Origin of the sequence: Arthrobacter celericrescens (genome assembly GCF_003614925.1) — a bacterium.
Taxonomy (GTDB): Bacteria; Actinomycetota; Actinomycetes; order Actinomycetales; family Micrococcaceae; genus Arthrobacter; species Arthrobacter celericrescens.
Genome location: NZ_QYLP01000049.1, coordinates 57518 through 115103 on the forward strand (window position 1 = coordinate 57518; position 57586 = coordinate 115103).

The following is a 57586-nucleotide window of genomic DNA, read 5'->3' on the forward strand; positions in this document are numbered from 1 at the left end:
TGGTGGCCGTGACGCCGCTGTCCGGCCAAGCCCTGCGCATCCTGCAGGGCGCCCGCTTCGCGCTTCCGCCTGTCCTGGCCAGCAACGACACGGACTCCCACCCCGGGATCCGCAAGGTGGTGGCAGGTTTCTTCACCCCGGCAACCGTGGAGGCGATGGAGCCACGGATCCGCCAACTGGCCAAGGAATCCGCGTATGAGGCCGCCAACGAGCTCGACGCCGCGGGCCGCGTGGAACTGGTGCAGGCCGTGGCTGCCCTTCCGCCGGCAGTGGTGATGCTGGAAATGCTGGGCCTGCCGGTCCGGGACCTCCCGGAGCTGAAGGCGTGGAGCCTGGACTCCCTGGAATTGTTCTGGGGCTGGCCCGGCCCGGAACGCCAACTGGAGCTCGCCCGCAGCGCCGCCGATTTCTACCGCTGGCTGCGGGACCTGGTACTGGAATCCGTGGCGTCCCCGGGCCGGAACCTGTTCAAGTCCCTGCATGAGCACGGGCTCAGCACCCCGGAAATCTGTTCCCTGGGCTACTTCCTGCTGATCGCCGGGCAAGAAACCACCACCCAGCTCATCAGCACCGCCCTTTACCGGCTGGCCGAAGGCTCCATGGGCGTCGCATGGGACGAAGCGTCGGCCAAGGACAAGGCCACGGAACTGGTGCGGAATGTCCTCGCGAGTGAGTCCTCCGTGCCCACGTGGCGCCGTGTGGCCAGCCGGGACACCGAGCTCAACGGCGAGGCCATCCGCGCCGGCGAGGAGATCCTGCTGGAACTGACAGGACACCACGGCCCGGAGGCGCCCGGCACCAGGGGTCCGCTGCCCTACGGACTGGCCTTCGGCTCCGGCATCCACCGCTGCCTCGGCGCGAAACTCGCGGAACTGGAGGCCGCCGTCGTCGTCCAGGAAACGGCGGCCGCACTGCCGGGCGCACGCCTGCACGGACCGGAGCCGGCGTGGATCCGGCTGCTGTCTTTCCAGGCGCCGCGCACGGTCACCGTGGCTAGACTCGGATCATGGGCGAAAGCCGGGACCTGCTGAGCCGTGATCTGCTCACACCTGAGCAGCGCAGCCGGAACATGTCCAGGATCCGCGGCAAGAACACCAAACCCGAGCTCCTGGTCCGCCGGCTCCTGCATGCCAAGGGCTATCGCTACCGCCTGCACGGCATGGCGGCGGGCGGGAAGCTTCCGGGGAGCCCGGACTTGGTATTCGCAAGCCGGCACAAGGTGATTTTCGTGAACGGCTGCTTCTGGCATTTCCACGACTGCCCTGCCGGGCGGCACGCACCCGCGGCCAACGCCGAGTTCTGGGAGACCAAGCGGCGCCGCACCCGCGAGCGCGACGCCGTGCAGCGCGAACGCCTCGCGGCCGCCGGCTGGGAGGTGCTCACCGTGTGGGAGTGCGGTTTGAAGGACCGCAGCGCCCTGGAGGCCCAGCTCACCGGATTCCTCGACGGCGGTCCGCGCCCCTGAGGGGCGCTCCGGGCCGCCTTCCTCAAGGGCCGTGCGGCGCCCGCTCAAGATTTGCTCAAGCTTGCGTCGGCCCCCTGCTGCCCGGTTCCGAGCCGCCTTACTGTTGAGTCCTGATGTCGCCGCGTACGAGGCAGGAGGGAAACCATGACCGGGTGCGAAGGATGCCGTGGCGCGCTGGTGGACCCTGCCGTCCTGCATGGGCTCGACAGCGAACTCGGCGACGCGACCGTCACCAGCGCGTTCGTCCGCAAGTATGTGGCGATGCTGCCGTTGCGGCTCTCGCGGCTCCATCACGCCCTGGACGAGCGGAACCTGGACGACGCCGTGGACGCGGTGTTGAGCCTGAAGACCTCCAGCGACATGGTGGGCGCCGTCTGCCTGCGCCGCCTGGCCGCGGAACTGGAGGCCAGCATGAACCTCCTGCCTGACGGGAGCCATCTGGCGGACCTCGTCCCACAACTCAGCGAGATCGACCACCACGTCTCCGACACCATCCGCTGCCTCGAATCGCCGAGTCGCTGAAGATCCTGTCAGTTATCGCGGACCGCCGGGGCCAGCCGGTAGCCGATGCCCCGCACGGTTTCCAGCCAGCGAGGCGACAACTTGCTGTCGCCCAGCTTCTTGCGCAGGTTGCCCATGTGCACCTCGACGGAACGCTCGTCCGGGTCGCTGACGTAACTGCCGGCGTCGTACGGTTCATTGCGGAGGCGACGGGCGAGGTCCGTCTTGGACCGTACGGTCCGGCCGGTCTCCAGCAGCGCGAGCAGCAGCTCGAATTCGCTGCGGGTCAGCTGCAGCTCCGTGCCATCGAGCACGGCCGAGCGGGCTGCCGCGGACACCACCAGGCCGTTGTGGCGCAGGACCGCCGCGTCGTCGGCCTCCTTTGCGTTCCCAACGTTCGACGCCGAACGGGGCCGCCGCATCATGGCCTCCACCCGCGCGCGCAGCTCGCGGGGCCGGAAGGGCTTGGTCAGGTAATCGTCGGCGCCGGATTTCAGGCCCAGGAGGGTGTCGATCTCGTCGGTGCGGGCCGTCAGCATGACGATGTACGCGTCCGAGGATTCGCGGATGCGGCGGGCCACCTCGAAGCCGTCGATATCCGGCAGGCCGATGTCCAAGGTGATGATGTCGGGATCGAGGTCCCTCGCGGCGTCCAGGCCTGCGATTCCGGTGGCGGCAAGATGGACCCGAAAACCGGCTTGGGTCAGCACCGCCTCGACCAGCCCACGGATATCCTGGTCGTCCTCGATCACCAATCCAACGCGCGCATCACCCACGGCAGCCCCCAGCCACTCGATTACCCAGAAGTATAGCCGCCGATGGATAGGCTTGGGGCCATAAGCCGCCACCCAAAGCCGATCCCCGGAGGTCAGGTGACACGCCCGAACGTCGAAAGCGCCGAAAGGCCGCCGTTCTTCAAGCGCGCCTTCCATGAGCACACCTTGCGGATGCGGGTGGTACTCACCCAGATACCCCTCTCGGTCACGGCAGCTATCACGGCAGTACTGGTGCTGCTGTTCTTCCCGGACACGCTCGACAACCAGCTGTTCCGGACCTTCCTCATCAGCCAGGCCCTGCTCCTGGTGGCCTGCTTCGCGGTTCCCTGGCACCGGCTGCCGTTCCCGAGCTTCCTGGTGATCCCGCTCCTGGACATGGTCTCCATTACCTTTGGCCGCGAAGGCGGGCAGGAGGCACTCACCGGGCTCGGCGTGCTGGTGGTCCTTCCGGTGATCTGGCTGTGCGCCTCCGGCCTCTACCCGCGGATGGCGGTGGTGATGTGCTTCCTGGGTCCCCTCGGCGTGGTCTGGGGGCCGCTGCTCCTCCGGGGAGAGACCACGGCACAGGATCTCAGCCGCCCCTTCCTGTTTCCGATCCTGATGCTCGGCATCGGCGTCTCGGTCAGCGTGGTCACCACGAGCATGATGCGCCAACAGAAGACCCTCGAAGAAAAGGACGTGGCACTCAACGCCGCGTTCGAAGCCAGCCGCCACCACGAACGGCTCCTGGACACCGTCCTGGACGCCCTGCCCCTCGGCGTGGTTGCCGTCGACGGCGACGGGCACGACATCCTCATGAACCCCCGCCAGCGCCGCACCCACCGCCTGGCGACGCCCGCCGGCGTCGCCGACCCCAACGAGTCCCAGCTCCTGGTCTTCGGGGAAGACCGGACGACGCCGGTACCCGGCGACCAGCGACCGGTGCGGCGGGCGGTCCTCGGGGAGAAGTTCAGCGACCAACTGATCTGGATCGGCACCGGACCGGACCAGCGCGCCTTCAGTACCAGCGCCCGGCCGATGCGCGACGAGCAACAGAACTTCGCGGGCTCGGTCATCGTTTTCAGCGACGTCACGGAGCTGGTCAATGCCCTGGCCGCGAAGGACGATTTCGTGGCCAGCGTGTCCCATGAGTTCCGGACACCGCTCACGTCCATCCTGGGGTATCTGGACCTCGTGCTGGACGATGCAGACCTCGGTCCCGCCACCCGGGGGCAGCTCGACGTAGTGCAGCGCAACGCCCAGCGGATGCTGACCCTCGTCTCGGACCTGCTCGCGGTGCGCTCCGGCCACCTGGCCGTCCAGCCCGAGGCGCTGGACCTGGCCGAGCTGGTGCGCGGAAGCATCGATTCCGCCGGCCCCCGCGCGGCGCAGGCCGGAGTCCGCCTCTCCGTGAACGTCCCGGACACCCTCCAGGCCCGCGCGGACTCATCGCGGATTTCCCAGGTGTTGGACAACCTGATCTCCAACGCCATCAAGTACTCCCCCAACGGCGGCGAAGTCGAGGTGGCCGCGTGGCGGGAGGATGGCGAGGTGGTGTGCCGGGTCAGGGACAGCGGCATGGGCATGACGGTCGATGAACAGGACCAGGCCTTCGCCAGGTTCTTCCGGGCACACGGCGTCCGCAACAGCACCATCCCCGGCATCGGCCTCGGCCTGCCCATCACGAAGGCCATTGTCGAGGCCCACGGCGGCACCATCACCTTGGAAAGCGCGCCCGGGCAGGGCACCGCTTTCACCGTGCGGATGCCCGCCTAGCGACGCCTAGCGACGGTGACCCGGAGTCTCCTCAGGCCGAATGGGCTGCGGTACCCTTGCGCCGTCCGAAGAGGAAATACCCCACCGGGCCGAAGAAGTTGATGAAGCATGCGGCCCGCCAGAGGGCCTTGTTTCCACGGATCTGTGCCGCCGGGGTCTTTGAAATGCTGCGCTGTGCCGCAAGCATCAGCGCGAACTCCAGGACACCGGCCACGATGGCGACGCGGCGCTGCCCGGGAGTCATGTCTTTCCAGGACTTTTTCTTCCTCATGCCGCCCATCGTTGCCTCCATCCGCAGCGGTCTGCTCTCAGGCTAGACCTGTTGGCGCCGGCACGGAACAGCCCGCAACCATGCCGCAGCAGCCGCGCGGACGGGCCGCGGCGGCGGGCCTCATCCGCGGGCTTGGCGGACCACTTCTCCCCACGACTGCTGGGCCAGGTCCGCCACGGCGGCGAGGATTTCGGCGGGTGGCTTGGACAGGTCCAGCGGGTACTCCACCACGTCGATATCGGTATTGAGGATGCGCCGCAGCTTCATCTCGCCCCGCCCTGCGTAGACAAGCCAGGCCGTGGGGACCTGCAACGCCGTGCAGTACGCGAGCATCCGGTAGTGGTCGGCGTTCGGGGACGCACCGGTGTCCGGGCCGGCTGCGTAATTGGCACCGTAGACCACCACGGGGCGGCCACCCAGGAAATGCACGGCATCCGGGCGGACGGTGATCCGGTCCGAATCCCGCACCGCTTCGTTGAGCATGGCCCCGTACTGCATCCGGGTTTCGCCCGGGTGGACGCGCATCGCCTCGCGCAGCGCGACGCCCACGAATTCCTTGAACACGGTGGACATGTCCACCACGAAAGCGGCGCTGCGCTGCTTGCCGTCGCCCGCTTCGGCCGAGCAGTTGCGCAGGATCACCTCCGCCAGTCGCAAGGCGGCATGGAAGCGCAGGTTCATCCGGGTGGCCTGCCAGTGCGGCAGGGGCGCGCCGGGCACCAGGGGCGTGGCGCCGTCGAGCTTTCCGCCCAGGCGGCGGAGGCGGCTCAGCACCTCGGGACGGACGCTCGGGACCTGGCCCATCCGGGCCAGCGCGGCCTTCAGGATGCGGTTTTCGGCGATGTCCTCGCTGAACTCGTCGTAGGACACCTCCAGGGGCACCAGCAGGCCGGGCCGGCGGGCGATCTGCTCGGAGATCCGGATGCGTCCCTTGACGGTGCGCAGGGATTCCTCTACGGTCACGTAGCCCTGCATCGGGCCGCGAACGAGGGCGCGTTCGGCCAATTGGGCGAGCGATTCGGCCAGGGCGCTCCAGAGGTCCCGGTGCTCGATCGCGTCCACTGAGTCCTCGCGGAAGCCCTGGTCCCCTGCGTAGCTGAGCAGGAACAGCAGCCGCTGCAGGCCCAGCCGGTCCTTGGGCCGCACCTCGAACTGCACGGTGGGGGTGCGCACCGAGCCCACCTTGCCGGTCGGTTCGATGCGGTACAGTCCCATGCCCATCGGTGCGGCGTTGGCGAGCCCGCTCGAGTTGAGGAAGGCGGCCGTATCGGCGTCCAGCCGCTCGACGACGCCGCGGGACTGTTCGTCCAGCACGATGTGCCGCGCGCCGGGCGTGTGCCGGGGCCGGGGCGGGACCGCCACAGGGCGCCTGCCGGCGGAGTGCGGCTCAGCGGGGCGCTGCTCAGCGGGAGGCAAGGCGTCCCAGCAGCTGCTCCAGCCCGAATCGCTCTTCCACCTGTGCCCGGTTCAGCTGCCCGTGGTAGTGCTCCTCCAGCAGCGGCATAAGTTCGTATTTCCAGATCCGCCGCAGCCCGGCCGGGGTCTGCGCGGCGCCCTTCATGAAGTAGGACGGCCCGATCATGAGGTCCCGGTCCCAGTCGTCGATCGCCTCGTTGAGCGCGTCGAGCAGGTCGGCGTTCAAGGTGTCCAGGCCGCGGGCCTCGAGGAACCGCCGCAGGGTGCCGCGGATCGGCTCCACCTTCGGGTGCAGTTCCACGAACGCGAAACGGCGGCGGATCGCGGCGTCCATCATGGCAATGGACCGGTCAGCGGTGTTCATGGTGCCGATGATGTACAGGTTGTCCGGCAGGCTGAAGGGCTCGTTGGGGCTGTACTGCAGGTAGATCCGGTCGTCCCGGTATTCGAGCAGGAAGTACAGCTCGCCGAACACCTTGGCCAGGTTGGCCCGGTTCATTTCGTCGATGATCAGGAAGTACGGCTTGGCCGCGTTTTCCGGTTTGGCCGCTTCCTCCGCCAGGCGGCGCAGCGGCCCGGCCACGAGCTTGAAGGACACCTGGCCGTCGTCGGTCTTGTCCGGTCGGTAGCCCTCGAAGAAGTCCTCATAGGCGTATGACGGGTGGAACTGCACCAGCTTCACGCGCTCGTCGGTGCTGTCCCCGGCGAGCTCGGCGGCCAGGTGCTTGGCGAGGTAGGTCTTGCCGGTGCCGGGCGGGCCGTACAGGACCAGTTGCCGGTTGTCCTCCAGGAGCCCGGCGATTTCCTGCAGCGGCTCCAGGTCCATGTGCAGGGACGCGGCGAAGTCCTCGCTGAGCGGGCGGAAGCCTTCAAGGACGGGCTCGACGGCGGACTCGGGGGCGGCGGTGTCCTCGCCGTCGGATTCCGCTTCCGCGGGCAGCAGCGCCTGCAGCAGGCTCATCACCCGGGTGACGTCCACGACGATCCCGGGCGTGGAGAGCTGGCGCTGCACGTGCCGGGGCGCCTCGGCGATGGGGTGGCTTTCCTCGAACCAGCGCACTTTGCGGCGCAGCTGCCGCTTCCCGCCGTCGTGCTCGGCCTCGCCCAGCACCACGCCGATCCGCACCGATCCCGCGTGCTGGAACAAGGCCAGGTCGCCGGGCTTCATCACGGTCAGGTAGGCGAAGACGGCGGTCTTGATGTCCTCGCGTTCCACATAGCCCAGGTGCTTGCAGTCTTCGTCCACCACGCGCTGGACCAGCCCGGCGGCGACGCCTGGCTGCAGTTCGCGCAGGTGCTCGACGTCGAGGGTCGCCTTTTCCTCGTCCTGCCAGGCGGCGAGGAGCTCGGCGGAGTCGTGGTGGGTGCGCATCAGCCAGGCCCTGCGGCCCGGATCGCCCACCTTGCGCCACTGGCCCACGAGCTGACGGGAGTACCAGTCGGTGCGCTGCCCGGCCTGTTCGTCCAGGTGCAGGCGGATGCGGTGGATGTCCGCGGTGATGTCCTCTTCGCTGTCCCCCTTGGCCCCGCCCACCAGGGAGGCGAAGGCGTCCCGGATTTCCCGGCGCTCCACATCGGCCACCACGGGTTCGAAATAGCCCGGCCATGCCAAATACTCGATGCTGCGGCGGATGGCGGGCTGGTCGCCGGGGGTTCCGGCTGCAAGCTCATGGAACGCCAGAGGGTCGGCGAGCGCTGTGGCAACCACCGCCGTCGGCTGCTTGTCCACCTGCGCCACGAAGCGGCACAGCCAGCCGAGCTGGTCCCAGATGGTCCAGTTGAATTCCGCGGTGCGGTCCCGGATGACGCCGTGGTCGGTCATGTCGCGGTAGAGCTCGTCCGGCAGCTGCAGGGCCGGTTCCAGCCAGGACGCGGCCTCGGCCACGCGGGCGCGCTTGACCTTCAGGGACTTGACCTCGTGCGCCAGCGGGAGGGACTGCAGGAACAGCAGTTCGACGGCGAGGAGCTTGGCCTCGCGGCTGGCCCCCTCCAGGTTGCGGCGCAGGTTGGTCATCATGGGCGCCTTGCTGTCCTCGACGCCGCGTTCCAGGCGTCCGAGCAATTCCGTGGCGGCCTCGGTGGTCCAGGTGTGGGTGCGCCCGTCGAGCGCGGAATGCTTGCCCTGCAGGGCAGGCCCGAGCACGAACCACGCGGCGTCTTCGATTTCCTTGGAGATTCCGGACGCACGGGAGACGGTGGCGTTGCTGGCGGGAGTCACCTAGCAAACTTACATGGTTTGGCCGGGCATTTCACCGCCCCGCCTGCCGGGCTAGTGCATGCTGAAGCGGTATTTCCGGGGAACCTCCTCCCCCGGACACAGCTGCAGCCAAAGCTCGGAAATCGCGTTGTCGCCCTCGAGCAGGTCCGGGATTTCCACCCCTTCCTTCAAGATCGCGGCGGCGTCGTCCGTCCTGCCGCTGCCGGCCATGGCGCGGGCGGTGAGGAAGCGGTTGCGACCGGCCGCGGTGGCCCCGCTGGGTGCCTGTTCCGCCAGCAGGAGCGCGGCCCGGGGTTCCCCGTGGGCCAAGTGCAGGGTCATGGCCTCGGCCAACAGCTTCCCGGATGCCGGGTCCGCGGCGCAGGCTGCGCGGAGTTCGGCGAGGCCGGCGTCGACGCGGGCCGTGGCGAGCAGGAGCAGGCCCAGGCCGCGGTGGGCCAGCGCGTGCCCGGGATCGATGACCACGGCCTGGACGTACAGTCTTTCGGCCGGCACGAGGTCCTGCCGGGCGTGCTTCAGGGTTGCCTCGTGGAAGCGGGCCTCGGCCCCCGCCGCCCCTTCAAGCAGTCGTTCCCAGGCCGGCCCGGCCACGAAGCTTCCGGACGCGGGGAACACGAAGGGGCTGTCGGCGTCGGGAACTGGCTGCCGGAGCAGCTCCAGCCAGGGCGCCTGGTCTGCGGTGAGGGTGTCCGCGGCGAAGGGCGTGCCGCCGCTGTCCAACGGTTGCGCGCCGGAGGCCCGGCGGAGTTCTTCGTCGAGGGCACCCCAGCCGGTGCCGGCCAACAGCATGTCCTGCGGGGCGGTGTCGGCCAGGGGCGCCGCGTAGGCGAGCGCCGCGTCGAGGGCCTGCTGGTCCGCGAGCCCGGCGAGCCTGGACTGCGCGTGGTCGACGGCCGCGTCCCAGCCGCCGTGGGCGGCCTCGGGGTCGAGTCCGGCGTTTCCGTAGGCTTCCACCCAGCTCCACTCGGCGCCGCCGGGCATGGGCAGGTGCTCGAACTGGGTTTGTGCCAGCCCGGCCTGGATTTCCGCGTAGCCTACCCCCGCACCCGGGCTCAGCCATTCCTGCCAGTTGTGCCCGCCGTCGCCCTGGCCCCAGACGAACAGCTTCTTGCCGCGCAGCCGGGACGTGGACAGCATGGCCAGCCCGTCGCCGTCGGCGTCCACCGCGGCGATCCAGTGCCGGTGTCCTTCGGGGATGTCGAAGAAGTAGTCCGCGGCGTGGGCATTGCGCACCGGCCACGTGGCGTCCGTGCCTTCGTGGTCGGTGGGAGTGACCCGTTGGATGTCGGTTTCGTAGTCGCTGCCGAACGCCGTGTGGGCCGGGGCGATCACGCGGGTGTCCGGGGTTTCCGGCACGGCGGCGTTGCTCCACCAGTACATGGGCACCTCGTCCGGGTCCGGGTTGCGGAGCCTGACGGCTGAAAACAGCACCCGTGAGTCCGCCGGGAGCCAGAGGTCCACCTGGACTACCACGCCGCGGAGCCGCTCGAACTCCCACATCCGCAGGAGCTGTTGACCGTCCGGGGCCGTCAGCAGGGCGGTGTGCCAGGGAATGCAGGAGGTGGGGGTGTGGCCGCGGGTGCCGATGTTCCACTCGAGACCGCCCGCGAACCACGCGTTGCGCAGCGCGAAGTTGGCGAACTGGATGGTGCGGGGGCTGTGCAGGAGTTGCTTGCCGGTGGCTTTGTCCAGCAGTTCCCAGATCCGGCCGCCGAGGCCCGGCAGGACGGTCGCCTTGAGGTGCCGGTTTTCGAGCACGACGGCGGGAAGCTCACGTGCCTGCCGCTCCCGCGAGTAGCCGTCCTGGATGGTGTACGGGTAGATGTTGGGCGGGTAGCCGTAGGCGGACCTGGCCTTCAGCTCGTCCGGCACCCCGATGCCCACGCGGTAGGGGGTGTGGATGCCGGCCGCGACCGGGGGCAGCGGGCTCTCCGGACCAAGATCGGCGACGTCGAGGGTGACGGTGCCGAAAGTGATGTTGCCGGCGGTGAGGGAGGCCGGAGTTGCCGGGTCAGTCATGTGCGTATCCGATCGTGAGCAGGAGTCCGCGGCCGGGGGCGATGCGGATGGCTTGGCCGGGGGTGTACTCGGCGGCCGCCTGGAAGCCCGCGATCGCAGGGGCGTGAAACGGGAACGACACCGTTCCGCCGTCGTGTGTTCCGCCGAACTCCAGGGTCACGTCCACAGTCTCCTCGGCCCAGGAGGCGAGCGCCACCACCATGCCGCCGTCGCCGGACCACGTGGTGGCGAGGACCCGCGGATGGCTGGTGCGGACCGTGGCGTCCGGGTCCCAGAACCCGGTCATGCGGGCGCGTTCCAGGCCCTGGTCCTGCCACAACTGCCAGAGGGGACGGTTGTCGACGGCGGGTGCGCGGCCGGTCATGCCGAACACCATGCCGCGCCAGGGGTTGCCGCCACCTTCGAGCATTTCGCCCATGAGCCCGAACGGGATGCCGGAGAGCTCCACGAGCCAGTACTCCGGGGAGGTGGTGTGGTAGTCGAAGTACTCGCCGAACCAGAGCCGGTCCACGTAGGGCAGCTGTTCCATGTAGAGGTTCGCGGAGGACGCGAAGCCGTCCTTGGCCGTGAACTGGTTGGCCGAATGCAGGTCAATCTCGGGGCCCGGGCTTGGACTCGGGCAATGGCGTTCGAGGACTTGGCGTTCGAGGACCTTGCGCACCCGCAGCATGGTGTGCCGGTCGTAGGCGATGTCGTCCAGGTAGATGCCATCCACGCCGGTGGTCTTCGCCAGTTCGGCCAGGCTCCGGACGTAGAAGTTCTCCCAGCGGGACTCCCCGGTGGTCACCACGGCGATGTCCTCGACGTCGGGGGCGAACCAGGCGGACACGTAGCCGCTCCCGGCGTGTTCCTGGAGCCAGGGGTGGCCCTCCCCCGGCCCGTCGCTGAAGACCTCGTGCCCCAGGGACATCAGCGGCAGCAGCTCCGGGCTGTGGAAGGTCAGCTCCCGCACCGTGTTGTAGACCTTGGCGCGCAGTCCCCGGGCGTGCGCCTCCCGGACGTAGCCGGCCAGGGTGCCGGCGCTGAGCAAGGGATCGTTGATGTACGGGGCCGGGGCGGTGGCGTGGTGGATGTTGACCACGGTGGCCCCTGATTCGGCGATCTCCCGGGGGTCGGCCGGAGCGTGGAAGTACCTGCGGGAGAAGTGCATGCCGGGGTCGATCGGCTTGAACGGAGTGAGGAGCAGCCGGAAGTCGAAGTCCAGGGTGTCGCCCGGAGCGAGGGTGCGGGCGCCGCTGAAGGCGGTCAACTGCACCGTGTTGGACTCGGAAACCGTGTTGGACTCGGAAACCGTGTTGGACTCGGAAACCGTGCCGTCCGACGCTGTCCCCAGCCTGACGCCGCCCCGCACCTGCCCGTCCACCCGGTTGGCCCACGACACCGGTTCCCGCAGTGGCTTCTCCTTGTAGAAGTTGGTGTTGAGGGGCCGTTCGTAGCCGGCATCGCGCCAGGACAGCTGGACGCCGGCATTCACCCCGCCGAGCCACAGCGCGTCCTGGTTTCTGTCGGCCACGTCCCAGCGCCAGTCGAGCAAGTCCGGGCGCCGGCCGCCCGGCACGCCGAGCCCCATGGCGAGCGGCACGGCGGGCTCGACGAACTTGGCGGCCAGCCCGACGTCGTCGAGCACCACCGCCCGGCTGACACCGTTCCGCAGCCGGAGCGCAAAGCTGCACGCGCCGTCCGCTTCAAGCTCCCCGCGGAGCTCCATTGCCAGGCCCGTCCCGATGCTGCGCCAGCGGCTGGTCCAGGACACCTTGCCCGGACCGTGGACGGTGAACCCAGGCGGCGTGAACTCCCAGCCGCGGTGCTGCGCGGCGGACACGTCCAGCCGCATGGCCGTGGCGAGCAGTTCGACGGCAGGTCCGTCCGTTCCGGTCATGGCCGGCGTGAAGGTGGAGCCCAGTTGCTCGGGCAGCCCGGACGGGGCGAGCCGCAGCGTCCGGCCGAGGATGCCGAGGGTGCGGGTGCCGGCGTCGAGGGTGATAGCGGTGAACGGCGCCACGAGGCCGTGGTCCTGGGCGAGGGCCGAATCCAGCCAGGCGAGCCGGCGCAGGTACCGCGGATCGCCGAAGCCGCCCGCCAGGATGTCCGGCTCCGCGGATTCCAATGGCAGCACGTCCAGTGTGACGGCGACGGTCTTCGGCACGGTTCCTTCCGCGGCCACCGTGATGGCTGCCGTGATCGTGCTCCCCGCCGCTTCCTGCGGAACGGGCAGCACCACGTAGAGCGCCTGGACCGAGCCGGCCGCCACGGACAGCCGCTTTGCCAGGGGCCGGCCGAGGCGGTCGGTGCCTTCTGTGTTCAAGCAACGGCCGCCGTCGGGTCCGTCCACCCGGGCTGTCACGCCGTCGAGCCCTTCAACGGCATGCAATCCGAGCTGCACCACGTAATCCTCGCCGGGCTGGGCGGTGGCGCGGAAGGTGTCCGCGGGCCCGTCGATGGCCCAGTGCGCCGGGAGCAGCTCCCGCATGGACACGGGGTTCAGCCGGTCCTCGGGAAAAAGCAGGAACGCTTCCCCGCGGTGCGTGGCGTAGAGGGCGTGGAGCTCGGACTCCGTGGCGGTGAAGTTCATCGGGGCGAAGGAGTCACGCTCGCTCGCGGCCTCGTAGCGCAGGACCGTCGCCTCCGGCAGCCCGGCGGCGACCCCGCCGGACTTCCCGGCAGCCTTCCCGACTGCGGCCGCCCACCCGGGTGCCGCCGTCGGCCGCCGCGGCAGGTACCGTGCCTGCGGATAGTGGGCCGCGCCGAGCATCGCGTAGGGCAGGTAGTAGACGAAGTAGCTGCCGGGCCCGTCCACGGCTTCGAAGACGAGCTCGCCGGATTCCCGGGCGGCATTTCGGACCACCACGTTGCGCACCCGCCGGCCGCTGCCGGCCGAGACCACGATGATGTCCACCGCCGCGGGGTCCGGATCCTGCCGCCGCCACGGCAGGACCACCAGGAACGCAGGCGGCGCGGGGTGGACTGCCGACGGGACCTCCACCACGAAACGGTGGTTGCCGTAAAGCAGCTTGTCCCAATCCCCGACGCCGCAGGGAAGGTCCGGGTGGCCGGTGTGGAGGTCTGCTTTTGCGGGTTGCTGTGCTGTTTGGCGCAGGGGCGTCACTGGGGCTCCTGGGGGGCTTTCCGGTTGGGTTCCACCATCGGTGGTGAATCCTTCAATCATTGACGCCGTACATGGCCCTGTAAAGGAGGATTGCGAACCGTACTCACTGGGATTTCCCCGGCCTGCGCATTGACAGGAGCAACTGTTTACACGCCTGACATCAGCGCCCGGTAGATTGTGCGCCATGATCGACATCGGCCTCGACAGTCCCGCACAGGAGGACGTCCGCCTGCTGCTGGAGGAGCACCTCGCGGACATGTATGCCGCCTCGCCCGCCGAAAGCGTGCACGCCCTCGACCACGCCGGACTTTCCCGGCCGGAGATCACGTTCTGGACCGCGCGCGAGAACGGGTCGCTGCTGGCCTGCGGTGCGTTGAAGGAATTCCCCATCGGGGCGGACGGCGCCAAGGAGGGGGAGCTGAAGTCGATGCGCACCACGCATGCGGCGCGGGGCCGCGGCATCGCCGGCCTTCTGCTGGCCGCCATCGTGTGCGAGGCGCGCGGCCGCGGGCTGTCGCGGCTGTGCCTCGAAACAGGCTCCGAGGACTACTTCGCCGCCGCACGCCGGCTCTACGTCCGCCATGGCTTCACCGAGTGCCCGCCGTTCGCCGACTACGTCCCGGACCCCAACAGCGTGTTCATGAGCCTGGAACTGATACCCGTCGACCTCCCGTAGTAGCGCAGCAGACGCTGCTACCCGGCGTCGACCGCGGCCCTGGCGGCGGCGACGATCTTCCGGTCGGTGACCATGTACGACGCCGGCCCCCCGCCCGCGCTTCCGGTACCCGACGCGGACACAATCCGCTTGGCCGAGAGGTGGACGGCGTCGAGCCCCGCCCGCCGCATCTCCGCGATGTCCGCGATGGCCAGCCCGCCGCCGGCCATCACCTGGAGCCGCCCTTCCGCGGCTTCCACCATCCGCGACAGCACCGGCAGGCCAGCGCCCGCGGTCGCCGCTCCCCCTGAGCTCAGAACGCGGGTGAAGCCGAGTTCCACGAGCTGCCCGACGGCGGCAGCCGGGTCCGGCGTTTCGTCCACCGCGCGGTGGAAGACCAGTTCGGCGTCCTCGTTTGCCTCCCGGGCCACGTCGGCGAGGCGGCGGACGGCGTCCACGTCCAGTCCGTTGCGGGCATCGAGCGCGCCGAGCACCACACCATGGGCGCCCTGGCCCAGCAGCGCGCGGATCTCCTTGGCCATGGTGGCCAGCTCATCCTCGGAGTAGCGGAAGTCGCCGGGGCGGCAGCGGATCAGCGGGTGGATTTCCAAGACCGCGCCAGCCGCAGCCACGCCGGCCGCGGCCGCACGAGCCACGCCGGCCGTGGCGTCGAGGCAGGATTCCATGAGGCCCTGGCTGGGGGTCAGCCCGCCAAGCTCCAGGGCGCTGCACAGCTCGATCCGGTCCGCTCCTTCAACGGCTGCGACAACAGCGCCCTGGACGCCCACCACGGCGATCTCAAGTTTCATGCTGAAACTCTACGGCCATGCGGGCGCCCGGGACGCTGCAGGGTGTCCGGGCTGATTGGGCAGGCCCCGGTCAGGTAACTGCTCAGGCCCGGTAGGGCTCCAGGCGTTCCTTTTGTTCCGGGGTGAGCCGGCGGACCCGGCCCGTTGCTTCATCCACGAAGGCCAAGTGGGTGCTGGCCTTCACGCACTCCTCGCCTGTCACGGGATCCTTGATGACGTAGTGGAGGTCGAAGCTGGCCCCCTTGACGGCGCCCACCCAGATCTCGACCTCCGCCGGGATGTTGCGGTAGTCGAGGGTGCGGGCGTAGCGGACCCTGTGCTCCACCACGAGCGTCATAATGCCGTCCTCGACGTCGTTGAAGATCGCCACAGGCGGCTCAACGCCGGGCAGCCCGGCGCCCCGGGGCGGCCCGAACGCCGCGATGCGGGCTTCTTCGAGCATCCGGACGATCTGGACGTTGTTGATGTGGCCGTAGGCGTCCATGTCGCCCCAGCGCATCGGCACGGTGACCGTGATGCGCCGGGGCGCTGTGGACTCTTCCGCGGATGCTGCTTGCAAGGTGTCCGGCGCGCTCAGCTGTGCACCGCCGTCGTGTCATCCACCGGGACTTCCCCGGCGTCTTCACCGGCGAACTGGGACATGTACAGGCGGTAGTAAGCGCCCTGCATGGCCAGTAGTTCGCTGTGCCGGCCCTGTTCCACGATGCTGCCATTCTCCATCACCAGGATGGTATCGGCGTCGCGGATGGTGGAGAGCCGGTGCGCGATCACGAAGCTGGTGCGGTCCGTGCGCAGGGCTGCCATGGCCTTCTGCAGCAGCAGTTCGGTGCGGGTGTCCACCGAACTGGTGGCTTCGTCAAGGATCAGCAGCGACGGATCGGAGACGAACGCCCGGGCGATGGTGATGAGCTGTTTCTCACCGGCGCTGACGTTGGTGCCTTCCTCGTCGATGACTGTCTGGTAGCCGTCCGGCAGGGCCCGCACGAAGCGGTCCACGTAGGTGGCCTTGGCCGCCTCCATGATCTGCTCTTCGGTGGCGTCCAGCTTGCCGTACTTGATGTTGTCGTAGATGGTCCCGCCGAACAGCCAGGCATCCTGCAGCACCATGCCCACCTTGGACCGCAGCTCGGAGCGGCCCAGCTCCTTGATGTCCACGCCGTCCAAGGTGATCCGGCCGCCGTTGAGCTCGTAGAAGCGCATCACCAGGTTCACCAGGGTGGTCTTGCCGGCACCTGTCGGGCCGACGATCGCCACCGTGTGCCCCGGTTCGGCGCTGAAGGACAGGTCCTCGATGAGCGGCTTGTCCGCCACATAGCTGAAGGACACGTTCTCGAACTCCACGTGCCCGTCCGTGCGCGCCGGCAGGTGCTTGGCGGCATCCTCGGGAACCTGCTCGTCCGCGTCCAGGAATTCGAACACACGCTCGGCCGAGGCCACGCCGGACTGCAGCATGTTGGCCATGCCGGCGATCTGGCCCAGCGGCTGGGTGAACTCACGGGAGTACTGGATGAACGCCGTCGCGTCGCCCAGGCTCATGGAGCCGGAGGCCACCCGCAGGCCACCGACGACGGCGATGCCCACGTACGCGAGATAGGAGATGAAGTTCATGGCCGGGAAGATGATGCCGGAGACGAACTGCGCCCCGAAGGACGCCTTGTACAGGGCCTCGTTGCGTTCGTCGAAGCGCACCAGCATGTCCGCGTCACGGCCGAAGACCTTAACCAGCTCGTGGCCGGAGAATGACTCCTCGATCTGCCCGTTGAGCGCACCGGTGTTCTTCCACTGCGCGGCGAACAGCTTCTGGCTGCGCGAACCGATCACGCCCGCCACGATGCCGGACAGGGGCAGGGCGATCAGGGCGATCAGCGCCAGTTCCCAGGACACGATGAACATCATGACCACGATGCCGAGCACCGTCAGCACCGAGCTGACCAGCTGCGCGAAGGCCTGCTGCAGGCCCTGCTGGACGTTGTCGACGTCGTTGGTCACGCGGGAGAGGATGTCTCCGCGCTGCCGGGTGTCGAAGTAGTTCAGCGGCAGGCGGTTGAGCTTGGCCTGGACGTCGTCGCGGAGGCGGTTGATGACCTTCATGACGATCCGGTTCAGGACGTAGCCCTGGGCCCACAGGAAGATGTTGGCCACGAAGTACATCAGGAGCACGATCGAAATCAGGAACGTCAGCCGCGGGAAGTCGATCCCATCCGTCAGCTGGAGCTTGGACAGCATGTCCGCATAGTTGTCCTGCCCCTGCTGGCGGAGCATTTCGGTGAATTGTTCCTGGCTGACGCCCTCGGGCAGCCGTTTGCCCATGTAGCCGCCGAAGATGACGTCCATGGCGCCGCCGAGGACCTTCGGGGCGATGACATTGAGCACCACGGACACCACCACGAGGCCGATCACGAAGATCACGCCGGCGCCTTCGGGTTTGAGCAGGCCCATGAGGCGCTTCGCGGAGGGCCAGAAGGCCTTGGCCTTCTTGGCGGGCATGTCGCCGAACATGCCGCCGTCGGCCTCCGTGGGCGTGTACTCGGGTTCCTCGAAGTCGTCGTCGTCCACGGCGGCCGCGGACGGGTTCTTTGCTTCGCTCATGCCACTTCCTCCGCGCTCAGCTGGGATTCGACGATTTCCTGGTACGTGGGTGAGGTTTCCAGGAGTTCTTCATGGGTGCCGCGGTCAACGATCCGGCCGTTGTCCAGCACCAGGATCTGGTCCGCGTCGGCGATCGTGGAGACACGCTGGGCGACGATGATCACCGTGGCGTCCCGGGTCTTCTCCTTGAGTGCGCGCCGGAGCCGTGCGTCCGTGGCGACGTCCAGGGCGGAGAAGGAGTCATCGAAGAGGTACACCTTGGGCTGGGTGACCAAGGCGCGGGCGATGCACAGGCGCTGGCGCTGGCCGCCGGAGACGTTGGTGCCGCCTTGGGCGATCCGCCGGTTGAGCCCGGCGCTCTTTTCCTGGACGAAGTCCTTGGCCTGGGCGGTTTCCAGCGCGGCCCAGAGTTCGTCCTCGGTGGCCTCGGTCTTGCCGAAGCGCAGGTTGTGCTCGATGGTGCCGGAGAAGAGGTAGGGCTTCTGCGGCACGGAAGCCACCCGGCTGGTGATTTCGTCGCGGTCCAGTTCGGTGACGGGGACGCCGTCGAGCAATACGTCACCGGAGGCGACGTCGTAGAGCCGCGGCAGCAGGGACACCAGGGTGGTTTTGCCGGACCCCGTGGAGCCGATGATCGCGAGGGTCTGGCCGGGTTCGGCCGAGAAAGAGATGTTGCTCAGCACCGGTTCTTCGGCGCCGGGGTACTTGAAGGTGACGTCGCGGAACTCCACGCGGCCCTTCTTTTCGGCGGGGGTCACCGGGGCGGCGGGGTTGTGGATGGAGGGTTCGACGTCGAGCACCTCGCCGATGCGGTCCGCGCATACCGAGGCACGCGGGATCATCATGGCCATGAAGGTGCCCATCATGACGGCGATCAGGATCTGCAGCAGGTACTGCAGGAAGGCTGTCAGGGCGCCGACTTCCATAGCCCCGGAGTCCACCCGTTCCCCGCCGAACCAGAGCACGGCGGCCGTGGACAGGTGCAGGATCATGCCGATGGCGGGGAACATCAGGACGAACAGGTTGCCGATCTTGACCGAGACCTCGGTGAGGTCCTTGTTCGCTGCCCCGAAGCGCTTGACCTCGTAGGGTTCGCGGACGAAGGCGCGGACCACGCGGATGCCGATGATCTGTTCGCGCAGCACGCCGTTGATGGCGTCGATCTTCTTCTGCATGGACCGGAAGAGCGGCATCAGGCGCACCACGAGGTAGCCCACCACGGCCACTAGCACCGGCACGGACACCCAGACCAGCCAGGACAGGCTGAGGTCTTCCTGTAGCGCCATGATGATGCCGCCCACGCACATGATAGGCGTGGAGACCATGAAGTTCAGGCCCATGAGCATGAGCATCTGGACCTGCTGGACGTCGTTGGTGCCCCGGGTGATCAGGGTCGGCGCGCCGAAGGCGTTGACGTCCTTGGCGGAGAAGCTGCTGACTTTACGGAAGACTTCGCGGCGCAGGTCGCGGCCCATGGACATGGCCACGCGCGAGCCGAAATAGACACCGGCAACGGCCGTGATGACCTGGCCGAAGGCGACGGCGAGCATGAGGGCCCCGGTCTGCCAGATGTAGTCGGTGTCGCCCTTGGAAACTCCCTCATCAATGATTTTGGCGTTGAGGCTGGGGAGGTACAGGGTCGCAATGGTGGACGCCAGCTGGAATAGGATGACGGCCAGGATTTGCGGCAAATACGGCTTGGAGTAGCGCCGTATCAGGGTGAGAAGCATGCCCACGGATCCTTAAATAGAAGAGCGCGAATGAGTAAGGAGATTAGTAGCAGCAGGCGCTGACAGTATTAGCCTTCCAACTGTACGAAATCCGTTGCCTCGGCGCAACAATTCCGGGCAAAGATCATCCCTGCGGCGTACCGGACGCCGCAGGGATGCTCCATATGGTTCAGTTTCGGGCCGGAGTCCGGGCGGAAAGCCGTCAGCCGGCGTGCCGGCCGTGCTCCTTGGTGGGCTTCGCCGGAGCGGCCGCGTCGCCGGCCACCAGCAGCAGGGCCGCGCCCTCGAGTCGGCGGCGTTCGCGCTTGAGTTCCTTGCGCAGCGCCGCGAGCCCGGCAGCCGTCCTGGACTGCTCCGCCGCGGTGGCCCGCTGCTCGGCCAGCCCCAGCTGCAGATTGCGCTGCGCCTCGTTGAGGCCCGCGAGCTGTTCGGCGAGCAACTGCTGGGTGTGCGCCAGTTGCTCGTGGACCTGCTGCAGGCCGGCGACGGCGGCAAGCCGGCCGCCGCCGGGGCGTGCGGGACGTTCTTCGGTCAGGATCCGGGCGAACTCAAGATCGAGGTCCTCACCGGCAACTGCGGCGTCCGGCACCCGAAGCGGGCGTCCGCCGTCGTGCATTTCGGAAGGCCCGGCGTCGGGCGCAGACTGTTCCACACCGGAAACCGGCAGTTCCTTTTCCGGCGTCGCTCTTTCCGGTGCCGCATCAACGGTCCGGCGCAGCGGGACTTCCTTGATAAACAGCACGGCAAGGAATGCGACCACCGAAATTGCCGCGGCAATCAGGAAAATCAGGGCTGTTGCGTCGCCATATGCGGCGCGCATGATTTCCCGGATGGGCTCAGGCAGGTCCACGAGGTCCATGCTGGCGCCTCCCGAACTGCCGGTCACCGGGATGTGGGCGGCCGCCAGTCCCTCGGCGGCGAGGTCCTTGACGTGGTTGCTCATGACGGCGCCGAGCACCGAAACACCGATGGCGCCGCCCACGGACCGGAAGAACGCCACGGAGGCGCTGGCCGAGCCGATGTCCTGGGCGCGGACCGTGTTCTGCACGGCGAGTACCAGGTTCTGCATCAGCAGGCCGAGGCCCAGGCCGAAGATTGCGGTGTAGATGGATGTGATCCACAGTTCGGTGGTGTGGTCGATGGTGCCGGCCAGGGCCAGGCCGCCGATAAGCAGCACCGAACCGCCCAGCAGGAAGCCCTTCCACTTGCCGTGGCGGCTGATCAGCTGCCCGGACACCACCGAGCCCACCAGGTTGCCGGCGATCATCGGCAGGGTCAGCAGGCCGGCCTCGGTGGGCGTGGCGCCGCGGGCCACCTGGAAGTACTGGCCCAGGAACGTGGACGAGCTGAACATGGCCACACCCACGGCCACGGAGGCGATGATGGACAGCGCTGTGGTGCGCTCACGGATGATCTTGAGCGGGATGATCGGCTGCTCCACCTTGGATTCCACCAGCACCAAGAGGGCCAGGAGCAGCACCCCGCCGCCCACCATTGCCGCGGACTGCCAGGAGATCCAGTCGTAGTAGTCGGGGTTGCCGGCGAAGGAGACCCAGATCAGCAGCAGGCTGACGCCCGCGGTGAGCAGGATGGAGCCGAGCCAGTCGATCCTGGCCGGGCGCTTGATGTGCTGGATCTTCAGGGTCGCCTGGAGCAGGATGAGCGCGACGACGGCGAGCGGCACGCAGACGAAGAAGGTCCAGCGCCAGCCCAGCGGGCTGTCCACGATGAATCCGCCCAGCAGCGGACCGCCCGCGGTTCCCACCGCCATGACGGCGCCCATGTAGCCGGAGTACTTGCCGCGGTCCCGCGGCGGGATCATGGTGCCGATGATGGCCTGGGCCAGGGCCGTGAGACCGCCGAGGGCCACGCCCTGGACGACGCGGGCGGCCAGCAGCAGCGGAATGGTTTCGGAGAAGCCGGCCAGCACGGAGCCGGCCACGAAGATGACGATGCTCAGCTGGACCAGGAGCTTCTTGTCGAAGAGGTCGGCGAGCTTGCCCCAGATGGGCGTGGTGGCGGCGTTGGCCAGGAGGGCCGCGGTGATCACCCAGGCGAAGTCGGTCTGGGTGCCGTGCAGTTCGGACATGATGGTCGGCAGTGCGTTCGCCACTATGGTGCTGCTCAGGATGGCCGTGAAGAACGCGGCGAGGAGGCCCGTCAAGGCTTCCATGATCTGGCGGTGGGTCATCGGCGCGGTGTTCGCAGGTGCGGCGTTCACGGGTGCGGGGCCGCTTGCGGCCGGTGCCTGTCCCCCGGCGGTGCGGGCCGCCGTCGGGCTTTCAAGCGTTTGCTTTGCCAAGGCTCGTTGCCTCCTCTGTGGTGTCGATCAGTGTGGGAGAACCGGCCGCCTTTGCCCGGAAGGAATGTTGGTCCCGGATGGACCGGGTGAGTGAGTCCGTCAGCTTTTCGATGACGCGGCCCGCTTCGAGCGCGTCTTCCTCACTCCATTCGGCGAGGTAGTCGCGGAGCCTCGCGCTGCGGTGGTCTTCGAATTCATGGAGCTGGGCGATGCCTTCCTCGGAGAGGGCCACCAGCTGCGCGCGGCCGTCAGCCGGGTCCGGACGCCGGACCACCAGTCCGAGCTCCTCGAGTTCGGCGATATGCCGGCTGAGAACCGGCGGGCTGACGCCGAGCCGCGACGCAAGGTGTGTGGCCCGGGACTCCCCTTCCCCGATGAAGCGCAGCACGCCCTGGAGGGCGAAACCAACCTTGGCCTCGCGGGCCACGCTGGTGCTGACGATGCACCGCAGCACGCGCTGGAGGTCGAAGATCCGGTGGACGAGCTCTGTCGCAGTGCCGGAAGCGACGGACATGGGATCACCTCAATTGTTTGCCTAAAGCAACCATAGACCTAAAAGGTTGCTTTGGGAAACTAACTGCGGCGAAGGTCACTTAAATGCCAAGCGCGAACGTACATTTGGGGCCCCAAATCCGGCGGAAATGGGGCCCCAAGTGTACGTTCGCGCTAAGGGCGGGAGGTGAAGAGGTCAGTCGAGGTGGGTCGGGGCGAACATCTTCAGCAGGGTTTCAACCACGACGACGTTCGGGCCGTCCGCGGCGAAGCCCGCCTTGAGCGCCTCCCCCACGTTTTCCGGGGCCACCCGGCGGGCCGGCACACCGAACGATTCGGCAAGCTTCACGAAGTCGGGCCGCGCCAGTTCGGTGGCCGTGGCCTTGCCGAAGGCGCCCACCATGTATTCGCGCAGGATGCCGTAGCCGCCGTCGTCCACGATCAGCCAGGTGACCGGGATGTTGTGCTGCTTGGCCGTAGCGAGCTCCGAGATGGAGTACATCGAAGAGCCGTCACCGGACACCGCCAGCACCCGGGCCGGCTTGCCCGTGGTTTCCAGGCCCACCGCACCGCCGATCGCTGCCGGGAACCCGTAGCCAAGGCCGCCGGCGCCCTGGGCCGAGTGGAACTGGCCCTGCCGGGCATCCCAGCAGCTCCAGCCCCAGTACGCGGAGATAGTCATGTCCCAGAAGGTCTGCATGCCGTCCGGAACCGCCTCCCGGATGTCTGCCATGAACTTCAGTTCCTTGGCCAGGTCCTGCGATTCGAGGCGCGCCTTGACCTTCGCCAAGGACTCCTTCACAAGTTCCTCCGGGCTGGTGCCGTGCCAGGAACGGACCGCGGCGCCCGCCGCACCGGCCTCAGACAGCGCTTCGTCCAGGGCGGCGAGGGCCTGCCCGGCGTCGGCACGGATGCCCAGGCCGGGACGGTTGGATTCGAGGACCCGGGGCTCGGCATCAATCTGGATGATCCGGCCGCGCGGCTCGAAGGTGAAGTAGTTCGAGGTGACCTCACCGAGGGAGGAGCCGATGACCACCAGCACGTCGGCGTCCTCGAGGAGGTCCGTCATGTACCGGTCCTCGATCCAGGACTGCAGGGACAGCTCGTGGTTCCAAGGGAACGCTCCGTTGCCGCCCGGGGTGCAGATCACCGGCGCACGCAGCTGTTCGGCGATCGAGAGCAGGGACTTCTCGGCCCGGCCGCGCCGGGTGCCGCCGCCGGCGATGATCGCCGGACGCTCCGCCGTCGAGAGCCACTTCACGGCCTCCCGCACCAGCTCAACTCGGGGCGGGTTGTCCGCCGCCTCGGCCAGGGCGTCCTCCACCGGCGGGACCATGATCGGATCCAACAGGACGTTCTGCGGAATCTCGATCCACACCGGACCCTGCGGCGAGGAGATCGCCTCGGTCCAGGCGTCCTGGATGGCCGAGGGAATGCCGGAGGCGTGCTGGATGAGGCGCTGGCTCTTGGTGACGTTGGCCGCGGAGGCCTTCTGGTCGTCGAGCTGGTGCAGCATGCCCTTGCGCCGCGCGCCCAGGCCTTCCAGCGGGATCTGGCTGGCCACGACCACCATCGGCACGCCGGTGGCATAGGCCTCCTGCAGGCCGGCCAGGGATGTCAGCGCGCCGGGGCCGGTGGACAGGAACAGCACGCCCACCTCGCCGGTGGCGCGGGAGTAGCCGTCCGCAGCGAAGGCCGAGTTGTTCTCCACCCGGGAGGACACGAACTGCAGGTTTCCGCGGCCCATGGCATCGAACAGGCCCAGGGCGTGCTGGCCCGGGATGCCGAAGACGGTTTTCGCACCGAGTGCCTCGAGGGTCTCGACGACGAGGTCCCCGCCATTGCGCTGCCCGGTCCCCTTGGTGGGGGCTGCCGTTCCGGGATCGAAGTCGATCATCGGGCGCCTGCCGACTGCGTACCGAGGGCCTGCTGCGCGTAGCCGGTCGCGGCGCCGTGGCGGTTGCCCTCTACGGCGTTGTCGGCCAGGAGCGTGACGAGTTCGTAGGCCACGTGGCTGGCGGCGACACCGGTGATCTCGGCGTGGTCGTAGGCCGGGGCAACTTCCACGACGTCGGCGCCCACGAGGTTCATGCCGCGGAAGCCGCGGATGATCTCGAGCAGTTCGCGGCTGGTGATGCCGCCGGCTTCCGGCGTGCCGGTGCCCGGCGCATGGGCGGGGTCCAGGACGTCGATGTCCACGGAGATGTACAGTGGGCGGTTGCCGATGCGGTCGCGGATCTTCTCCACGGTTTCCAGCACGCCCTGGTAGTAGACATCGGCGGAGGTGACGATGCCGAAGCCGAAGCGGTGGTCGTCGTCGAGGTCCTTCTTGCCATACAGCGGGCCGCGGGTGCCGACGTGGCTGATGGCCTCGGTATCGAGGATGCCTTCCTCGACGGCGCGGCGGAACGGGGTGCCGTGGGTGTACTCGGCGCCGAAGTAGGTGTCCCAGGTGTCCAGGTGGGCGTCGAAGTGCAGCATGGCGACGGGTTCGCCGGCGCGTTCGGCGGCGGCGCGCAGGAGGGGCAGGGCGATGGTGTGGTCGCCGCCGAGGGTCACAAGCTTGCTGCCGTTGGCGGTCAGGTCCAGCGCGTTCTGCTGGATGGTCTCAATCGCCTCGTTGATGTTGAAGGGGTTCACGGCCATGTCGCCGGCGTCGGCCACCTGGACGTTCTCGAAGGGGCTGACGTCCCAGGCCGGGTTGTAGGGACGCAGGAGGCGGCTGGCCTCGCGGATGTGGTTCGCGCCGAAGCGGGCACCCGGGCGGTAGGAAACGCCGGAGTCGAACGGCACGCCCACCACGGTAACGCCGGCCTTGGCCACCTGGTCCAGGCGCGGGAGGCGTGCGTAGGTGGCGGCACCGGCGTAGCGCGGGATGCGGGATGAATCAATGGGGCCAAGGTTTCCGTTGGCTTCGATGCGGAGCTCTTCCACAGCGGCCTCTCTCCTTCGAGATCGAGTCAGGGTGTGACAGCCATCATACACACAAAGTTGCCTAATATGCATCACCTGTTTACAGAAATTCCGCCGCCCCGGAAGCCGCCCACGAAGACGTCCCCGGAAGCAGGCAAACAGCCCGACGACGGCCGGCCAGCTGGGGCGGCTGGCCGCCGTCGGGCGTTATGGATCAGCAACTCAGGACGCGGTAAGGCTCAACAGCACCGCCTTGAACTGTCGGCCTTCCGCAGATGACCACCAGGCCTTGGCCCCGGCAACACTGCCGCACTTTTCGACCTCCGAAGCCAGTTCAAAGCCGATGAAGTACGGCATGGACTGGTCCTCGGGCATCGGCGACGGCACCGGCGTCGGGCCTTCCACGGGCAGGCCCCGCAACTGGCCCGGGCCGTCGCTCGGGACCTCCTGGAGCACCGAGGCAGTGCACACAGCCCCCGGCCCTCCCGTACTCTGCGGCTCCTCAACGTAGAAGGCGTACTTCATCGGAGGGTTCCAGTCCCCCGACGCGAGCCCGGGAAGTGCGCCCGACTCGATCACGGTCCGCTGTACGGGCCAGGCGTAGTCGTACGTGCTGGAGTTGATGCTCACCGCCAGCACCGGTTCCCCTGCCGCATCGGTGAACGCGGCGGTTTCCGCGGTGACCGTACCGAAGGGGAAGGTGTTCGTCTTCACAGTCCACTCCTTCGGATAACGCAGCGAAAGTTCTTGGGTGGTGAAGGAGAATGCTTTGGTCTCCGGGGTGGGTGCCGCCGTCACGCTCGGCGTCGGTGCGGGGGTTTCGCTGACCGTTCCGATGACCGGACTGCCCGACGGCGCCGTGCCGGGTGCCGCTTGCGGCATCCCGCAGGCGGCGAGGACTGTGGCGAGCATGAGTCCTGCTCCCGCGGCGGCCAGGCGAAGTGGTGCGTTCATGGCGTTTCCTTTCTTGCGGGTCCGCCGGCGGGGCCGTCAAGCGACGGCCCCGCCCGCGGAACCGGTCTTACTTGTAGCTGACGCTCATCAACATGGACTTGAACTGCGCGTATTCGGCAGTGGCCATCCAAGCCCGGGCTTCGGCGTCGTTGGCGAGCTTTCCGGAGTCGATATAGACCCGGAAGACCCCCACGCCGTTGGGCAGGAGCACCTGCGGCATTCCGCCGCTGATGCTGCCGGAGACGGCTTCCGAGGCCTTGCCGATGGTCATGAAGTAGTGGTCGTTGACATCCCCGTAGCTGTCCTTGAAGAAGGCGAAGGTGGGATCGTCCTCTGAGACTGCGAGGCCCGGCACCAGCGCCGAGTCAAGGACCGTGCGGTCCACGGGTCCTGCCGCGCCGTCGCCGTAGAAGCCGCTGACCATGACGGCGATCGGCTTGCCCTTGCTCATGATGTTGGCTTCGACGCACTCCGCCGGGCCTCCAGGAATCGTGGGGCATTCCGCCGTACGTACGGACCAGCCGGCCGGGTGCTGGAAGGAAATGTGGCCGTCCGGGAATGTGAAGGTCTTGACGGGCTTGGGCTTGGCGGCGTCCGCAGGATTCGCCGACGCCGCCAAGGCGACGGCTTCCACGGTGGTGCGGTCCGCCGTCGGGCCCGCCTGCGTGGAACCCGCCGCTGCGGGCACGGTCGACGGCGCCGGGGCACACGCGGCAACCGAGGCGCCGAGCGCGAAGGCGAGGGCGGCCGCCGCGGCGGTCTTGCCGAGGACAGTCTTGCCGCCGGTGGTCTTTCCAAAAGCTGCTGAATGCATTGTCTTTCCCCATTCGTGAACGAAGTTGCTGGTAGTGCAAGGCGCCCCGACGAGGTCCGTTCCGTCCGGTTCGAAGTGCCCTGTCACCCCGTAAGTTTCCCGCCGCCGCCGTTTACTTACATCGATTGGAAAAAATCTTGGAGGAAACCCAAAGAGACGCCGCTCACACAGGGCGTAAGGATTCCGTTAAGACCGGGTTTCCGGGCCGGGGTGCCGCCGTACGCTCCTTCTGGAGCAGCTTCCAGGCTGCGCGAAAGGACATCGTGACCACCCTGACGAGGCCGCCGGCCGACCCTTCCAACCGGCGCAAATCCAGCAGAAGCTTCAAGCACTGGCTGCTCGAAGGCATGCCCGAGGGCGGGGGCCGCCCCCGGCAGCACGGCAGGCCGGAGCGCGGGCACACCCCGCAGTCCTGGTGGAAGGTCATGTGCCTCACTGGCGTCGACTACTTTTCGACCCTCGGTTACCAGCCGGCCATCGCGGCACTCGCCGCCGGCATCGTGTCCCCGCTGGCCACGATCGTGCTGGTCGCCGTCACGCTGCTCGGCGCTCTGCCCGTCTACCGCCGCGTCGCTTCCGAAAGCCCGCGCGGCGAAGGGTCCATCGCCATGCTGGAGAAGCTCCTCCCCCGCTGGGGCGGCAAGCTGTTCGTCCTGGCGCTGCTCGGCTTCGCCGCAACCGATTTCATGATCACCATGACCCTGTCCGCCGCAGACGCGAGCGCCCACGCCGTCGAGAATCCCTTCGCACCCGAGTGGATGCACGGCCAGGAAGTCGCCATCACGCTCGCCCTGATTGCCGGCCTCGGGATCGTCTTCCTGCGCGGCTTCAAGGAAGCCATCAACGTGGCGGTGCTGCTGGTGGGCGTCTACCTGCTGCTCAACGCCGTGGTGGTGCTGGTGGGACTGTTCCACGTGGCCGCCGAAGCCCACGTCGTCACCGACTGGTGGGCCGCGCTCAACCAGCAGCACGGCAACCCGCTGGTGATGATCGGCATCGCACTGCTCGTGTTCCCGAAGCTCGCCCTCGGCCTCTCCGGCTTCGAGACCGGCGTCGCCGTCATGCCCCAGATCAAGGGGGAACCGGACGACACCGACCAGCGGCCCGCCGGCCGCATCCGCGGCGCCCACAAGCTGCTCACGACGGCGGCCCTCATCATGAGTGCCTTCCTGGTGGCTTCCAGCTTCATCACCACGTTCCTGATCCCGGCGGCCGAATTCGAGGCAGGCGGCAAGGCCAACGGCCGCGCCCTGGCCTTCCTGGCGCACCAGTACCTGGGCGACGCGTTCGGCACCGTCTACGACATCAGCACCATCGCGATCCTTTGGTTCGCCGGCGCATCCGCCATGGCCGGCCTGCTGAACCTCGTGCCGCGCTACCTCCCCCGCTTCGGCATGGCCCCCTCATGGACCAAGGCCGTCCGCCCGCTGGTCCTGGTGTTCACCGCCATCGCCTTCCTGATCACCGTGATCTTCGAGGCGAGCGTGGAGGCACAGGGCGGAGCCTACGCCACCGGCGTGCTGGTGCTGATGACCTCCGCGTCCATCGCCGTGACCCTCTCGGCCAAGCGGCGGAAGCAGCGGGTAAAGACCCTGGCCTTCGGCGCCGTGGCGGTGGTGTTTACCTACACCACGGTGGCCAACGTGGTGGAACGCCCGGACGGCATCAGGATCGCCGCCATGTTCATCCTGGGCATTGTGCTGGTGAGCTTTGCCTCCCGGGTCCGGCGCTCCTTCGAACTGCGCGCCACCCACATCAAGATGGACGAACGGGCCCTGGAGTTCACCGCAGCCAACGACGAGGGACCCATCCGGCTCATCGCCCACGAACCGAAGCGTGCCGGCGCCGACCGTTACCGGGAGAAGCTGGAGCACGCGCAGCAGGCCATCCACCTGCCCGAGGACAGCGATGCCCTGTTCATCGAGGTCATCGTGGACGACAGCTCCGACTTCGAACAGGAACTGCTCGTGGAGGGCAAGCACCGCCACGGCTTCAAGGTCCTGGAAGTCCACAGCAACAACGTGCCCAACACCCTGGCCGCCGTACTGTTGCACATCCGCGACGTCACGGGGCTGATGCCGCACATCTACTTCCGGTGGACCGAAGGCAACCCGATTGCCAACCTCAGCAAGTTCCTGTTCTTCGGCGAAGGCGAAATCGCCCCGGTAACCCGCGAAGTGCTGCGCGAGGCCGAGGCCGACGTGACGCGCCGGCCCTGGGTACACGTGGGCTGATCCGGGCTCCCGGCTGCCGCCCCTTCAGCGGCTCGCGGCCGGGACCAGGATCCAGAGCACCTCGACGGTCTCGTCCGTGGGGTTGACCCAGGTGTGCGGTTCGCGGCCGGGGAAGGACAGGGTGTCGCCTTCCCCGAGGTCGTACTTTTCATTGCTCAGGATCAGCTGGATGCGTCCCTTGGTGACATGCAGGACGTCCACGTCGCAGTCCACCGCGTAAAGCTCGGATTCGCCGCGGCCATGGGGCTCGATCACGGCCCGGATGATCTGCAGGCGGCGCTCCGACCGGGCCGTGAGAAGGCGTTCCACGATTCCTTCGCCGCCGAGGGAGATCTTCGGCCCGTCGTCGCGGCGCGTCAGGTGCGTCTCCGGTGCGGCGAAAAGATCCCCAATGGACACCGACAGCACCTGGCACAGCGTCACCAGGGACGCCACGGACGGCGACGTCAGGTCCCGCTCCACCCGGCTGAGGAATCCCTTGGTCAACCCCGTCGCTTCGGCCACCTGCTCGATGGTGAGCCGCTGGGACTGGCGGGCAGCACGGATTCTGGAACCGATCGCAAGCGGAACGTTGCTGGGTTCAACGGGGAGAGCCTTCATTCACGAACCTTTCAGGCCGAAGAGTGCGGCCCAGTCATTTGGCCAATAGTATCCGGCGGGATCCCGGAGCTGGCCTGCCCCGCGCACCCGTCCTTGACTGTTACGCCGATCACTACATATCCTTTCATGCAACAAGTGTTGCCTTCTAGGCAAAATGGCAAACTTTCTCCCCAACACACCGCACCGCGGATTGTCCGCATGGCACCGGCGCTGTCATGGACACGGAAACCGGCCGGTGCGAATATCCCCAGGAGCCGACAATGGACTCATCGTTCCTCAACATCGCCATTGTGGTGGTGTATCTGCTGGCCATGCTGGCCTTTGGCTGGTGGGGCAAGTCCCGCACCAAGAACAACAGTGACTTCCTGGTGGCCGGCCGCCGCCTGGGCCCGTTCCTCTACACGGGCACCATGGCCGCGGTGGTCCTCGGCGGCGCCTCAACGGTGGGCGGCGTTGGCCTTGGCTACAGGTTCGGCATCTCCGGCATGTGGCTCGTGGTGGCCATCGGCTCCGGCGTGCTCCTGCTCAGCCTGCTCTTCGCCGGCACCATCCAGCGGCTGAAGATCTACACCGTCTCCCAGATGCTCAGCCTGCGTTACGGCCAGCAGGCCACCCAGACCTCCGGCATCGTCATGCTCGCCTACACCCTGATGCTCTGCGCCACCTCCACCGGCGCGTACGCCACCATCTTCGTGGTCCTCTTCGACTGGGAGCGCTGGCTCGCCATCGCCGTCGGCGGCGCAATCGTCCTGGTCTACTCCACCATCGGCGGCATGTGGTCCATCACCCTCGCCGACCAGGTCCAGTTCATCATCAAGACCGTGGGCATCTTCTTCCTTATGCTGCCCTTCGCACTGAACGCCGCCGGCGGCTTCGACGGCATCCGCGCACGCGTCGACGCCAGCTTCTTCCAGATCGACGGCATCGGCCTGCAGACGATCATCACCTACTTCGTCGTCTACACCCTCGGCCTGCTGATCGGCCAGGACATCTGGCAGCGCGTCTTCACCGCCAAGACCCCCAAGGTGGCCCGCTGGGGCGGCGCGACTGCCGGCGTCTACTGCGTCCTCTACGGCCTGGCCGGCGCCGTCATCGGCCTGGCCGCCCGCGTGGCCCTGCCGGACATCGACGTCGCCAACCTGGGCAAGGACGTTGTCTACGCCGAGGTCGCCACGCACCTGCTCCCCATCGGCATCGGCGGCCTGGTCATGGCCGCGGCCGTCGCAGCCATGATGTCCACCGCTTCCGGCGCACTGATCGCCGCCGCGACCGTAGCCCGCGCCGACGTTGTACCGTTCGTGGCCAGCTGGTTCGGCAAGACCGTCCACACCGACGACACCGAAAACCCCGAGCACGACGTCAAGGCCAACCGTTACTGGGTCCTTGGCCTGGGCATCCTGGCCGTGCTGATCTCCATGGCAGCCCAGGACGTGGTGGTCGCCCTGACCATTGCCTACGACATCCTGGTGGGTGGCCTCCTCGTCGCAATCCTCGGCGGCCTCGTCTGGAAGCGCGGCACCGGCGTCGCCGCTGCCTGGTCCATGGCGGTCGGCTCGGTCCTGACCCTCGGCCTGCTGATCATGTACGCGCTCGGTGCCATCCCCAGCGCGGACGGCGTCTACGCCAACGAGCCCATCTACTGGGGCCTGGGCGCATCGCTCGTCTGCTACGTGGTGGTGTCCCTGCTGACGCCGCCCACGGATCCGGAAGTCCGGGAAGCCTGGGAGCGGCGGGTTGCCGGGGCCGTCTCCGAGGAACTGCCTCTGGACGCCCACCCCGTGGCCAGCCACACCGGCCACTAGCAACAGAACGCCCGACGGCGGTGCCACCTTTCGCAGGTGGCGCCGCCGTCGTCGTGTTCCCTGTTTGCGGGACGCTGCTACAGTATTTCCAGCTTCAAGAGATGTGGCGCCAAGCTCCGACTTGCCACGCACCAACCCCATGTTCACGGGTGGTTCGGATGAGGAAGCGGCCTGTACCGGACCAGAGACAACCGGCCAGGCAAGAGCAACTCCCCCAGGAGAAGGCCAATGCCTTTCGATGCCGCCCCCGCAACTGCGCTGCGGGTGATTCCCTGCATCGATGCCGCGAACGGATCGGTCCTGCTGTTCGCGGCCGGCAGCCAGGAACTCCGGCAGTGCGCGGAACCGGCGCTGCTCGCCCGGGCGCTGTCCCGCTCGGTGCGTCCCGTGCTCTGGTTCCCGGCCGAGCGGAAGCTGCTCCTCGCCGTCGCCGCGCGGGGTTACCGCGCAGGCAAGGAACTGTCATTCATCCTGGATTGACGGAAATTACGGAACGCCGGGAACCGGCCTATTCTTCCGGCTCCTCCTCGCGATGATCGTCGACGTCGAGCGGAACCACTCGTTCCTCTTCGTCAATGGCGTCGTCTTCTTCGTCCCATTCCTCATCCACCGCGATGTCCTCGCTGTAGTCATAGGCGGGATCCGACTCCACGGTGGGACGATCTGGATGCCTGGGGTGCGTTTCGGTGCTGTCCACGGTGCAACCTCCGCTCACATGCCGCGGGCTGCGGGTCGGTCCGGCCATTCACGGCCGCGCCCCAACCCGTGGCCCCTTGTCCTTCCATCTGAGCACTGCCCCTGCCGGGGGTCAAGGTGCCGCGGAAGGGGCACATTCTTTAAGGCACACCGAAACCCCGCGGTGAGGATTACCGGCCAAAAAACCGCGGAAATCCGGGCTAATGTGGAGCTGCAATGGGGCGACGAAAACCCGCCCCAACAACACAGGAGCCACAGTGCAAACGCACCGGGAAACCCCCTCCCCCGCAGACATCAAGCGTTGGCGGCAGTATCTTGCCGACGAACGTGCCGAAGCCGCCGTGTACCGAGAGCTGGCCCAGCGCCGCGACGGCGAAGAGCGCGAAATCCTCCTTGCCCTCGCCGACGCCGAGGGCCGCCACGAAGCCCACTGGCTCCGGCTGCTGGGCGAACACTCGGGCATGCCCAAGGCGGCCTCGACCCGCAGCCAGCTGCTCGGTTTCCTGGCCCGGCACTTCGGCTCGGTGTTCGTCCTGGCCCTCGCCCAGCGCGCCGAGAGCCGCTCCCCCTACGCCACCGATCTAGCGGCGACCCGTGCGATGGCCGCCGACGAGCAGATCCACGAGGAAGTCGTCCGGGGCCTGGCCACCCGGGGCCGCAACCGGCTCTCCGGTTCCTTCCGCGCCGCGGTCTTCGGCGCCAACGACGGCCTGGTCAGCAACCTGTCCCTCGTGATGGGCATGGCGGCCACGGGCGTGCCCACCACCGTGGTGCTCTTCAGCGGCATCGCAGGCCTGCTGGCCGGTGCGTTGTCCATGGGCGCCGGCGAGTACGTCTCGGTGCGTTCCCAGCTGGAGCTGCTCAAGGCCACCCGGCCCACCCAGGTCACGCTGTCCGCGGCGCCGTCCCTTGACATCGAGCACAACGAGCTGGTGCTGGTCTACCTGGCCCGCGGCATGAGCCACGAAGCGGCCGAGCACCGCGCCGCCGAACGCATGGGCGTCTACTCCTGCGACTGCGATCCGTCCCTGTCGCTGCACCCCGAGGAAGAGGAGGCACCGGACGAACACGAGGCCGTCGGTTCCGCCTGGGGCGCGGCGCTGTCCAGCTTCTGCTTCTTCGCCTCGGGCGCCATCGTGCCGATCCTGCCGTTCATCTTCGGCCTCGGCGGTTTCACTGCGCTCCTGGTGGCCGGTACTCTGGTGGGCGTCGCGCTCCTCGGAACGGGCGCCGTCGTCGGCCTGTTGTCGGGCACCTCGCCCCTCACGCGCGGACTCCGGCAGCTGGCGATCGGCCTTGGTGCCGCCGGCGCAACCTACGGACTCGGCCTGCTCTTCGGCGCCGTCGTAGGCTAGGCGGCATCGCGGCCGCTTAGTTCACAACGCAGGGAGCAGGATGTACCCGGATTTCGAGCCCGACGGCGGGCGGCCGCCGCGGCGGCGCAGTACCGGGATGTACCTGTTCCGCAACCTCCTCGTAGTGGCCGCTGCGACGGTCGTCGCGCTGCTGGTCAGCGGCTTCCTGCGGGGCGATCCGCGCATCACCTCGCTGTTCCCGGCGCTGCCGGGTGCCACCCGGGAAACCCCGGGGAACGCCCAGCCCGGCCCGGCGGGGACCGCCGCGGCGCCGGGCTCCACCAGGCAGCAGGATGACGCCCCTCCGCCCGGCCTCGAAGAGGCCGCAAACCCGCTGCTCACGCCCGTGAAACCGGCGGTCGAAAGCACGTCCTACAAATTCCTGGCCACCAACCCGGACGGCACCCCGGTGGGCTACTCCCCCTGCCGTCCGGTGCATTACGTGGTCAACGCGGACCTCGCCCCGGCCGGTTCCGAGGGCCTGCTGGAGGACGCCGTGGCCAGGGTTTCGGCCGCCACGGGCCTGAAGTTCATCAACGACGGAGCCACCAAGGAAAAGCCCACCGCCAAGCGCGAGGCCTATCAGCCGAAGCTCTACGGAGACCGCTGGGCGCCGCTGCTGTTTTCCTGGACCACGCCCGAGACGTCCCCCGCCCTGGCCGGGAAGGTGATCGGCACCGGCGGCAGCACGGCCTACAGTTTCGGCACCGGACCGCGCAGCTATGTGTCCGGCCGCCTGGACCTGGACACCGCGCAGATCACCGAACTTTTGGGCCTGCCCGGAGGAGCGGATTACGTCTCGGCGGTCATGCAGCACGAGCTGGCCCATGTGGTGGGCCTGGACCACGTGGACGATCCCATCCAGCTCATGTACCCGGAAATCGGCGCACCGGACGGCCTGGCGGCCGGAGACCTGACGGGCCTCTACAAACTGCACGCGGCACACTGCCGCGACGACCTCTAGCAGTCCCCTTAACGCAAGATGCCCGACGGCGGTGCGAACCGCCGTCGGGCATTTCCTGCTTCCCGTGAACAGGCTTTGTTGCGGGGATCCGGGTCCTACTTGAGGACTACGGTCCGGTTCCCCTGCAAGATCACGCGGCCCTCGCAGTGCCAGCGCACCGCGTTGCTGAGGGCCTTGCATTCAGAGTCACGGCCGACGGCGACGAGGTCTTCCGGGCCGTACGTGTGGTCCACGTCCAGGACCTGCTGGGCGATGATCGGACCCTCGTCCAGTTCCCCGTTGACGTAGTGCGCCGTGGCACCCACCGTCTTCACGCCGCGGGCGTACGCCTGGTGGTACGGCTTGGCACCCTTGAAGCTCGGCAGGAAGGAGTGGTGGATGTTGATCGCGCGTCCGTCCAGCTTGCGGGCCAGGTCGTCGCTGAGCACCTGCATGTAGCGGGCCAAGACCACCAGTTCCGCGTCCAGTTCGTCGATGATCTCCAGCAGCCGGGCCTCGGCCTGCGGCTTGATCTCCGCGGTGACCGGGACGTGGAAGAACGGGATGCCGTGCCATTCCACCAGGCCCTGGTGGTCCGTGTGGTTGGACACGACGCCCACGATCTCGATGGGCAGTTCGCCCACCCGGGCACGGAACAGCAGGTCGTTCAGGCAGTGCCCGAACTTGGAGACCATGATCAGCACCTTGCGCTTGGAGCCGTGGCGTTCCAGCTGCCAGCGCATGCCGAACTTCTCCGCGATCGGCCCGAAGGCCTCGCGCAGCGTCTCCAGCGTGGAGTCGTCACCCGTGGAGGAGAAGTGCACCCGCATGAAGAAGTGGTTGTCGTCGCGGGAGCCGAACTGCTTGTTGTCCACGATGTCGCATCCCTGCTCCAGCAGGAAGCCGGAGACCGCGTGGACGATGCCCGGAGTTTCCGCGCAGTCCAGGGTCAGGACGTGCTCAACCGTGGTTTCGGCGGTGCTGCCGGTGTCGCGCTCGGTGGCGGGGGCGGTCATCACGGCACCTCCGGCGATGCGAATTCACGCATGCCGTCCACCAGCCAGCGGCCCAGGAAATCGGCGAAGGACGCGCGGGGCAGCACCTGGAAGGTGTCCTCGCCGCTCTTCCAGAGGATCGCCGGGATATGGCCGATTTCGGTGGACACCGCGGTGCCGGCCTTGAAGGCGCGCGGGTGCAGGTCCAGGGAGCAGCCCTTTTCCAGGACCTCGCGGGCCTTGGTGCCGGAGAGCTCGAAGATGGTCCGGTTGGCTGAGAGGTCCACCACCTGGCCCTGGCCGTCGCCGAGGGCTTCGGTCAGTGCCTGGAGCAGGTCCCCGCCGAGGGACGCGTGGGCGTTTTCCGGAGCGATCACCAGGAACTCGGCCGGGCCGAGCCACAGGGTGGACAAGCCGCCGTTTTGGACCACCTCGCCGCAGGCGGCCGGCAGGCCGCCTGACACCGCGGCGACGCGCGCACCGGCGTCGCCGTCCCGCTGGACACGGATGCCGGCCATGGTCTGGAACGGGATTTCCTTGATCTCGGCGACGCCGGCAAGCGACGCGGCCTCAAAGGTTCCGGCGAGGTGGGCCGCCGGGCTGCGGCGGGCTGCCCGGACTACACTGCCGTTCTGGTTGCTGGGAGTTGCTGCTGCTGTCTCAACCATCTTTGCGCTTCCCTTCAGGGTCGAAAAGTACTGTTTCGCCGACCGTCACGTCCACGAGTTGATCGCCGACGGCGGCCACGAGGGTCTCGCCGATGCGGTTGCGGCCGTTGCGGATCAGGGCCAGGCCGAAGGAGCGCCCGAGCGCGGCGCTGTGGTAGCTCGAGGTCACGAAGCCTTCCATCGGGACCGGGCCGTAGGCGGGGTTGACCGCGATGCCCTTCTCCACGAGCTGGGTGCCTTCGGGGAGCCTGAGCGAGCCGTCCACCGGGAGCACGCTGACCAGGTGCTTGCGGTCCTCGCGCTGGGCGTCCACCCGGCTGTAGGAGCGCTTGCCGATGAAGTCCTTGGCCTTGGAAACGATCCACTCCATGCCGGCGTCCTGCGGGGTGACCGTGCCGTCGGTGTCCTGGCCGACGATCGGGTAGCCCTTTTCGGCGCGCAGCACGTGCATGGTTTCGGTGCCGTACGGGGTGATGTTGAACTCGGCACCGGCCGCGGCCACGGCTTCCCAGGTGTTCAGCCCGTACCAGGTCGGCACGTTGATTTCGTAGGCCAGTTCACCGGAGAAGGAGATGCGGCAGACGCGGGCGCGGACACCGGAGGCCAGGGTGGTTTCGCGGAAGGTCATGAACGGGAAGTTCTCCGCGTCCAGACCGCCGTCCACTGCCAGTTCCGGGGCCACCTTCGCGATTACCGCACGGGACTTCGGACCGACGACGGCGATCGTGCTCCACTGCTCGGTGACCGAGGTGCTCGCGACGTCCAGTTCCGGCCATTCGGTCTGGTGCCATTCCTCCAGCCAGTCCAGCACCTTGGCGGCGCCGCCGGTGGTGGTGGTCATGAAGAAACGGTCCTCGTCCAGGCGCAGGGTCACGCCGTCGTCGAAGATCATGCCGTCCGGGCCGCACATGACGCCGTAGCGGGCGGAGCCCGGGGCGAGCTTCTTGAAGGCGTTGGTGTAGACGCGGTTCAGGAACTCGCCGGCATCCTTGCCACGGATCTCGATCTTGCCGAGGGTGGTGGCGTCCATGAAGCCCACGGACTCACGCACGGCGGCGCATTCGCGCAGTACGGCTGCGTCCATGTCCTCGCCCGGCTGCGGGTAGTACCAGGGGCGCTTCCACTGTCCGACGTCCTCGAACAATGCGCCCTTCTCCACGTGCCACGGGTGGATGGACGTGACGCGGGCGGGGTCGAACAGCTCGCCGCGCTGGCGTCCGGCCAGGGCCGCGAAGGCCACCGGGGTGAACGGCGCACGGTAGGTGGTGGTGCCGATCTCGCCGATGCCCGCAGCGGCGGCGCCCTCGGACTTCAGCGCGGCGGCGATGACGCCGATCGCGTTGACGCCGGAGGTCTTGCCCTGGTCGTTGGCGGTGCTGATGGAGGTGTAGCGCTTGACGTGTTCCACCGAGCGCATGCCGGCACCGGTGGAGCGGAGGACATCGGCCACGGACTGGTCGCGCTGGAAGTCGACGAAGTGGTTGTGCCACTCCCCTGCTGTGCCTTCCTGGCCCGGGACCAGCCAGAGCTGGCGGGTGGGTGCGGAGGCGACCGGGGCCTTCACATCGGCGGGAACGGTGTCGCTGGCGAAGCCGGCTGCGATCGCGGCGGCCGCACCGGCGCTGATGCCTTCGGCCAGGCAGTCTGCCAGTTCGTAGCTGCCGCGGCCCGAGCCGACCACCTGCTGGTCCTTGACCACGGAGCTCGGCACGAAGCCGGCCAACTCCTCGTCCCAGCGCAGCTTGCCCTGGCGCTGGCTGTGCAGGTGCACCACGGGGCTCCAGCCGCCGGCGACGGCGAGCAGGTCGCAGTCGAACTGCTCGACGCCGGAGGTGAGTTCGCCGTCGTCGTTGATGCTGCGGACGGTGACGCCGTCCAGGCGGCCGCCTTCACCGTGACCGGTGGTGTCCGCGACGGCGCTGCCGATCAGCACCCGGGTGCCCTGGGCGAGCGTGGCAGCGGCGGTGGCGCTCAGCTGGCTGCGGGCGTCCACGACGGCGGCGACCTTGATGCCTGCTGCCAGCAGGTCCGCGGCGAGAGCGTAGGCGGAGTCGTTGGTGGTGCTGATGACCACGCGGGAACCCGCAGCAACCGCGTAGCGGTTGAGGTAGCTGCGCACGGCCGAGGCGAGCATGATGCCCGGGCGGTCGTTGTTCTCGAACACCAGGGGGCGCTCATGGGCGCCGGGGGCCAGGACCACCTGGGCGGCACGGATGTGCCAGATCCGCTGGCGGGAGACGCCGTCGGCCGCGGGGACGTTGAGGTGGTCCGTGCGGTTCTGGGCGGCGATCACGTAGTTGGAGTCGTAGGCGCCGAAGGCGGTGGTGCGGTTCAGCACGGTGCATTCGGCGGCGGAAACCAGTTCGGCTTCGACGTCGGCAACCCATTCCAGGGCCGGCTTGCCTTCGATCTCCTCGACCAGGCCGGGAGCGGTGGACCCGGAGAGCAGGGCGCCGCCGAGTTCGGGCTGGTCGTCGATGAGGATCACGCGGGCGCCGGTGCGGACGGCTTCGCGGGCGGCGGAAAGTCCGGCGACACCGCCACCGATCACCAGGACGTCCGTGTGGACGTACTTCTTGTCGTACTCGGCCTTGTCCTCGTTGGGGTCAAGCTTGCCCAGTCCGTTGAGCAGTTCGGCCTTCAGCCCGTCCACGAGGGACACTGTGGTTGCCGGGAGCATGGACTCAGCCACGTGGCCGGGGAAGCGCGGGGCGATCTTCACCAAGGCATTGGATTCCTCCACGCCAGCGGACATGATGCCGCGGGGGCGGTCCTCGTAGAGCGAGTTGCCCACGGTGACGCGGCCGTTGGCCAGGAGCGCGGAGGCGAGGGTGTCGCCCGGGTGGCCGGTGTATTCCTGGCCGTCCACGGTGAAGCGCCAGGAGATGCTGCGGTCGATGCGGCCGCCGTTGGCGAGGCGGGCGTTCTGGGACGTCACTTGCTTGCTCCTTCCGGGGCCTGTGCGGTGGTAGTGGGGGCTGCTGCGCCCATGGGGTAGACCGCCTGGATTTCGTAGCTCACGGTGTCACGGAGCATGTTGAACCACTGGCGGCATCCGGTGCTGTGGACCCAGCGCTCGGCGTAGGCGCCCTTGGTGTTGTCCCGGTAGAACAGGTACTCGGCCCATTCACGGTCGTTCAGTGCGTAGGGGTCTTCGGGGTAGGCAACGTGGGCCTGGCCGCCGTAGTGGAATTCGGTTTCGTCCCGTGGCCCGCAGTTGGGGCAGGAGATCAGGAGCATGTCCGGCTTCTTTCTGTATGTTCTGCGGGTGTCAGTGGGCGACGGCGGCAGCGCCGTGTTCGTCGATCAGGGCACCGGTCTCGAAGCGCTCCAGCGAGAAGGGCTCGTTGAGCTTGTGCGGTGCTCCGGTGGCGATGGTGTGGGCGAAGGTCAGGCCGGCCGCGGGGGTTCCCTTGAAGCCGCCGGTGCCCCAGCCGCAGTTGACGAACATGTTCTCCACCGGGGTGGTGCCGACGATCGGCGAGGCGTCCATGGTGGTGTCCACAATGCCGCCCCAGGTGCGCAGCACGTGTGCCCGGGCGAAGATCGGGAAGAGTTCGACGGCGGCCGCCATCTGCTCTTCGATCACGTGGAAGGAACCGCGCTGGCCGTAGCCGTTGTAGGAGTCGACGCCGGCGCCCATCACCAGTTCGCCCTTGTGGGCCTGGGAGACGTAGACGTGCACGTGGTTGGACATGACCACCGTGGGGTGGACCGGCTCGTGCAATTCGGAGACCAGGGCCTGCAGCGGGTGGGACTGGATGGGGAGGCGGAAGCCCGCCATCTCGGCCAGGACACTGCTGTGGCCGGCGGCGCACAGGCCCACCTTTTCGGTGTTGATGGTGCCGCGGTTGGTCTTGACGCCCACCACGCGGTCGCCGTCCTTGAGGAAGCCGGTGACTTCGCAGTTCTGGATGATGTCCACGCCCAGCTCGTCGCACTTGCGGGCGAAGGCCCAGGCCACGTGGTCGTGCTTGGCGATGCCGGCGCGGGGCTGGTAGGTGGCGCCCATGACGGGGTAGCGGATGTTGTCGCTGACGTTCAGGATGGGGCAGAGTTCCTTGACCTGATCCGGCTCCAGCCATTCGGCGTCCACGCCGTTGAGCTTGTTGGCGCCCACGCGGCGCATGCTTTCGCGCACGTCGCCCAGGGTGTGGGCCAGGTTCATCACGCCGCGCTGGCTGAACAGGAAGTCGTATTCGAGTTCTTCCGGCAGCACCTCCCAGAGCTTAAGGGCGTGCTCGTAGATGGCGGCGCTCTCATCCCAGAGGTAGTTGGAGCGGATGATGGTGGTGTTGCGGGCCATGTTGCCGCCGGCCAGCCAGCCCTTTTCCAGGACGGCGATGTTGGTCATCCCGTGGTTCTTGGCCAGGAAGTACGCGGTGGCCAGGCCGTGCCCGCCGCCGCCGACAATCACGGCGTCGTAGGAGGACTTGGGCTCCGGGTTGCGCCAGAGGAAGTCCGGGTGCTCCGGGAGGTGGTCTGCGCTCACTGGGCTGCTCCAATCATTTCTGCTGCGAGTTCGGTGGCCGAACCAGCCGTGCCGAGGTGCGGGTAGAGGGGGAACTGTTCCGCGAGTGCGGTGACACGGTTGCGGAGTTCGACGGCGGTGTCCTCGCCGAGGGTGCCGTCGCCGGCGGCGGCGATGAGCGCCGTCGCGATGATGTCCGCCACTTCGGTGAATTCGGTGGCGCCGAAGCCACGGGCGGCGAGTGCCGGAGTGCCGATCCGCAGGCCGGAGGAGACCATCGGCGGGCGCGGGTCGAACGGGACGGCGTTGCGGTTGACAGTGATGCCGATCCGGTGCAGGGCGTCTTCGCCCTGCTGCCCGTTGAGTTCGGAGTTGCGCAGATCCACCAGGACCAGGTGCACATCGGTGCCGCCGCTGACTACGGAGATGCCGGCCCCGGCCACGTCGTCCTGCAGGAAGCGCTGGGCCAGGATCTTGGCGCCTTCCAGTACACGGACCTGGCGCTCCTTGAATTCAGGCTCGGAAGCGAACTTGAAGGCGACCGCTTTGGCAGCGATCACGTGCTCCAGCGGGCCGCCCTGCTGGCCGGGGAAGACTGCGGAGTTGACCTTCTTCGCGATGTCGGCGTCGTTGGTCAGGATCACGCCACCACGGGGGCCGCCCAGCGTCTTGTGCGTGGTGCTGGTGACGATGTGGGCGTGCGGCACGGGGCTCGGGTGCAGCCCTGCCGCTACCAGGCCGGCGAAGTGTGCCATGTCCACCATCAGGTAAGCACCCACCAGGTCGGCGATGCGGCGGAACTCGGCGAAGTCCAGCTGGCGGGAGTAAGCCGACCAACCGGCAACGATGAGCTGCGGCTTGTTCTCAAGTGCGAGGCGTTCAACCTCGGCCATGTCGATGGTGTGGGTGTCTTCGCGGACGCTGTACGGGACCACGTTGTAGAGCTTGCCGGAGAAGTTGATCCGCATGCCATGGGTGAGGTGGCCGCCATGGGCAAGGTTCAGGCCCATGATGGTGTCGCCCGGTGTGATCAGCGCGTGCATTGCCGCGGCGTTCGCCTGTGCGCCGGAGTGCGGCTGGACGTTCGCGTATTCGGCCCCGAAGAGGGACTTCAGGCGGTCGATCGCGAGTTGCTCGATGACGTCCACGTGCTCGCAGCCGCCGTAGTAGCGCTTGCCCGGGTAGCCCTCGGCGTACTTGTTGGTCAGCACCGAGCCCTGGGCCTGCATCACGGCAGTGGGGGCGAAGTTTTCGGAGGCGATCATCTCCAGGGTGGACTGCTGCCGGATGAGCTCCTGCGCAATCGCCTGATCGACTTCCGGGTCAGCCTCGGCCAGCGGGCGGATCAGCGGTTCAACCATGCTCAAGCTCCTTCGGATTCCTTGTCGTCACCAACTGTTAGGCAACTGATATATCAGAACTGCATTCATGGTATGTTGTAAATCACAGGAACGTCAACAGTCCATCGCAAGTCTTCTGCGCAAGGATTGAATGACTGCAAGCGGAGAGAGCAATGAGCACTGTTTTGGAAGCACTGGACTCCGGTCCCCAGGGCGCATCCTTGGCCGAACACGCCTACCTGCTCCTGCGGGACCGCCTCATCATGCTGGACATCAAGCCGGGCGATCCGATCAATGACGGCCACATCGCGGGCGAACTCGGCATCGGCCGCACGCCCGTCCGCGAGGCCATCAAGCGACTCGAGAGCGACCACCTTGTGGTGTCCTACCCGCGGCGCGGCACCTTCGCCACCGGTGTGGACATCACCCAACTGGCCGACGTCTCGGAAATCCGCGAACTCCTCGAACCCTTGGCCGCCCGCAGGGCTGCCCGGATGGCCGGTCCCAACTTGCGGGAGGAACTGCGGGATATTGCTGCCACCATCGGCGAGCTCGAGGAAGGCAAGGCCGGGCAGCAGGAACTCATGCGCTACGACATCCAGGTCCACCGGCTCATCTACAAGGCCGCGGCGAACCCGCACCTGGAAGACGTGCTGATCCGCTACGACAACCTGGCCACCCGGATCTGGTGCTACATGCTTGAGAAAATGCCCTCGGTCACCGGACACATCGCCGAGCACGTCGACCTGCTCAATGCCATCGCCGACGGCGACGAAGAGAAAGCCGCCGCGTTGGCACTGCACCACGTGACGAGCTTCGAGGAAACGGTCCGCAAGGTCCTCTAGGGCTTGCTATTTCCTGTTTGAGCGGCGCGGCCACTTCACGTTCATCAACAGCAAACCCAGCAGGAGTGCGTCAATCGTCATTATCGCGCCCATGAGGTAGGCCCATCCGGCCATCATGCCCCTGGCACCTCCCCTCGATCCCGCGGACTCCGGCGAGCATCGGATCGGAAGAGGCACGTAGGAATTCCGCACATGTCAATCTCCTGACCCGCCCCCAGCCACTCGATTGTCTTCCAAGTGTGGCACGGCCGGGGCCGATCCGGAACGGATTTTGCCGGGCAAACCCCGGCCGCCGGCAAGCCGGGACTCCTGGACGGCCGGGCCTGCCCGGCACGGCTTTACCGGCCTCCTCCCCCGATCACCCCTTTCTCCACGGCCTTCGTGACGGCGTCCGCCTCGGCCTGCGTGAGCGTCCCGTCGTCCACCGCCTTGTCCAGCCTCGTCTTCAGGGCCGCCGCCCGCTCCGCCTGGGCCGCGCTGCGGATCTCCGTCAGTGCCGCGGTGACCTTGGCTTCGTCGATGCCGAGCTTCCCGGCCAGGGACTTGGCCAGGGCTGCATCCATGGCCGCACGGTCCGGCCTGGTTTCCGTGGAGCCTTCCGCCGGCGGCGCCGACGGCTTGTTGGCCTCGCGGAACGCCTGGAGCGCCTCGGTCACCTTGGCTTCCTCGACCCCGAGTTTGGAGGCCAGTTCCGCCGCGAGCCGGCCGCGGTCGCCCTGGTGTCCGCCGTGGCGGCCGAAGCCGCCACCCGGAGCGGTGCCGTCAGCAGGCGCGGTGCTTTCCGCCGTCGTGCCCGAACCGGTGGTGCCGGGGCTGGGAGTGCTTGCCGCGGTGGCCACGCTGGTGACGCCCAGTCCGGCGCCGAGCGCGAGGGCACCGGCCGCCACGCCGAGTGTGATTTTCTTTGTACTTGCCATGGATCGTCTCCTCATTCCGCCGCATGGAACGGCTCTCTGGCGGGGGCGGGATGCCACCGTCCTTCCAGCATCCGCGCCGGACTTCGGCGGCTGCTTTCCGGAAGCTGTCAGTGGGCTGTGAAAACGGCCTCCACCCTGTGAACCCCGGGGATGGCTAGGATCGATAGCAGGAGACGAGAGGACAGAGCGCATGGCCATCGAAGTCCGCGCTGCACGGCAGTTCGAGGACGTCCGCACGCTGGTCGGGCCCAAGCAACGGCCGGATGCGAACGTGTGCTGGTGCCTGAGCTACCGCGTCACGCCGAAACAGAACCTGGCCCTGCAGGGCCTGCAGCGCGGCGAGTTCGTCAGGCAACTCACCGCCGAGCGGATCCCGCCGGGGGTCCTGGCGTACGACGGCGACGAGCCGGTCGGGTGGGCGGCCGTCCATCCGCGGTCGGACACCAGTTTTGCCCGGAGCAGGAAGATCCCGCAGGTGGACGAACTGCCGGTGTGGTCGGTCTGGTGCATCCGGGTGCGGCCCGGGTACCGCGGCAAGGGCATTTCGCACCGGCTGCTGGAGGGGGCCGTAGAGTTCGCGCGCAGCAACGGTGCCCCGGCGATCGAGGGCTACCCGGTGGACAACGGAGGCGGAAAGGTGGACCTGACCATGGCCTACGTGGGCACCCGGAAGCTCTTCGAGGACGCCGGCTTCAGCAAGGCCGCCGACACGGACTCCGTCATCAACGGCTTCCCCCGCATCCTGATGCGGCTTGACCTGCGAGCCCATTGACACAATGTATCGAGCGTCACACTCCCGTGGCGCATCCATTAGCCGGAAACGACCTGAGAGTATGGAGCATGGTTTCGAACGTTGACCCCGAAGCGGATACCGAGTCCGACGGCGGCCAGTCCAGCGGTGTGCAATCCGTGGACCGGGCACTCGCAGTGCTGGAGATCCTGGCCAGGGACGGCCACGCCGGCGTGAGCGAGATCGCCGAGGAAATGGGCATCCACAAGTCCACCGTGTCCCGCTTGCTAGGGTCCCTGGTCAACCGGGAAATGGTCCACCAGAACAGCGAACGCGGCAAGTACCAGCTGGGCTTCGGTATCCTGCGGCTGGCCAGCTCCATTCCCGGGCGGCTCAGCCTGGTGCGGGAGGCACGCCCGGTCTTGGAAGCACTCGCCGAGGAATTCAAGGAGACGGTCAATCTAGCCGTGCTCCGGTCCAACTTCGCCGTCAATGTGGACCAGGCCATGGGGCCTTCCACCCTCGCCACCTACGACTGGGTGGGTAGCCTGACCCCGTTGCACGCCACGTCGAGCGGCAAGGTCCTGCTGGCCGCGCTGCCTGCGGACGAGCGCGCACGGATCCTGAAGGAAACAGGACTGCCGGCACGCACGCCGCGCACCATTACGGACAGGAAGATACTCGAAACCCAGTTGCTTGATGTCGCACGCCAGGGTTATGGCGTAGTCAGGGAGGAATTCGAGATCGGCCTGAACTCGATGTCGGTGCCGGTCTACAACCACGTGGGCGTCGTTATCGGGGCCGTCAGTATCTCCGGACCCATATTCCGCTTCGACCCGGAAAAGGAGCCGGGACTCCTGGACGGGCTCAAGGAAGCCGGGCTGAGGATCAGCGCGCGGATGGGCTACACCCACCGCTGATTCGCCGGCCTTCATACTGAGGATGAATGCCGGCGCCAAGCGTCAGGACACCGTGCCGGTAATGCCTAGAGATCCTCTTCGAGCCGGGCCGTGAGGATCCGGTTGGCGTTGGCCTGCAGGATGCCGAGCGACTCCTGGATCAGGGGCGAGGCGATGCTGCCCCTGCGCACCGCAGCGACAATGCGGCGCGCGGGTTTCGCCTTGCCTGTAATGCGCAGCCGAACCACGTTCTCGGCGCCACGCAAGGGCGCCAGCCGCGGCAGCAGTCCGACGCCCAGCCCCGCACCAACGAACGCGATTTGGGTTTCCCATTCAACGGCCTCATGCGCAATCCGCGGCGTCGCCCCGACTGCCGTGAACGCCGCAGTGAAGAGGGAATGGTAGGTGGACCCAGCGGCTTCCGTGATCCAGGGTTCCGATGACAACTCTTCAAGCGTCACTGTTTCCCGCGATGCCAGCGGATGGTTGGCGGGAATGATCACATCCAGCGGATCGTCGAGCAGGACTGTCTGCTCGAAGCGCGGATCATCCTCACCATAAGTCTCGGACTGCATGGCGACAATGACCGCAAGGTCGATTCGCTCCGCAACCAACAACTCGAAGCAACGCGCCGGATCGGCCTCAAGAACCTGCACCTCCAGCTCGGGGCGTGTGGAGCGCAAGGCGGCGGCAAGCGGCGCGAGCAGCTGGGCGGCTGCAGTGGAGAATCCGCCGAGGCCAAAGCGGGGCTGCACTTGGTCGCCGGCCTCCATCGCTGCGGCGCGCAGGCTCTCCCATTGGGCAATGAGGGGATCCGAGCCCGCCACCAGGAAGCGGCCCGTGGCGGTCAGCCGCACACCCCGGCCGTCCTTCGTCAACAGCTGCATTCCAAGCACGCGCTGGAGCTCCCGCAACTGCGCGGATACGGCGGAAGGTGAATAGCCCGTGAGTTCCGCGGTTGCGCCTATGGTGCCGCACTGGGCAAAAACTCGAAGTGTGATGAGCCTCGCATCGATCATGCATCTATTTTGCATGGTTATCTTCAAATTCTTGCGCTTTTGTTGCAGCACAAGTGACCCTAATCTCATTCAGTACAAGGTCTTCGACCACGCCGCTTGCACCCTGCGCCCGTGATCGACACGCAACACCCATTTACCCATGCCTCCCGGGAGGAAACCCATGACTGCTTCAGTGAACGTGCCCCTCAATTCACGCGGAAAGCTCGCTTCAACATTGCCCGCCGAGCAGCTGGCAGAGATCACCGCGTTGTTTGAGTTCCGGCGCACCGGCTACTCCCTCGATGCCCCCTTCTACACCGACCCCACGATCTTCAGCCTCGACATGGAGGCCATTTTCGGCCAGCACTGGATCTTCGCAGCCAGCACCGCTGAACTGCCCGAGCCGGGGGACTACGTCACCGTCGACTACGGCCCCTACTCCCTGATCGTGCTGCGCAATGACGACGGCGGCGTGAACGTCCTGCACAACGTGTGCCGCCACCGCGGTGCCCGCGTCCTGACCGAGGCCACCGGCTCCACCGGAAACCTGGTCTGCGGCTACCACTCCTGGACCTACTCCCCCGAGGGCAACCTGATCCACGCCTCCGCACCAGGTGAGGCGAAGTTCGACAAGAACTGCTTCGCGCTCAAGCGCGCCCACGGCCGCGAAGTCGCCGGCCTCATCTTCGTCTGCATCGCGAACGAACCGCCCACCGACTTCGACGAAACCTCCAAAATCTTCGAGCCCTACCTCGCGCCCCACGAACTGGCTAAGACGAAGATCGCCTACCAGCAGAACATCATCGAAGAGGGCAACTGGAAGCTCGTCATGGAGAACAACCGTGAGTGCTACCACTGCGACGGGCACCCGGAACTCGCCTGCTCCCTCTTCCCCACCTGGGGCCTGACCGAGGGCCTCATCCCCACCCACCTCGAGGAAGTGTGGGACCGCAACAAGCAGGCTCAAGCCGATCTCGAGGAGCGCTGCCGCCGCTACGGCCTTCCCTACGAGGTGGTCGAGGAGCTAGATACCCGTGTCGCGGGCATCCGCATTTCCCGTGAAGCGCTCGACGGAGATGGCGAATCATTCTCCGCCGATGGGCGCCGGCTCTCCAAGAAGCTGCTCGGCGACCTGCGCGACTTCCGCCTCGGCCGCTGCTCGATGCACCTCCAGCCCAACAGCTGGTTCCACTTCATGGGCGACCACGTCATCACCTTCGGCGTCTTCCCCATCAACGAGCACCAGACCCTCGTCCGGACCACCTGGTTGGTAGCCGACGACGCCGTGGAAGGCGTTGACTACGACCTGGACAAGCTCACCTACGTGTGGAAGCAGACGAACATCCAGGACAAGGCGTTCGTGGAACTGTGCCAGCAGGGTGCCGCCAGCCCCGCTTATGAACCCGGCCCCTACATGAAGAGCGAATACCAGGTAGAAGCATTCATCAACTGGTACGTGCAGCGCGTGCAGGAGCACTTGGCATGATTGAGCTCCTCCCCGAAACGGCAATCCTGGAACCACAGCGCATCCGCGGTCTTGAGATGCCATGGAACAGGGTGATGGGCGGCACCGAGGTGCCAGCCCGCGCCGCCCACGCCTTGGGCCCCTGGCACCCCCAGGAGTTCATGGCCGAATGCGTCGAGACCGTTCACGAGGCCGGCGGCATCATGACCTTCGTGTTCCGCCGCTCCGACGGTGCGCCCCTGGCGTTCCGCGCGGGCCAGTACGTGAACGTCGCCTTCCCGGTGAATGGCGAGGACCAGGAACCCGTGGACCGCAGCTACTCGCTGTCCAGTTCGCCGACGCAGCCGTGGACCTTCAGCATCAGCGTCAAGCGCGACGCCACGGGACAGGTCTCGCCCTGGGTCCACGACAACGTCAAGCCCGGCACCGTACTTGAGATGCTCGGACCGGTGGGGGCATTCCACCTGCCCGACGCCGACCGCCGGGCACGGTACCTCCTGCTCGCCGCCGGCGCGGGCATCACCCCCATCATGTCGATGGTGCGGACCATCCACTCCCTGCCGGGACTGGCAGATGTCGTGGTGCTCTACCACGGCTCGGACGCCGGAGGCTTCGCCTTCGACCGGGAGTTGGCCTACATCGCTTCCGTGGATTCGCGCTTCAGGGTCTTCTACTCCCTGGGCGACCGCGGCCGGCCCGTGGACTGGGAAGGGCTCAGTGGAAGGCTGTCGGCGGCCATGCTCAACGAGGTGGCCCCGGATGCCAACGGCCGCCAGGTCTACGCCTGCGGCCCCGAGGGGTACCTGAACGGCGCCACCGAGCTCCTCAAGGAGGTGGGCGTTGACGACACCTCCATCTACATGGAGTTCTTTTCGGGCGACCGCCAGACGCTCCTTGAGTACCAGGCGGAGCTCGCCCTGGCCGAAAACCTCGCAGAGGAAATCGCCGAGGAAATCGCAGAATCCGCCGAGGACTACTTCGAGAGCCAGCCGGCAGCGTTCGGGCTCTACGAGCCCGGCTACGACGCGGACGGCCCCCTGCAGGCCTCGGGGCTGCCGCTGGAACCCGTCGTTCCGGATGCACCCGCTTCCGAAGCCTCCGACGGCGGGGCGGAGCCTGAGACCGTCATTCCTGATGCCTCCAGCTTCAACACGGTCGGAACGGGCAGCCTCACCATGTCCTTCCTTCGCACCGGCGTCAATGTGCGGATCGACCCCACCGAGCACATCCTCGAAGTGGCACAGCGTGCGGGCGTCAGGATCGGCGCGAACTGCAAGGAAGGCATGTGCGGATCCTGCAAGGTCGTCAAGCTTTCCGGAGAGATCGAGATGAACCACCAGGGCGGGATCCGGGCAAGGGAAATCTCTGCGGGCAAGTTCCTGCCCTGCTGCTCCACCGCGCAGACGGACCTGGTGATCGACGCCTGACCGGCGCCGCACCCTTCAATTGACTCAACCTACTTCACAGAAGGAGCCATTCAATGTCAGGCAACAAAGCCGTTGCATACAAGGCGCCGGGAATCGTAGAAATCATCGATACCCCGTATCCCACCTTTGAACTCAGGGAAGGCCCGGGCGTTAATCCCATCAACGTCGGCCGGAAGGTCCCGCACGGGGTCATTCTGCGCACCGTGAGCACCAACATCTGTGGCTCGGACCAGCACATGGTCCGCGGCCGCACCACCGCCCCGGCCGGTCTCGTCCTGGGGCACGAGATCACCGGCGAAGTCATCGAGACCGGGCCCGACGTCGAGTTCATCAAGGTCGGGGACATCGTCTCGGTCCCCTTCAACATCTCCTGCGGACGCTGCCGGAACTGCAAGGAAGGTAAGACGGGGATCTGCCTGAACGTGAACCCGGACCGTCCGGGGTCTGCCTACGGCTATGTCGACATGGGCGGATGGGTAGGAGGGCAGGCGGAGTACGTGCTGGTCCCCTACGCAGACTGGAACCTGCTGCGGTTCCCCGACCGGGACCAGGCCTTGGAGAAGATCATGGACCTGACCATGCTCTCCGACATCCTCCCAACCGGATTCCACGGCGCCGTCACCGCAGGTGTCGGCGTCGGGTCCACCGTCTATGTTGCCGGTGCCGGCCCCGTGGGGCTTGCCGCAGCGGCCAGCGCCCAACTGCTGGGTGCCGCAGTGGTCATTGTCGGAGACCTCAATGAGGACCGCCTGGCCCAGGCCCGGTCCTTTGGCTGCGAAACCGTCAATGTAGCCAACGGCGACCCTGCTGACCAGATCGAGCAGCTCCTCGGCGTCCGGGAGGTCGACGCTGGAATCGACGCTGTCGGTTTCGAGGCCCGCGGACACGGCCACGGTGCCCAGGAGGCGCCGGCCACCGTGCTCAATTCGCTGATGGACATCACCGCTGCGGGCGGTTCCGTGGGCATTCCTGGCCTTTACGTCACCGGGGACCCGGGTGCTGCGGACGACGCGGCCAAGAAGGGCAGCCTGTCCCTGTCCTTGGGCACCGGCTGGGCAAAGTCCCTTTCCTTCGCAACCGGCCAATGCCCGGTGATGAAGTACAACCGGCAACTGATGATGGCGATCCTGCACGACAGGATCCACATCGCCAAGGCCGTCAATGCCAAGTCGATTTCGCTCGACGAGGCCCCGCAGGGGTACGCGGAATTCGATGCCGGAGCCGCCACGAAGTATGTCCTCGACCCGAACGGCTACCTCAGCAACTAATCCGAGGCAAGGAAGGGCTTTCTAGACAGCCACGACAGAGCGGTCGGTGCACCACCCCGTGCCATGCCGGGTGGTACACCGGCCGCGTCGTCTTTAACCGGCGCGAAGACGCTTAATGCGCAACAGGAAGCGCTATTTGGAAAGCGTGATCCCATACCCGGCACGTGCCATCGGGCTGCAAATGCGAAGGAAACAGAGCGAAAAGCTCTTGACAAGCCCTGTGAGCTGCGCCACGCTGTTGCATATTACGAAGTCTGTTGATCACTACGGAACATCCCCCGCACCCAAACCTCCCCCAACCTCCCGCCCGGCCCGACAGTGAAGGGCCACTTTCAAACCCTCTTTCTGAGCACAGGCAAAGGACTCCCCAATGACTTTGAATAGCGAGATAGACCAAGACGGCGAGATGATAGAGCGACAAGCTGAACTGAACGAAGCAGCCATGACAATGCAGAACGAACATGAGCTGGAGCCTGAGCAGGACAGCGACAGCGAACTCAGCCGTCAGATCCTGCAGGAACTCCGCCAGACGAAAACCGAGCAGGCAGTCACCGAACGCCGCAACCGCAAGCTTGTCCTGGACAAGGTCACATTCGGAATCACCGGGGTGATCGCGATCGCGTTCGTCCTCTGGGGATTCCTCGGCAGGGACAGCCTGGCTGCCACCTCCACAAGCGTCCTCGGCTGGGTCATGGAGTACACCGGCTGGCTCTTTATGGTCCTGGCATCCCTCTTTGTGGTGTTCATCCTCTGGCTTGCACTTGGCAAGTTCGGCAACATCCCGCTGGGCAAGGACGGCGAAAAGCCCGAGTACCGCACCGTCTCCTGGGTGGCCATGATGTTCGCCGCCGGCATGGGCATCGGACTCATGTTCTACGGCGTGGCCGAGCCGCTCTACCACTTCATCTCGCCGCCCCCGGGAACAGTGGACGGCCAGACTCCGGAGGCGATCCAGACGGCCATGGCCACCTCGATCTTCCACTGGACCCTGCACCCGTGGGCGATGTACGCCGTCGTGGGCATCGCCATGGCCTACGGAACGTACCGCCTGGGCCGCCGCCAGCTCATTTCCGTCGCGTTCACCTCGATTTTCGGCGTGCGCGCCGTTGAGGGGCCTGTGGGCAAGTTCATCAACATCCTGGCCATCTTCGCGACGCTCTTCGGGACCGCCGCGTCGCTGGGCCTGGGCACCCTGCAGATCGGCAGCGGCATCACCTCCAACGGCTGGGCCGGCGAAATCGGCACCCCGATCCTTGTGGTGATCGTGGCCATCCTGACCTTCTGCTTCGTGGCCTCCGCCGTGTCCGGCATCAGCCGCGGCATCCAGTGGCTGTCCAACATCAACATGGTCCTGGCCGTCATCCTGGCACTCATCGTCTTCGTCGCCGGCCCCACCCTGTTCATCCTCAACCTGATCCCCTCGGCCGTGGGCGACTACATCCGCGACCTCGCAACCATGTCCTCCCGCACCGAGGCCGTGGGCGACGAAGCCCTGCGCGCCTGGATGTCCGGCTGGACCATCTTCTACTGGGCATGGTGGATCTCCTGGACGCCCTTCGTGGGCCTGTTCATCGCCCGCATCAGCCGCGGCCGTACCATCCGCCAGTTCGTCACCGGCGTACTCCTCGTGCCGAGCGTTGTGTCCATCATCTGGTTCGGCATCTTCGGCGGCACCGCCTTCCACATCCAGCAGGAAGCTGACAAGACCGCCAGCCCGGCGGACGGCATCGCCAAAATGGTCGACGGCGTAGCCACCATCAACTTCGACGGCGCCCTTTTCGACCTGGTCAAGAACCTGCAGATGCCGGGCTGGGCCATCTCGGCAGTGATCGTGCTGGCCATGGTCCTGGTGGCGATCTTCTTCATCACGGGCGCCGACGCGGCCTCGATCGTGATGGGCTCGCTCAGCTCCAACGGTGCCGAGGAGCCGCGCCGGGGAGTTGTGATCTTCTGGGGAACCCTCACCGGTGCGGTAGCGGCGGTCATGCTCCTTGCCGGCGGTGACCAGCCGTCCGAAGCACTCTCCGGGCTGCAAAGGATCACCATTGTGGCGGCCCTGCCGTTCGTCCTGGTGATGCTCCTCCTCTGCATCGCCCTCACCCGGGACCTGCGCCGGGACCCGCTTTCCCTCCGACGGCGGCTGGCGGACTCGGTAGTGGAACGTGCCATCCGCAGCGGCGTGGACCAGCACGGCGGCGTCCAGTTCGATCTCGTTACCAAGCACCAATGCGATCAGAACTGTTCGGACGACGACCGCTGTGCGGCTTCCCCCGCTGACAACGAATCCCTTACAAAGAACCAGGAGTAGACCATGACCACAGTCCTCGAAGGCCGCCCCACCGGCGGCGCAACAGCAGAAGCCGGCGCCGTGGCCAACGTTCGCGGTACGAGCACCGCACAGTACGTCCTTACCCTTGCGTGCCCGGAGCGCCCCGGAATCGTCCGGGCCATCACCGGCTTCCTCGCCGACCGGGGCTTCGACATTGTTGAACACCAGCAGTTCGATGACCACATGAGCGGCAAGCTCTACCTGCGCACGGCCTTCACTCCGGGGGACAACGACGTCTCCGCGGAAAGCCTCAGCGCCGAGTTCGCAGCCGTCGCCGATGAGTTCGACATGGAGTTCGCCATCCACGACGGCCGCCCCCAGCGCCTGCTGGTGATGGTCTCGAAGTTCGGCCACTGCCTCAACGACCTCATCTTCCGGTGGCGCGCCGGCAGCCTGGGCGCGGAGATCGCCGTCGTGGTTTCCAACCACGAGGACCTTCGCCCGATGGCGGAAGCCGCAGGCCTGCCGTTCATCCACGTCCCGATCACCGCGGACACCAAGCCCCAGGCCGAGGCACGCCTGCTGGAACTGGTCGAGGAATACCAGGCAGACCTGGTGGTCCTGGCACGCTACATGCAGGTGCTCTCGGACGATCTCACCACCAAGCTCCGCGGCCGCGCCATCAATATCCACCATTCCTTCCTGCCCGGATTCAAGGGCGCCAAGCCCTACCACCAGGCCTACGACCGCGGCGTGAAGCTCATCGGAGCCACCGCCCACTACGTCACCGCAGACCTGGACGAGGGCCCGATCATCGAGCAGGAAGTGTTCCGCGTGGACCACAGTCTGGACCCGAACGCCCTGGTCACGGTCGGCAGGGACGCCGAATCCCAGGCACTGTCCCGGGCAGTGAAGTGGCACTGCCAGCACCGGGTCCTGCTCAACAACACCCGCACCGTCGTCTTCCGCTAAACGCGAACGCCAAGCCAACAGGAGAAATAACACCCATGAGCGCATCACCACGCGTCGTCATCATCGGCGCCGGCATTGTCGGCACCAACCTCGCGGATGAACTGTCCAGCCGCGGCTGGACCAACGTCACCGTCGTTGAGCAGGGCCCGCTGGAACTTGCCGGCGGCTCCACCTCGCACGCGCCGGGCCTGGTGTTCCAGAACAACGGATCCAGGACCATGACCGAATTCGCCACGTACACGGTGAACAAGCTGCTCTCCCTGAGCAAGGACGGCCAGTCCTGCTTCAACCAGGTGGGCGGCCTGGAACTGGCAACCACCCCGGAGCGCCTCGCCGAACTGAAGCGCAAGATGGGCATCATGACCTCCTGGGGCGTCGAAAGCCGCATCATCGACGCCGATGAGTGCGAAAAGATCTACCCCCTCCTGAACACCGGCAAGCTCACCGGCGACCGCGAGGTCCTGGGCGGCCTGCTCATCCCCACCGACGGCCTGGCCCTGGCAGCCCGCGCGGTGCAGCTGCTGATCGAGCGCTCCGGAGAGCGCGGCGTGACCTTCATCGGCAACACCACCGTCACCGGCATCGCCCAGGAGGGCGGCAAGGTAACTGGCGTCGAAACCAACACCGGAGTGATCCCGGCCGACATCGTGGTCTCCTGTGCCGGTTTCTGGGGCCGTGAGCTCGGCAAGCTGGTGGGCCTGGAAGTCCCGCTGCTCCCGCTGGCCCACCAGTACGTCGTCACCACCCCCCTGGCCGAGCTCGAGGGCGTCAACGAACTCCCCAAGGGCGCCACCAAGCCGATCCTGCGCTACCAGGACAAGGACCTGTACTACCGCGAGTGGGGCAACAAGATCGGCATCGGCAGCTACGCCCACCGCCCCATGCCGGTGGACATGTCCGTCCTGCCGAAGGTGTCCTCCGAGGAAATGTCGGACCACAAGATGCCCTCCCGCCTGGAGTTCACCCTGGAAGACTTCCTGCCCGCGTGGGAAGACAGCCAGGACCTGCTGCCGGCCCTGCGCAGCACGGCGATCGAGGACGGCTTCAACGGCATCTTCTCCTTCACCCCGGACGGCGGCCCGCTGATCGGCGAGCACCCGGACCTCACCGGCTTCTGGGTAGCCGAGGCCGTCTGGGTCACGCACTCCTCCGGTGTGGCCAAGGCCGTGGCCGAGCTCCTCGTCGAGGGCCGCTCCCGCACGGACCTGCACGGCACCGAGCTCACCCGCTTCGAGAAGGTGCAGACCTCGGACGCCTACGTCAGCGAAACCTCTCAGCAGAACTTCGTGGAGATCTACGACATCCTGCACCCGCTGCAGCCCAGGGTGTCCCCGCGTGACGTCCGCGTGAGCCCCTTCAACGTCCGCCAGAAGGAACTGGGCGCCTTCTTCCTGGAGTCCGCCGGCTGGGAGCGTCCGCACTGGTTCGAGGCCAACCGCGGCCTGCTCGAGGAACTGCCCGCCGAATGGCAGGCGCCGGAGCGCGACTCCTGGTCCACCATGTTCCACTCCCCCATCTCCGCAGCGGAAGCATGGCGGACGCGTACCGCCGTCGGGCTCTATGACATGACGCCGCTCAAGCGGCTCCAGGTTGTGGGCCCCGGCGCCGAGGCCCTGCTGCACCGCCTCAGCACCGGAAACATCACCAAGAAGCCCGGCGCTGTCACCTACTGCCTGCTGCTGGAGCACGACGGCGGCATCCGCAGTGACGTGACGGTTGCGCGCCTCGAGGAGGAGAAGTTCCAGCTGGGCGTCAACAGCAACGTGGACTTCGACTACCTGCGTGTGGAAGCCCGCAAGCAGTCGGCCGCAGATCCGTCCCAGTGGGCGCACGTCAGCGACATCACCGGCAGCACCTGCTGCATCGGCCTGTGGGGTCCGCTGGCCCGCGAGGTCATCGGCAAGCTCAGCAGCGACGACCTCAGCAACGACGGCCTGAAGTACTTCCGTACCAAGGAAATCTCCGTGGGCGGCATTCCTGTCAGCGCCTGGCGGCTGTCCTACGTGGGTGAACTCGGCTGGGAGCTCTACACCACCGCCGAGTACGGCCTGAAGCTCTGGGACCTGCTCTTCGAAGCGGGCCAGGAGTTCGGCATCGTTGCCGCCGGCCGCGGCGCGTTCAACAGCATGCGCCTGGAGAAGGGCTACCGCCTCTGGGGCACGGACATGCACACCGAGCACGATCCCTACCAGTCCGGCCTGGGCTTCTCCGTGGCCAAGGGCAAGGAAGGTTTCGTGGGTGCCGAGGCACTGGCCGTCCGCAAGGAAGAACCGGCCGCCAAGACGCTGCGCTGCCTGACCATCGACGACGGCACCTCGATCGTGCTGGGCAAGGAACCGGTGTACGTCGGCGGCGAAGCTGCCGGATACGTCACCAGCGCCGCATACGGCTTCACCATCCACAAGCCGATCGCCTACGCCTGGCTGCCCACCGCCGTCGGCGTCGGCGATTCCGTGGAGATCGAGTACTTCGGTGAGCGCATCCCGGCAACCGTGACCGCCGAACCGCTGTACGATCCCGCCATGGAGCGCATCCGCGGCTAATCCCCACCGCCTCCCTGAACTCGCTCCGCTCGTTCAGGGAACCCTGGCGGTGTGGGCCCACGCCTATTCCCGATCTGAGGGGTACAGACAGGGCCTCCCTCGGCCCGTCTGTACCCCTTAGTGTTTTAAACATGATTACTGCCAAGGCTTACGCTGCTACATCCGCTACGGAACCCCTTGTCCCCACCACCATTGAGCGCCGCGAACTCGGTCCGAACGACATCCTGATCGACATCAAGTTCGCCGGCATCTGCCACTCCGACATCCACACCGTCCGCGGCGACTGGGGCGCTGTCCCCTACCCGCTCACGCCTGGCCACGAAATTGCCGGCGTCGTCTCCGCTGTGGGCAGCGGTGTGTCCCGCCACAAGGTCGGCGACCGGGTCGGCGTCGGCTGCCTGGTCAACTCATGCCGCGAATGCGAGCAGTGCCTGGCCGGGCAGGAACAGGACTGCCTGAACGGCAATGTGGGCACCTACGCCGCCACCGACCGCGACGGCACCATCACCCAGGGCGGCTACTCCAGCCAGGTGGTGGTGGACGCGGACTTCGCCGTGCGGATCCCCGAAGGCCTGGACCTCGACGTCGCCGCTCCGCTGCTGTGCGCCGGCATCACCACCTACTCGCCGCTGCGCCGCTGGGGCGCCGGCCCGGGCAAGAAGGTCGCCGTGATCGGCCTCGGCGGGCTCGGCCACATGGCCGTCAAGCTGGCCCACGCCATGGGCGCCGAGGTCACCGTGCTGTCCCAGTCGCTCAAGAAGCAGGAAGACGGCCTCCGCCTGGGCGCCGACCACTACTACGCCACGAGCGATTCCTCCACGTTCGAGGACCTGGCCGGCACGTTCGACCTGATCATCAACACCGTCAGCGCCGTCATCTCCCTGGACGACTACATGCGCCTGGTCAAGCCGCACGGCGCCCTGGTGTGCGTGGGTGCGCCGGGCGAGCCGCTGGACCTGCGCATCTTCAGCCTGATCGTGGGCGGCAAGACCCTGGCCGGCTCCAACATCGGCGGCATCGCCGAGACCCAGGAGATGCTCGACTTCTGCGCCGAACACGGCATCGGGGCCGAAATCGAGGTCATCCCGGCAGAGAAGATCAACGAAGCCTACGAACGCGTCCTCGCCTCGGACGTGCGCTACCGCTTCGTGATCGACACGGCCACGCTGTAGGGGCTTGCTGAGGGCGCTTCACCCAGCGCCGGATTTCCGCCAGCGCCAAGGCGGTCCGCGCGCCTTTTCTGCCAGCCCAAACGTTGTTTGCCCGCCGAAATTTCAGCGTGTGATGTCTCAGGACATCGTGGACATTTCTGTCTCAGGACATTGTGGACACTTGGGTGGGTTGTTTCCGGGCTTTGACCTGGC

At 67.2% G+C, this 57586-nt stretch carries 46 protein-coding genes and 1 riboswitch (1 of these 47 only partly in view); of the genes, 20 read left to right on the forward strand and 26 right to left on the reverse strand.

The window, feature by feature from the left end:
* The 3 genes from D3654_RS10875 to D3654_RS10885 all read left to right on the forward strand — a co-directional run.
* Positions 1 to 1031, forward strand: the 3' portion of a protein-coding gene (locus D3654_RS10875) for a cytochrome P450 family protein (protein WP_120521508.1). Its footprint begins 97 nt before the window's first position; the window shows 1031 of its 1128 coding nt (coding positions 98–1128); its start codon lies off the left edge, out of view; the stop codon is at positions 1029 to 1031.
* Positions 1007 to 1465: a very short patch repair endonuclease gene (locus D3654_RS10880; protein ID WP_120521509.1), complete on the forward strand. Its 459-nt coding sequence runs from the start codon at positions 1007 to 1009 to the stop codon at positions 1463 to 1465. Before D3654_RS10875 ends, D3654_RS10880 begins: the two co-directional genes overlap by 25 nt.
* A 144-nt stretch (positions 1466 to 1609) precedes the next feature.
* On the forward strand, positions 1610 to 1987 hold the full coding sequence (locus D3654_RS10885; RefSeq protein ID WP_120521510.1) for an Hpt domain-containing protein: 378 nt from the start codon (positions 1610 to 1612) through the stop codon (positions 1985 to 1987).
* A gap of 8 nt (positions 1988 to 1995) precedes the next feature.
* Here D3654_RS10885 and D3654_RS10890 read toward each other — a convergent pair whose 3' ends face one another.
* Positions 1996 to 2742, reverse strand: a complete 747-nt coding sequence (locus D3654_RS10890) for a response regulator transcription factor (protein ID WP_205571785.1) — start codon at positions 2740 to 2742, stop codon at positions 1996 to 1998.
* Positions 2743 to 2913: 171 nt separating this feature from the next.
* On the opposite strand from D3654_RS10890, the gene D3654_RS10895 reads away from it, so the two are divergent.
* Complete coding sequence (locus D3654_RS10895) at positions 2914 to 4497, forward strand: PAS domain-containing sensor histidine kinase (protein ID WP_245413185.1); 1584 nt, start codon at positions 2914 to 2916, stop codon at positions 4495 to 4497.
* Between the two features lie 31 nt (positions 4498 to 4528).
* Here the strand turns inward: D3654_RS10895 and D3654_RS10900 are convergent, their stop codons facing one another.
* The 5 genes from D3654_RS10900 to D3654_RS10920 all read right to left on the reverse strand — a co-directional run bounded on the left by D3654_RS10900 (position 4529) and on the right by D3654_RS10920 (position 13527).
* Positions 4529 to 4768: a PLDc N-terminal domain-containing protein gene (locus D3654_RS10900; protein ID WP_120521550.1), complete on the reverse strand. Its 240-nt coding sequence runs from the start codon at positions 4766 to 4768 to the stop codon at positions 4529 to 4531.
* Positions 4769 to 4888: 120 nt separating this feature from the next.
* Positions 4889 to 6130: an McrC family protein gene (locus tag D3654_RS10905; RefSeq protein ID WP_245413181.1), complete on the reverse strand. Its 1242-nt coding sequence runs from the start codon at positions 6128 to 6130 to the stop codon at positions 4889 to 4891.
* Positions 6131 to 6170: 40 nt separating this feature from the next.
* The gene (locus D3654_RS10910; RefSeq protein ID WP_120521512.1) at positions 6171 to 8402 is read right to left on the reverse strand and encodes an McrB family protein; all 2232 of its coding nucleotides are present in this window, start codon (positions 8400 to 8402) and stop codon (positions 6171 to 6173) included.
* Positions 8403 to 8453: 51 nt separating this feature from the next.
* Positions 8454 to 10421, reverse strand: coding sequence for a DUF5107 domain-containing protein (locus tag D3654_RS10915; protein ID WP_120521513.1), 1968 nt, complete (start codon positions 10419 to 10421; stop codon positions 8454 to 8456).
* Entirely contained in the window at positions 10414 to 13527 is a 3114-nt protein-coding gene (locus D3654_RS10920; protein WP_120521514.1) for a glycoside hydrolase domain-containing protein, read from the reverse strand. Before D3654_RS10920 ends, D3654_RS10915 begins: the two co-directional genes overlap by 8 nt.
* Positions 13528 to 13711: 184 nt before the next feature.
* On the opposite strand from D3654_RS10920, the gene D3654_RS10925 reads away from it, so the two are divergent.
* Positions 13712 to 14203 (forward strand): GNAT family N-acetyltransferase, encoded by a 492-nt coding sequence (locus tag D3654_RS10925; protein ID WP_120521515.1) that lies wholly within the window; start codon positions 13712 to 13714, stop codon positions 14201 to 14203.
* A 17-nt stretch (positions 14204 to 14220) separates the two neighbouring features.
* Here D3654_RS10925 and D3654_RS10930 read toward each other — a convergent pair whose 3' ends face one another.
* From D3654_RS10930 to D3654_RS10975, 10 genes are all read right to left on the reverse strand, one after another.
* Positions 14221 to 14991 carry a copper homeostasis protein CutC gene (locus D3654_RS10930; RefSeq protein ID WP_120521516.1) on the reverse strand — a complete coding sequence of 257 codons (771 nt, stop codon included), beginning with the start codon at positions 14989 to 14991 and terminating at the stop codon, positions 14221 to 14223.
* An 82-nt stretch (positions 14992 to 15073) separates the two neighbouring features.
* A complete protein-coding gene (locus D3654_RS10935; RefSeq protein WP_120521552.1) occupies positions 15074 to 15490 on the reverse strand; it encodes an acyl-CoA thioesterase in 417 nt (138 codons plus the stop codon).
* 74 nt (positions 15491 to 15564) lie between these two features.
* Complete coding sequence (locus D3654_RS10940; protein WP_120521517.1) at positions 15565 to 17580, reverse strand: ABC transporter ATP-binding protein; 2016 nt, start codon at positions 17578 to 17580, stop codon at positions 15565 to 15567.
* Positions 17577 to 19310, reverse strand: a complete 1734-nt coding sequence (locus tag D3654_RS10945) for an ABC transporter ATP-binding protein (protein WP_120521518.1) — start codon at positions 19308 to 19310, stop codon at positions 17577 to 17579. The genes D3654_RS10940 and D3654_RS10945 overlap by 4 nt, the downstream gene beginning before the upstream one ends.
* A 202-nt stretch (positions 19311 to 19512) precedes the next feature.
* Positions 19513 to 21501, reverse strand: a complete 1989-nt coding sequence (locus D3654_RS10950; RefSeq protein WP_120521553.1) for an MDR family MFS transporter — start codon at positions 21499 to 21501, stop codon at positions 19513 to 19515.
* A gap of 91 nt (positions 21502 to 21592) precedes the next feature.
* Entirely contained in the window at positions 21593 to 22126 is a 534-nt protein-coding gene (locus D3654_RS10955; RefSeq protein ID WP_120521519.1) for a MarR family winged helix-turn-helix transcriptional regulator, read from the reverse strand.
* Positions 22127 to 22300: 174 nt separating this feature from the next.
* Positions 22301 to 24001 carry a thiamine pyrophosphate-binding protein gene (locus D3654_RS10960; RefSeq protein WP_120521520.1) on the reverse strand — a complete coding sequence of 567 codons (1701 nt, stop codon included), beginning with the start codon at positions 23999 to 24001 and terminating at the stop codon, positions 22301 to 22303.
* Positions 23998 to 25038, reverse strand: coding sequence for an agmatinase (speB, locus tag D3654_RS10965; protein WP_120521521.1), 1041 nt, complete (start codon positions 25036 to 25038; stop codon positions 23998 to 24000). Before speB ends, D3654_RS10960 begins: the two co-directional genes overlap by 4 nt.
* 201 nt (positions 25039 to 25239) lie before the next feature.
* Positions 25240 to 25971, reverse strand: coding sequence for a hypothetical protein (locus tag D3654_RS10970; RefSeq protein ID WP_120521522.1), 732 nt, complete (start codon positions 25969 to 25971; stop codon positions 25240 to 25242).
* A gap of 67 nt (positions 25972 to 26038) precedes the next feature.
* Entirely contained in the window at positions 26039 to 26785 is a 747-nt protein-coding gene (locus D3654_RS10975; RefSeq protein WP_120521523.1) for a hypothetical protein, read from the reverse strand.
* A gap of 263 nt (positions 26786 to 27048) precedes the next feature.
* Between D3654_RS10975 and D3654_RS10980 the strand changes: the two genes are divergently transcribed.
* Positions 27049 to 29019: an APC family permease gene (locus D3654_RS10980; protein ID WP_162943711.1), complete on the forward strand. Its 1971-nt coding sequence runs from the start codon at positions 27049 to 27051 to the stop codon at positions 29017 to 29019.
* 24 nt (positions 29020 to 29043) lie between these two features.
* Here the strand turns inward: D3654_RS10980 and D3654_RS10985 are convergent, their stop codons facing one another.
* On the reverse strand, positions 29044 to 29619 hold the full coding sequence (locus D3654_RS10985) for a helix-turn-helix domain-containing protein (protein ID WP_120521524.1): 576 nt from the start codon (positions 29617 to 29619) through the stop codon (positions 29044 to 29046).
* 260 nt (positions 29620 to 29879) lie between these two features.
* On the opposite strand from D3654_RS10985, the gene D3654_RS10990 reads away from it, so the two are divergent.
* The gene (locus D3654_RS10990; RefSeq protein WP_120521555.1) at positions 29880 to 31421 is read left to right on the forward strand and encodes a sodium:solute symporter family protein; all 1542 of its coding nucleotides are present in this window, start codon (positions 29880 to 29882) and stop codon (positions 31419 to 31421) included.
* Between the two features lie 92 nt (positions 31422 to 31513).
* Positions 31514 to 31633: riboswitch (SAM riboswitch) on the forward strand.
* Positions 31634 to 31649: 16 nt separating this feature from the next.
* Positions 31650 to 31901 carry a hypothetical protein gene (locus tag D3654_RS10995; RefSeq protein ID WP_120521525.1) on the forward strand — a complete coding sequence of 84 codons (252 nt, stop codon included), beginning with the start codon at positions 31650 to 31652 and terminating at the stop codon, positions 31899 to 31901.
* A gap of 28 nt (positions 31902 to 31929) precedes the next feature.
* Here D3654_RS10995 and D3654_RS11000 read toward each other — a convergent pair whose 3' ends face one another.
* The gene (locus tag D3654_RS11000) at positions 31930 to 32073 is read right to left on the reverse strand and encodes a hypothetical protein (RefSeq protein ID WP_342635091.1); all 144 of its coding nucleotides are present in this window, start codon (positions 32071 to 32073) and stop codon (positions 31930 to 31932) included.
* Positions 32074 to 32374: 301 nt separating this feature from the next.
* Between D3654_RS11000 and D3654_RS11005 the strand changes: the two genes are divergently transcribed.
* Positions 32375 to 33472, forward strand: coding sequence for a VIT1/CCC1 transporter family protein (locus D3654_RS11005; RefSeq protein WP_245413182.1), 1098 nt, complete (start codon positions 32375 to 32377; stop codon positions 33470 to 33472).
* A gap of 40 nt (positions 33473 to 33512) precedes the next feature.
* Entirely contained in the window at positions 33513 to 34436 is a 924-nt protein-coding gene (locus D3654_RS11010) for a matrixin family metalloprotease (RefSeq protein WP_425359408.1), read from the forward strand.
* Positions 34437 to 34531: 95 nt separating this feature from the next.
* On the opposite strand, the gene purU (D3654_RS11015) is transcribed toward D3654_RS11010, so the two are convergent.
* From purU (D3654_RS11015) to glyA, 6 genes are read right to left on the reverse strand one after another with little or no spacing between them, the layout of a single operon-like run.
* Entirely contained in the window at positions 34532 to 35431 is a 900-nt protein-coding gene (gene purU, locus D3654_RS11015) for a formyltetrahydrofolate deformylase (protein WP_120521527.1), read from the reverse strand.
* Positions 35431 to 36078: a sarcosine oxidase subunit gamma gene (locus D3654_RS11020; RefSeq protein WP_120521528.1), complete on the reverse strand. Its 648-nt coding sequence runs from the start codon at positions 36076 to 36078 to the stop codon at positions 35431 to 35433. The genes purU (D3654_RS11015) and D3654_RS11020 overlap by 1 nt, the downstream gene beginning before the upstream one ends.
* Entirely contained in the window at positions 36071 to 39016 is a 2946-nt protein-coding gene (locus tag D3654_RS11025; protein ID WP_120521529.1) for a 2Fe-2S iron-sulfur cluster-binding protein, read from the reverse strand. The genes D3654_RS11020 and D3654_RS11025 overlap by 8 nt, the downstream gene beginning before the upstream one ends.
* The gene (locus D3654_RS11030) at positions 39013 to 39318 is read right to left on the reverse strand and encodes a sarcosine oxidase subunit delta (RefSeq protein ID WP_120521530.1); all 306 of its coding nucleotides are present in this window, start codon (positions 39316 to 39318) and stop codon (positions 39013 to 39015) included. The genes D3654_RS11025 and D3654_RS11030 overlap by 4 nt, the downstream gene beginning before the upstream one ends.
* Positions 39319 to 39349: 31 nt before the next feature.
* On the reverse strand, positions 39350 to 40570 hold the full coding sequence (locus tag D3654_RS11035; protein ID WP_120521531.1) for a sarcosine oxidase subunit beta family protein: 1221 nt from the start codon (positions 40568 to 40570) through the stop codon (positions 39350 to 39352).
* Positions 40567 to 41910 (reverse strand): serine hydroxymethyltransferase, encoded by a 1344-nt coding sequence (glyA, locus tag D3654_RS11040; RefSeq protein WP_120521532.1) that lies wholly within the window; start codon positions 41908 to 41910, stop codon positions 40567 to 40569. The genes D3654_RS11035 and glyA overlap by 4 nt, the downstream gene beginning before the upstream one ends.
* A gap of 152 nt (positions 41911 to 42062) precedes the next feature.
* Here glyA and D3654_RS11045 point away from each other — a divergent pair, with 152 nt between their 5' ends.
* The gene (locus D3654_RS11045; RefSeq protein WP_120521533.1) at positions 42063 to 42734 is read left to right on the forward strand and encodes a GntR family transcriptional regulator; all 672 of its coding nucleotides are present in this window, start codon (positions 42063 to 42065) and stop codon (positions 42732 to 42734) included.
* Between the two features lie 338 nt (positions 42735 to 43072).
* Here the strand turns inward: D3654_RS11045 and D3654_RS11050 are convergent, their stop codons facing one another.
* Positions 43073 to 43651: a hypothetical protein gene (locus tag D3654_RS11050; protein ID WP_120521534.1), complete on the reverse strand. Its 579-nt coding sequence runs from the start codon at positions 43649 to 43651 to the stop codon at positions 43073 to 43075.
* Positions 43652 to 43841: 190 nt separating this feature from the next.
* On the opposite strand from D3654_RS11050, the gene D3654_RS11055 reads away from it, so the two are divergent.
* Positions 43842 to 44423, forward strand: a complete 582-nt coding sequence (locus D3654_RS11055; protein ID WP_120521535.1) for a GNAT family N-acetyltransferase — start codon at positions 43842 to 43844, stop codon at positions 44421 to 44423.
* A 68-nt stretch (positions 44424 to 44491) separates the two neighbouring features.
* The gene (locus tag D3654_RS11060; protein ID WP_120521536.1) at positions 44492 to 45301 is read left to right on the forward strand and encodes an IclR family transcriptional regulator; all 810 of its coding nucleotides are present in this window, start codon (positions 44492 to 44494) and stop codon (positions 45299 to 45301) included.
* 65 nt (positions 45302 to 45366) lie between these two features.
* Here D3654_RS11060 and D3654_RS11065 read toward each other — a convergent pair whose 3' ends face one another.
* The gene (locus D3654_RS11065) at positions 45367 to 46299 is read right to left on the reverse strand and encodes a LysR family transcriptional regulator (RefSeq protein WP_120521537.1); all 933 of its coding nucleotides are present in this window, start codon (positions 46297 to 46299) and stop codon (positions 45367 to 45369) included.
* A gap of 160 nt (positions 46300 to 46459) precedes the next feature.
* On the opposite strand from D3654_RS11065, the gene D3654_RS11070 reads away from it, so the two are divergent.
* From D3654_RS11070 to D3654_RS11100, 7 genes are all read left to right on the forward strand, one after another.
* The gene (locus D3654_RS11070) at positions 46460 to 47764 is read left to right on the forward strand and encodes an aromatic ring-hydroxylating oxygenase subunit alpha (RefSeq protein WP_120521538.1); all 1305 of its coding nucleotides are present in this window, start codon (positions 46460 to 46462) and stop codon (positions 47762 to 47764) included.
* Positions 47761 to 49170, forward strand: coding sequence for a ferredoxin reductase (locus D3654_RS11075; RefSeq protein WP_120521539.1), 1410 nt, complete (start codon positions 47761 to 47763; stop codon positions 49168 to 49170). Before D3654_RS11070 ends, D3654_RS11075 begins: the two co-directional genes overlap by 4 nt.
* A gap of 53 nt (positions 49171 to 49223) precedes the next feature.
* Positions 49224 to 50438: a formaldehyde dehydrogenase, glutathione-independent gene (gene fdhA, locus D3654_RS11080; protein WP_120521540.1), complete on the forward strand. Its 1215-nt coding sequence runs from the start codon at positions 49224 to 49226 to the stop codon at positions 50436 to 50438.
* Positions 50439 to 50886: 448 nt separating this feature from the next.
* Complete coding sequence (locus tag D3654_RS11085) at positions 50887 to 52746, forward strand: BCCT family transporter (protein ID WP_245413187.1); 1860 nt, start codon at positions 50887 to 50889, stop codon at positions 52744 to 52746.
* A gap of 3 nt (positions 52747 to 52749) precedes the next feature.
* Positions 52750 to 53679, forward strand: a complete 930-nt coding sequence (gene purU / locus D3654_RS11090; protein WP_120521542.1) for a formyltetrahydrofolate deformylase — start codon at positions 52750 to 52752, stop codon at positions 53677 to 53679.
* Positions 53680 to 53714: 35 nt separating this feature from the next.
* The gene (locus tag D3654_RS11095) at positions 53715 to 56222 is read left to right on the forward strand and encodes a GcvT family protein (RefSeq protein WP_120521543.1); all 2508 of its coding nucleotides are present in this window, start codon (positions 53715 to 53717) and stop codon (positions 56220 to 56222) included.
* Positions 56223 to 56353: 131 nt separating this feature from the next.
* Positions 56354 to 57394 (forward strand): NAD(P)-dependent alcohol dehydrogenase, encoded by a 1041-nt coding sequence (locus D3654_RS11100; RefSeq protein ID WP_120521544.1) that lies wholly within the window; start codon positions 56354 to 56356, stop codon positions 57392 to 57394.
* Positions 57395 to 57586: the final 192 nt, after the last annotated feature.

Coding starts and splice junctions, on each gene's coding strand:
- D3654_RS10880 (WP_120521509.1), top strand. CDS start 1,007: ATGGGCGAAAGCCGGGACCTGCTGAGCCGTGATCTGCTCACACCTGAG.
- D3654_RS10885 (WP_120521510.1), top strand. CDS start 1,610: ATGACCGGGTGCGAAGGATGCCGTGGCGCGCTGGTGGACCCTGCCGTC.
- D3654_RS10895 (WP_245413185.1), top strand. CDS start 2,914: ATGCGGGTGGTACTCACCCAGATACCCCTCTCGGTCACGGCAGCTATC.
- D3654_RS10900 (WP_120521550.1), bottom strand. CDS start 4,768: ATGAGGAAGAAAAAGTCCTGGAAAGACATGACTCCCGGGCAGCGCCGC.
- D3654_RS10915 (WP_120521513.1), bottom strand. CDS start 10,421: ATGACTGACCCGGCAACTCCGGCCTCCCTCACCGCCGGCAACATCACT.
- D3654_RS10925 (WP_120521515.1), top strand. CDS start 13,712: ATGATCGACATCGGCCTCGACAGTCCCGCACAGGAGGACGTCCGCCTG.
- D3654_RS10930 (WP_120521516.1), bottom strand. CDS start 14,991: ATGAAACTTGAGATCGCCGTGGTGGGCGTCCAGGGCGCTGTTGTCGCA.
- D3654_RS10935 (WP_120521552.1), bottom strand. CDS start 15,490: ATGCGCTGGGGCGACATGGACGCCTACGGCCACATCAACAACGTCCAG.
- D3654_RS10940 (WP_120521517.1), bottom strand. CDS start 17,580: ATGAGCGAAGCAAAGAACCCGTCCGCGGCCGCCGTGGACGACGACGAC.
- D3654_RS10945 (WP_120521518.1), bottom strand. CDS start 19,310: ATGCTTCTCACCCTGATACGGCGCTACTCCAAGCCGTATTTGCCGCAA.
- D3654_RS10950 (WP_120521553.1), bottom strand. CDS start 21,501: ATGACCCACCGCCAGATCATGGAAGCCTTGACGGGCCTCCTCGCCGCG.
- D3654_RS10955 (WP_120521519.1), bottom strand. CDS start 22,126: ATGTCCGTCGCTTCCGGCACTGCGACAGAGCTCGTCCACCGGATCTTC.
- D3654_RS10960 (WP_120521520.1), bottom strand. CDS start 24,001: ATGATCGACTTCGATCCCGGAACGGCAGCCCCCACCAAGGGGACCGGG.
- D3654_RS10970 (WP_120521522.1), bottom strand. CDS start 25,971: ATGAACGCACCACTTCGCCTGGCCGCCGCGGGAGCAGGACTCATGCTC.
- D3654_RS10975 (WP_120521523.1), bottom strand. CDS start 26,785: ATGCATTCAGCAGCTTTTGGAAAGACCACCGGCGGCAAGACTGTCCTC.
- D3654_RS10985 (WP_120521524.1), bottom strand. CDS start 29,619: ATGAAGGCTCTCCCCGTTGAACCCAGCAACGTTCCGCTTGCGATCGGT.
- D3654_RS10990 (WP_120521555.1), top strand. CDS start 29,880: ATGGACTCATCGTTCCTCAACATCGCCATTGTGGTGGTGTATCTGCTG.
- D3654_RS10995 (WP_120521525.1), top strand. CDS start 31,650: ATGCCTTTCGATGCCGCCCCCGCAACTGCGCTGCGGGTGATTCCCTGC.
- D3654_RS11010 (WP_425359408.1), top strand. CDS start 33,513: ATGTACCCGGATTTCGAGCCCGACGGCGGGCGGCCGCCGCGGCGGCGC.
- purU (WP_120521527.1), bottom strand. CDS start 35,431: ATGACCGCCCCCGCCACCGAGCGCGACACCGGCAGCACCGCCGAAACC.
- D3654_RS11020 (WP_120521528.1), bottom strand. CDS start 36,078: ATGGTTGAGACAGCAGCAGCAACTCCCAGCAACCAGAACGGCAGTGTA.
- D3654_RS11030 (WP_120521530.1), bottom strand. CDS start 39,318: ATGCTCCTGATCTCCTGCCCCAACTGCGGGCCACGGGACGAAACCGAA.
- glyA (WP_120521532.1), bottom strand. CDS start 41,910: ATGGTTGAACCGCTGATCCGCCCGCTGGCCGAGGCTGACCCGGAAGTC.
- D3654_RS11045 (WP_120521533.1), top strand. CDS start 42,063: ATGAGCACTGTTTTGGAAGCACTGGACTCCGGTCCCCAGGGCGCATCC.
- D3654_RS11050 (WP_120521534.1), bottom strand. CDS start 43,651: ATGGCAAGTACAAAGAAAATCACACTCGGCGTGGCGGCCGGTGCCCTC.
- D3654_RS11055 (WP_120521535.1), top strand. CDS start 43,842: ATGGCCATCGAAGTCCGCGCTGCACGGCAGTTCGAGGACGTCCGCACG.
- D3654_RS11060 (WP_120521536.1), top strand. CDS start 44,492: ATGGTTTCGAACGTTGACCCCGAAGCGGATACCGAGTCCGACGGCGGC.
- D3654_RS11065 (WP_120521537.1), bottom strand. CDS start 46,299: ATGATCGATGCGAGGCTCATCACACTTCGAGTTTTTGCCCAGTGCGGC.
- D3654_RS11070 (WP_120521538.1), top strand. CDS start 46,460: ATGACTGCTTCAGTGAACGTGCCCCTCAATTCACGCGGAAAGCTCGCT.
- D3654_RS11075 (WP_120521539.1), top strand. CDS start 47,761: ATGATTGAGCTCCTCCCCGAAACGGCAATCCTGGAACCACAGCGCATC.
- fdhA (WP_120521540.1), top strand. CDS start 49,224: ATGTCAGGCAACAAAGCCGTTGCATACAAGGCGCCGGGAATCGTAGAA.
- D3654_RS11085 (WP_245413187.1), top strand. CDS start 50,887: ATGCAGAACGAACATGAGCTGGAGCCTGAGCAGGACAGCGACAGCGAA.
- purU (WP_120521542.1), top strand. CDS start 52,750: ATGACCACAGTCCTCGAAGGCCGCCCCACCGGCGGCGCAACAGCAGAA.
- D3654_RS11095 (WP_120521543.1), top strand. CDS start 53,715: ATGAGCGCATCACCACGCGTCGTCATCATCGGCGCCGGCATTGTCGGC.
- D3654_RS11100 (WP_120521544.1), top strand. CDS start 56,354: ATGATTACTGCCAAGGCTTACGCTGCTACATCCGCTACGGAACCCCTT.